The sequence below is a fragment of the Winogradskyella undariae genome, from assembly GCF_013285155.1.
GTDB lineage: Bacteria > Bacteroidota > Bacteroidia > Flavobacteriales > Flavobacteriaceae > Winogradskyella > Winogradskyella undariae.
Genome location: NZ_JABTEL010000008.1, coordinates 115,343 through 173,013 on the forward strand (window position 1 = coordinate 115,343; position 57,671 = coordinate 173,013).

The 57,671-nt window shown below is 31.0% G+C and carries 55 protein-coding genes (2 of these 55 running past the window's edge); 27 read left to right on the plus strand and 28 right to left on the minus strand.

Annotated features, from left to right (window positions below; all coding sequences use genetic code 11):
• The 4 genes from hemG to HSX10_RS12140 all read right to left on the minus strand — a co-directional run.
• Positions 1 to 279: the 5' portion of a menaquinone-dependent protoporphyrinogen IX dehydrogenase gene (hemG, locus tag HSX10_RS12125; protein ID WP_173588488.1), read on the minus strand. It extends 261 nt beyond the left edge of the window; 279 of the gene's 540 nt are visible here — the first part of the coding sequence; its start codon is at positions 277 to 279; the stop codon falls past the left edge of the window.
• 216 nt (positions 280 to 495) lie between these two features.
• Positions 496 to 1,104, minus strand: a complete 609-nt coding sequence (locus HSX10_RS12130) for a tRNA (guanine-N1)-methyltransferase (protein WP_173588489.1) — start codon at positions 1,102 to 1,104, stop codon at positions 496 to 498.
• 194 nt (positions 1,105 to 1,298) lie between these two features.
• Positions 1,299 to 2,747: a glyceraldehyde-3-phosphate dehydrogenase gene (locus HSX10_RS12135; RefSeq protein ID WP_173588490.1), complete on the minus strand. Its 1,449-nt coding sequence runs from the start codon at positions 2,745 to 2,747 to the stop codon at positions 1,299 to 1,301.
• Positions 2,748 to 2,886: 139 nt separating this feature from the next.
• Positions 2,887 to 4,296 (minus strand): trypsin-like peptidase domain-containing protein, encoded by a 1,410-nt coding sequence (locus HSX10_RS12140; protein ID WP_173588491.1) that lies wholly within the window; start codon positions 4,294 to 4,296, stop codon positions 2,887 to 2,889.
• 177 nt (positions 4,297 to 4,473) lie between these two features.
• Here HSX10_RS12140 and dapF point away from each other — a divergent pair, with 177 nt between their 5' ends.
• The 5 genes from dapF (at position 4,474) to HSX10_RS12165 (ending at position 8,492) form a co-directional block, all read left to right on the plus strand.
• Entirely contained in the window at positions 4,474 to 5,247 is a 774-nt protein-coding gene (gene dapF, locus HSX10_RS12145; protein ID WP_173588492.1) for a diaminopimelate epimerase, read from the plus strand.
• A complete protein-coding gene (locus HSX10_RS12150) occupies positions 5,241 to 5,765 on the plus strand; it encodes a GNAT family N-acetyltransferase (RefSeq protein ID WP_173588493.1) in 525 nt (174 codons plus the stop codon). The genes dapF and HSX10_RS12150 overlap by 7 nt, the downstream gene beginning before the upstream one ends.
• Positions 5,766 to 5,767: 2 nt before the next feature.
• Positions 5,768 to 6,811 carry an endolytic transglycosylase MltG gene (gene mltG / locus HSX10_RS12155; protein WP_173588494.1) on the plus strand — a complete coding sequence of 348 codons (1,044 nt, stop codon included), beginning with the start codon at positions 5,768 to 5,770 and terminating at the stop codon, positions 6,809 to 6,811.
• A 109-nt stretch (positions 6,812 to 6,920) separates the two neighbouring features.
• Positions 6,921 to 7,718, plus strand: a complete 798-nt coding sequence (locus HSX10_RS12160) for a DUF2279 domain-containing protein (protein WP_367651272.1) — start codon at positions 6,921 to 6,923, stop codon at positions 7,716 to 7,718.
• Positions 7,719 to 7,835: 117 nt separating this feature from the next.
• Entirely contained in the window at positions 7,836 to 8,492 is a 657-nt protein-coding gene (locus HSX10_RS12165; RefSeq protein ID WP_173588496.1) for a peptidoglycan-binding protein LysM, read from the plus strand.
• An 89-nt stretch (positions 8,493 to 8,581) separates the two neighbouring features.
• Here the strand turns inward: HSX10_RS12165 and HSX10_RS12170 are convergent, their stop codons facing one another.
• From HSX10_RS12170 to dnaA, 3 genes are all read right to left on the minus strand, one after another.
• Entirely contained in the window at positions 8,582 to 9,298 is a 717-nt protein-coding gene (locus HSX10_RS12170) for an SAM-dependent methyltransferase (RefSeq protein ID WP_173588497.1), read from the minus strand.
• Between the two features lie 107 nt (positions 9,299 to 9,405).
• The gene (locus tag HSX10_RS12175; protein ID WP_173588498.1) at positions 9,406 to 9,864 is read right to left on the minus strand and encodes a low molecular weight protein-tyrosine-phosphatase; all 459 of its coding nucleotides are present in this window, start codon (positions 9,862 to 9,864) and stop codon (positions 9,406 to 9,408) included.
• Positions 9,865 to 9,876: 12 nt separating this feature from the next.
• A complete protein-coding gene (gene dnaA, locus HSX10_RS12180; RefSeq protein ID WP_173588499.1) occupies positions 9,877 to 11,304 on the minus strand; it encodes a chromosomal replication initiator protein DnaA in 1,428 nt (475 codons plus the stop codon).
• A 196-nt stretch (positions 11,305 to 11,500) separates the two neighbouring features.
• Between dnaA and HSX10_RS12185 the strand changes: the two genes are divergently transcribed.
• Entirely contained in the window at positions 11,501 to 11,908 is a 408-nt protein-coding gene (locus tag HSX10_RS12185; RefSeq protein ID WP_173588500.1) for an acyl-CoA thioesterase, read from the plus strand.
• On the opposite strand, the gene HSX10_RS12190 is transcribed toward HSX10_RS12185, so the two are convergent.
• The 5 genes from HSX10_RS12190 to HSX10_RS12210 all read right to left on the minus strand — a co-directional run bounded on the left by HSX10_RS12190 (position 11,903) and on the right by HSX10_RS12210 (position 15,565).
• A complete protein-coding gene (locus HSX10_RS12190; RefSeq protein ID WP_437344042.1) occupies positions 11,903 to 12,511 on the minus strand; it encodes an IMPACT family protein in 609 nt (202 codons plus the stop codon). The two genes, HSX10_RS12185 and HSX10_RS12190, sit on opposite strands and share 6 nt — an antisense overlap.
• On the minus strand, positions 12,508 to 13,359 hold the full coding sequence (locus HSX10_RS12195; protein ID WP_173588502.1) for an EamA family transporter: 852 nt from the start codon (positions 13,357 to 13,359) through the stop codon (positions 12,508 to 12,510). Before HSX10_RS12195 ends, HSX10_RS12190 begins: the two co-directional genes overlap by 4 nt.
• Positions 13,356 to 13,973, minus strand: coding sequence for an HAD family hydrolase (locus HSX10_RS12200; protein WP_173588503.1), 618 nt, complete (start codon positions 13,971 to 13,973; stop codon positions 13,356 to 13,358). Before HSX10_RS12200 ends, HSX10_RS12195 begins: the two co-directional genes overlap by 4 nt.
• 84 nt (positions 13,974 to 14,057) lie before the next feature.
• A complete protein-coding gene (ribD, locus tag HSX10_RS12205) occupies positions 14,058 to 15,104 on the minus strand; it encodes a bifunctional diaminohydroxyphosphoribosylaminopyrimidine deaminase/5-amino-6-(5-phosphoribosylamino)uracil reductase RibD (protein WP_173588504.1) in 1,047 nt (348 codons plus the stop codon).
• Positions 15,105 to 15,106: 2 nt separating this feature from the next.
• Positions 15,107 to 15,565 (minus strand): LEA/WHy family protein, encoded by a 459-nt coding sequence (locus HSX10_RS12210; RefSeq protein ID WP_173588505.1) that lies wholly within the window; start codon positions 15,563 to 15,565, stop codon positions 15,107 to 15,109.
• 61 nt (positions 15,566 to 15,626) lie between these two features.
• On the opposite strand from HSX10_RS12210, the gene HSX10_RS12215 reads away from it, so the two are divergent.
• From HSX10_RS12215 to HSX10_RS12235, 5 genes are all read left to right on the plus strand, one after another.
• Complete coding sequence (locus HSX10_RS12215) at positions 15,627 to 16,118, plus strand: GNAT family N-acetyltransferase (protein WP_173588506.1); 492 nt, start codon at positions 15,627 to 15,629, stop codon at positions 16,116 to 16,118.
• 2 nt (positions 16,119 to 16,120) lie between these two features.
• Entirely contained in the window at positions 16,121 to 16,993 is an 873-nt protein-coding gene (gene prmC, locus HSX10_RS12220) for a peptide chain release factor N(5)-glutamine methyltransferase (protein ID WP_367651273.1), read from the plus strand.
• 1 nt (position 16,994) lies between these two features.
• Positions 16,995 to 17,576, plus strand: a complete 582-nt coding sequence (locus HSX10_RS12225) for an LOG family protein (protein ID WP_173588508.1) — start codon at positions 16,995 to 16,997, stop codon at positions 17,574 to 17,576.
• Positions 17,577 to 17,633: 57 nt separating this feature from the next.
• Entirely contained in the window at positions 17,634 to 19,628 is a 1,995-nt protein-coding gene (gene ligA, locus HSX10_RS12230) for an NAD-dependent DNA ligase LigA (protein ID WP_173588509.1), read from the plus strand.
• Positions 19,629 to 19,729: 101 nt separating this feature from the next.
• Positions 19,730 to 20,470 carry a hypothetical protein gene (locus HSX10_RS12235; protein WP_173588510.1) on the plus strand — a complete coding sequence of 247 codons (741 nt, stop codon included), beginning with the start codon at positions 19,730 to 19,732 and terminating at the stop codon, positions 20,468 to 20,470.
• Positions 20,471 to 20,670: 200 nt separating this feature from the next.
• Here HSX10_RS12235 and HSX10_RS12240 read toward each other — a convergent pair whose 3' ends face one another.
• A complete protein-coding gene (locus HSX10_RS12240; protein ID WP_173588511.1) occupies positions 20,671 to 21,585 on the minus strand; it encodes a bifunctional metallophosphatase/5'-nucleotidase in 915 nt (304 codons plus the stop codon).
• 3 nt (positions 21,586 to 21,588) lie between these two features.
• Positions 21,589 to 22,314, minus strand: coding sequence for a 5'-nucleotidase C-terminal domain-containing protein (locus HSX10_RS12245; RefSeq protein ID WP_317166997.1), 726 nt, complete (start codon positions 22,312 to 22,314; stop codon positions 21,589 to 21,591).
• A gap of 103 nt (positions 22,315 to 22,417) precedes the next feature.
• Here HSX10_RS12245 and HSX10_RS12250 point away from each other — a divergent pair, with 103 nt between their 5' ends.
• The 11 genes from HSX10_RS12250 to HSX10_RS12300 all read left to right on the plus strand — a co-directional run bounded on the left by HSX10_RS12250 (position 22,418) and on the right by HSX10_RS12300 (position 35,147).
• On the plus strand, positions 22,418 to 22,936 hold the full coding sequence (locus HSX10_RS12250) for a DUF6913 domain-containing protein (protein WP_173588513.1): 519 nt from the start codon (positions 22,418 to 22,420) through the stop codon (positions 22,934 to 22,936).
• Entirely contained in the window at positions 22,936 to 23,820 is an 885-nt protein-coding gene (dapA, locus tag HSX10_RS12255) for a 4-hydroxy-tetrahydrodipicolinate synthase (protein ID WP_173588514.1), read from the plus strand. Before HSX10_RS12250 ends, dapA begins: the two co-directional genes overlap by 1 nt.
• 108 nt (positions 23,821 to 23,928) lie before the next feature.
• The gene (locus tag HSX10_RS12260) at positions 23,929 to 24,729 is read left to right on the plus strand and encodes an outer membrane protein assembly factor BamD (protein WP_173588515.1); all 801 of its coding nucleotides are present in this window, start codon (positions 23,929 to 23,931) and stop codon (positions 24,727 to 24,729) included.
• An 11-nt stretch (positions 24,730 to 24,740) separates the two neighbouring features.
• On the plus strand, positions 24,741 to 25,067 hold the full coding sequence (locus HSX10_RS12265) for a DNA-directed RNA polymerase subunit omega (RefSeq protein WP_173588516.1): 327 nt from the start codon (positions 24,741 to 24,743) through the stop codon (positions 25,065 to 25,067).
• A 15-nt stretch (positions 25,068 to 25,082) separates the two neighbouring features.
• Positions 25,083 to 26,303, plus strand: coding sequence for a bifunctional phosphopantothenoylcysteine decarboxylase/phosphopantothenate--cysteine ligase CoaBC (coaBC, locus tag HSX10_RS12270; RefSeq protein ID WP_173588517.1), 1,221 nt, complete (start codon positions 25,083 to 25,085; stop codon positions 26,301 to 26,303).
• Positions 26,296 to 27,183 carry a type IX secretion system protein PorD gene (gene porD, locus HSX10_RS12275; RefSeq protein ID WP_173588518.1) on the plus strand — a complete coding sequence of 296 codons (888 nt, stop codon included), beginning with the start codon at positions 26,296 to 26,298 and terminating at the stop codon, positions 27,181 to 27,183. Before coaBC ends, porD begins: the two co-directional genes overlap by 8 nt.
• Before the next feature lie 124 nt (positions 27,184 to 27,307).
• The gene (gene recN, locus HSX10_RS12280; RefSeq protein WP_173588519.1) at positions 27,308 to 28,960 is read left to right on the plus strand and encodes a DNA repair protein RecN; all 1,653 of its coding nucleotides are present in this window, start codon (positions 27,308 to 27,310) and stop codon (positions 28,958 to 28,960) included.
• A gap of 9 nt (positions 28,961 to 28,969) precedes the next feature.
• Complete coding sequence (locus tag HSX10_RS12285) at positions 28,970 to 29,230, plus strand: hypothetical protein (RefSeq protein ID WP_173588520.1); 261 nt, start codon at positions 28,970 to 28,972, stop codon at positions 29,228 to 29,230.
• A 63-nt stretch (positions 29,231 to 29,293) separates the two neighbouring features.
• Positions 29,294 to 30,112 carry an enoyl-ACP reductase FabI gene (locus HSX10_RS12290; protein ID WP_173588521.1) on the plus strand — a complete coding sequence of 273 codons (819 nt, stop codon included), beginning with the start codon at positions 29,294 to 29,296 and terminating at the stop codon, positions 30,110 to 30,112.
• 229 nt (positions 30,113 to 30,341) lie between these two features.
• The gene (locus tag HSX10_RS12295; protein ID WP_173588522.1) at positions 30,342 to 32,489 is read left to right on the plus strand and encodes a T9SS type A sorting domain-containing protein; all 2,148 of its coding nucleotides are present in this window, start codon (positions 30,342 to 30,344) and stop codon (positions 32,487 to 32,489) included.
• A gap of 228 nt (positions 32,490 to 32,717) precedes the next feature.
• Complete coding sequence (locus HSX10_RS12300; RefSeq protein ID WP_173588523.1) at positions 32,718 to 35,147, plus strand: fibronectin type III domain-containing protein; 2,430 nt, start codon at positions 32,718 to 32,720, stop codon at positions 35,145 to 35,147.
• 150 nt (positions 35,148 to 35,297) lie between these two features.
• Here HSX10_RS12300 and HSX10_RS12305 read toward each other — a convergent pair whose 3' ends face one another.
• From HSX10_RS12305 to HSX10_RS12315, 3 genes are read right to left on the minus strand one after another with little or no spacing between them, the layout of a single operon-like run.
• Positions 35,298 to 35,726 carry a DUF4268 domain-containing protein gene (locus HSX10_RS12305; RefSeq protein WP_173588524.1) on the minus strand — a complete coding sequence of 143 codons (429 nt, stop codon included), beginning with the start codon at positions 35,724 to 35,726 and terminating at the stop codon, positions 35,298 to 35,300.
• Positions 35,727 to 36,401 (minus strand): ZIP family metal transporter, encoded by a 675-nt coding sequence (locus tag HSX10_RS12310; RefSeq protein ID WP_173588525.1) that lies wholly within the window; start codon positions 36,399 to 36,401, stop codon positions 35,727 to 35,729.
• A gap of 7 nt (positions 36,402 to 36,408) precedes the next feature.
• Positions 36,409 to 37,140 carry a class I SAM-dependent DNA methyltransferase gene (locus HSX10_RS12315; RefSeq protein ID WP_173588526.1) on the minus strand — a complete coding sequence of 244 codons (732 nt, stop codon included), beginning with the start codon at positions 37,138 to 37,140 and terminating at the stop codon, positions 36,409 to 36,411.
• Between the two features lie 200 nt (positions 37,141 to 37,340).
• Between HSX10_RS12315 and HSX10_RS12320 the strand changes: the two genes are divergently transcribed.
• On the plus strand, positions 37,341 to 38,504 hold the full coding sequence (locus HSX10_RS12320; RefSeq protein ID WP_173588527.1) for a THUMP domain-containing class I SAM-dependent RNA methyltransferase: 1,164 nt from the start codon (positions 37,341 to 37,343) through the stop codon (positions 38,502 to 38,504).
• Positions 38,505 to 38,613: 109 nt separating this feature from the next.
• Here the strand turns inward: HSX10_RS12320 and HSX10_RS12325 are convergent, their stop codons facing one another.
• The 10 genes from HSX10_RS12325 to HSX10_RS12370 all read right to left on the minus strand — a co-directional run bounded on the left by HSX10_RS12325 (position 38,614) and on the right by HSX10_RS12370 (position 54,895).
• On the minus strand, positions 38,614 to 39,090 hold the full coding sequence (locus tag HSX10_RS12325; protein WP_173588528.1) for a hypothetical protein: 477 nt from the start codon (positions 39,088 to 39,090) through the stop codon (positions 38,614 to 38,616).
• Positions 39,091 to 39,165: 75 nt separating this feature from the next.
• Positions 39,166 to 39,975, minus strand: a complete 810-nt coding sequence (gene ppk2 / locus HSX10_RS12330; protein WP_173588529.1) for a polyphosphate kinase 2 — start codon at positions 39,973 to 39,975, stop codon at positions 39,166 to 39,168.
• 17 nt (positions 39,976 to 39,992) lie between these two features.
• Entirely contained in the window at positions 39,993 to 40,847 is an 855-nt protein-coding gene (gene ppk2, locus HSX10_RS12335; RefSeq protein ID WP_173588530.1) for a polyphosphate kinase 2, read from the minus strand.
• A 130-nt stretch (positions 40,848 to 40,977) separates the two neighbouring features.
• Positions 40,978 to 43,389: an alpha-ketoacid dehydrogenase subunit alpha/beta gene (locus tag HSX10_RS12340; protein WP_173588531.1), complete on the minus strand. Its 2,412-nt coding sequence runs from the start codon at positions 43,387 to 43,389 to the stop codon at positions 40,978 to 40,980.
• Positions 43,390 to 43,693: 304 nt separating this feature from the next.
• Entirely contained in the window at positions 43,694 to 46,534 is a 2,841-nt protein-coding gene (locus tag HSX10_RS12345) for a gluzincin family metallopeptidase (protein WP_173588532.1), read from the minus strand.
• Positions 46,535 to 46,772: 238 nt separating this feature from the next.
• Positions 46,773 to 47,459 carry an LOG family protein gene (locus tag HSX10_RS12350; protein ID WP_173588533.1) on the minus strand — a complete coding sequence of 229 codons (687 nt, stop codon included), beginning with the start codon at positions 47,457 to 47,459 and terminating at the stop codon, positions 46,773 to 46,775.
• A gap of 165 nt (positions 47,460 to 47,624) precedes the next feature.
• Positions 47,625 to 47,792 carry a lmo0937 family membrane protein gene (locus HSX10_RS12355; RefSeq protein WP_173588534.1) on the minus strand — a complete coding sequence of 56 codons (168 nt, stop codon included), beginning with the start codon at positions 47,790 to 47,792 and terminating at the stop codon, positions 47,625 to 47,627.
• A 171-nt stretch (positions 47,793 to 47,963) separates the two neighbouring features.
• Positions 47,964 to 50,792 (minus strand): excinuclease ABC subunit UvrA, encoded by a 2,829-nt coding sequence (gene uvrA / locus HSX10_RS12360; RefSeq protein WP_173588535.1) that lies wholly within the window; start codon positions 50,790 to 50,792, stop codon positions 47,964 to 47,966.
• A gap of 179 nt (positions 50,793 to 50,971) precedes the next feature.
• Positions 50,972 to 53,896 (minus strand): AsmA family protein, encoded by a 2,925-nt coding sequence (locus HSX10_RS12365; RefSeq protein ID WP_173588536.1) that lies wholly within the window; start codon positions 53,894 to 53,896, stop codon positions 50,972 to 50,974.
• Between the two features lie 111 nt (positions 53,897 to 54,007).
• A complete protein-coding gene (locus HSX10_RS12370; protein WP_217363269.1) occupies positions 54,008 to 54,895 on the minus strand; it encodes a phospholipase A in 888 nt (295 codons plus the stop codon).
• A gap of 242 nt (positions 54,896 to 55,137) precedes the next feature.
• Here HSX10_RS12370 and HSX10_RS12375 point away from each other — a divergent pair, with 242 nt between their 5' ends.
• Positions 55,138 to 55,752, plus strand: coding sequence for a fumarylacetoacetate hydrolase family protein (locus tag HSX10_RS12375; protein ID WP_173588537.1), 615 nt, complete (start codon positions 55,138 to 55,140; stop codon positions 55,750 to 55,752).
• Between the two features lie 183 nt (positions 55,753 to 55,935).
• Here the strand turns inward: HSX10_RS12375 and HSX10_RS12380 are convergent, their stop codons facing one another.
• Entirely contained in the window at positions 55,936 to 56,124 is a 189-nt protein-coding gene (locus tag HSX10_RS12380) for a hypothetical protein (protein ID WP_173588538.1), read from the minus strand.
• 103 nt (positions 56,125 to 56,227) lie between these two features.
• On the opposite strand from HSX10_RS12380, the gene HSX10_RS12385 reads away from it, so the two are divergent.
• The 3 genes from HSX10_RS12385 to HSX10_RS12395 form a co-directional block, all read left to right on the plus strand.
• Positions 56,228 to 56,650: a DUF2452 domain-containing protein gene (locus HSX10_RS12385; RefSeq protein ID WP_173588539.1), complete on the plus strand. Its 423-nt coding sequence runs from the start codon at positions 56,228 to 56,230 to the stop codon at positions 56,648 to 56,650.
• Between the two features lie 164 nt (positions 56,651 to 56,814).
• Entirely contained in the window at positions 56,815 to 56,961 is a 147-nt protein-coding gene (locus HSX10_RS12390) for a hypothetical protein (protein WP_173588540.1), read from the plus strand.
• A 417-nt stretch (positions 56,962 to 57,378) separates the two neighbouring features.
• Positions 57,379 to 57,671 carry the beginning of an NYN domain-containing protein gene (locus tag HSX10_RS12395; protein ID WP_173588541.1) on the plus strand. 469 nt of this gene lie beyond the right edge of the window, so only the first 293 of its 762 coding nucleotides appear in the window; the start codon lies at positions 57,379 to 57,381; its stop codon lies beyond the right edge, outside the window.

Consider the following 57,671-nt stretch of genomic DNA (forward strand, 5'->3'; position numbering starts at 1 on the left):
TCTTGCAACAAGGTTAACAGAGAAAAAAGCTGTCGTTATTTGATTGAGAATTATTATGTTTTTCTGTATAAATTCATAGACCTTTTTATGGTGCTTACCATATCTAATACTTGCCCCAATTATTAACGTATGGAACTCTAATATATCTTCATTAAAAGTTTCAATTGAATACAGTTCAACTTCAATTTTTTGATCATTAAAATGAGCGCATAATTTTTCGCAAATCTTTTTGGTTTGTCCATCAACAGATGAATAAATTATTCCAATTTTTTGTGTCATAATATTAATTTACTCAGTAGATGTTTTATATAAAATGAGAGATATTATAATGAGGGGATCTATGATTCATATAATAGATAAAAATAATCGTTTTTTTAGATATTGTGAATTTATAAAGCTTAAAAAATGGAAGTAAAATTACCTAAAGAATAAATTTTTGGCACAAAAAAAATCCGCAATTCAATTGCGGATTTAAATTTTGATTTAAGAAGCTTATTAAGATTTATGCTTATTTAATTCATCTTGTAATTGGCGTCTTACTTTTTGTTCTCTTTCTAAAGCATTACGTCTGTGTTCTTCAAATTCAGTTTCTACTTCCGTAAGCTTAAATTTCGCTTCACGCGTAGCAGAATTACTTCCCTTAAACTTATAAATAAATAATAATAATAAAGCTAGAAGTCCACCAATAATGGCCCACATTAAAACTTTATAACTCGCTTTATTGGTTTGTATTCCAAATAAAGAAATATTATCTTTTTCGTCATTAGTAGCGTTTAATGTAGATTCTGTATTTGATAGATTAGATTTTAGATTTTCAATTTCACCAGCTTGTTTAGTAACTACAGCTTGTGTATCTGTTAAATCTTTATGTACTGCTTTTAATGAATCTAGCACATGAGCCTTTAGTGAGAATAACCAAGTTCTTTTAACAACTTTATATTCTTGAAATTTTCCAGATTTTTGAATAACGTATTCAAATTGGTTGTCAATTGTACCACTATTAAGAGATAATTTTTCATCTTGATCATCATCTGTTTGTGCAGATATTGAGGGTAAATTAAGTGTAACTAAAAGAATAAAAGCAAGTTTGGTTAAGAATTTCATCTTAGGTTTAATTTATGGTTGTGTTAGTTTAAAAAAGTATGCCAAGATAATGATTTTATGAAGACTTCATATAACAATTATAAAAACAAATAGCCCTACATATTAGGTAAGGCTAATTATATACGATGCACAATTTAATTTAGATCTTAATTTTTTTTAAATCTTTTTTTTTAATTAAAGAACTTAAAAAAGCTCTAATAATAAGAATAACGTCTAACCTTAGCAATATATTTTGCTAAACGAATAACTTGATGACTATAGCCGTATTCATTATCATACCATATATAGAGAATAGCATTTTTTCCATCTTTTCTAACTATCGTTGCTTTGCTGTCATAAATTGAAGGTGCAGAACAACCTACAATATCGCTAGAAACTAACTCATCGCTCATTTCGTATTTAATTTGTTCAACTAAATCACCTTCTAAAGCATATTTTTTAATAATAGTATTGATGCTTTCTACCGAGGTTTCTTTTTCTAATTCTAAGTTAAGAATAGCTAAAGATCCATTTGGTACAGGAACTCTAATTGCATTAGACGTTAATTTACCTTCTAAAGAAGGAAGCGCTTTGCTGACTGCTTTACCAGCTCCGGTTTCTGTTATTACCATATTTAATGCAGCAGCACGACCGCGTCTGTATTTACCGTGAAAATTATCTACTAAATTTTGATCGTTAGTATAGGCGTGAATGGTTTCTAAATGTCCTGTTTTAATTCCGAAGGAATCTTCGATAGCTTTTAAAACAGGTGTAATAGCGTTAGTTGTACAAGAAGCAGCTGAGAAAATTTGAACCTTATCAGGGTGGTGCTCTAAATGGTTAACACCATGTACAATATTTGGAATTCCTTTTGCTGGAGCAGTAATTAATACTTTTTCTACACCTTTAGATTTTAGGTGTCTGCTTAAAGCTTCTTTATCTCTAAAAGCACCCGTATTATCGATAACTAAAGCATTATTAATTCCGTAACTGGTATAATCAATATCTTCTGGCGCATTTGCAGAAATAATTTTTACAGTTGTTCCGTTTATAATTAGAGCAGAATTTTTAACATCGATATTTACAATTCCAGAAAAATCTCCGTGTACAGAATCATTTCTTAATAAAGAAGCTCGTTTTTCTAGAACAGTTTTATCAACAGTACCTCGAGTAACAATAGCTCTTAGTCTTAATTGTGTTCCTTTTCCTGTGCGCGTCATTAATTCTCTTGCAACCAAACGTCCAATTCTACCAAATCCATAGAGAACAACATCTTTTGGCTCAATGCTTTTGTTGTCTTTTGCGTCTTTTAATTTAGAGGTAATAAAAGCTGTAGCATTACTATATTTTTGATCTTCTAAATGATATTCGTAAGTTAATTTTCCGATGTCTAATTTAGCAGGTGGTAAGTTTAAAGCGCTAATGGCTTGTGCAATTTCAACAGAATCGAAAATAGAAATAGGTTTTTGAACAAACTTCCCCGCATACTCGTGCAAGTTTAATATTTCACTCACATTTCTATCAATTAATTGGTTTCTAAACAAGACCAATTCTATTGATTTATCATACCATAAATCGCTAACAATTTTAATAAATTCTACAGTTGCTCTGCGGCGATCGGCTTGAAATGCTAATTCTTTTTCGTAAATGGCATTAAATCCCATGTTTTCTTGGTTTAAGTGATTTAGATTTTGCGCAAAAATAGCATATTTCAAACGTTTTCGTAAATCCTTTTATCAAAAATAAAACCCCTTCAAAATTCAATATTTTGAAAGGGTTTTTTAATAACGAGAAGGGCTTTTTTTATCTAAAATTATAGACTACTTTTTCTCCGTCTTTATTGATCACTTCAATTTGAAGCGGTTCATTATAACGACGTGTTTTTATTGCTGTTTGAGCATCTTCAACATTGTATAATTTTTTACCATTTATTCGAGTAATTATACTTCCTTCTTCAACACCACTTCTAATCCAATTAGATTTGTAATTTTCATCTAATTCAGAAATTTTAACACCATATTCTGAGTTATAACGTTTTAAATCTTTTTCTGATGGATTTTTAATAAGTCCAATTGTTGGTAAAGTGTAACTTGTAGGTTTTAATAATGTTACTGGCATAACTTCTTCATCACCATCTCTTAATAAAGTTACATTAACAACATCATCTGGACTTTTTGTTTTTAAATAGCCTGTTAAGTCAGAGAATTTATGGATTTTAACTTTATCAATTTTTTTAATAATGTCACCTTCTTTAATTCCTGCTTTATCAGCACCTGTATCTTCTTGTACATCACTAACATAAAAACCTTCAGTAATATCAGTTCCTAATTCTTTAGCAGCAGCACTATTTAAAGCCCCTCCAACAACTCCTAAAATACCATTTTGTACATTACCATATTCCATAATATCATTCACAATTTTACGCGCAATATTACTTGGTACAGCAAACGAATAACCAATATAAGATCCTGTTTGAGATGAAATAGCGGTATTAATTCCTATTAAATCACCATTAGTATTTACTAGAGCACCACCTGAATTTCCTGGGTTTACAGCGGCATCAGTTTGAATAAAAGATTGCATATTTTGCCCAGATAAATCTCTTGCTTTTGCACTAATAATACCAGCAGTAACAGTAGAGGTTAAATTAAAAGGATTTCCTACGGCTAAAACCCATTCTCCAACTTTAGCATTATCAGAATCTCCAAATGCCATAAAAGGTAAATCTTCATCTGTTTCAATTTTTAATAAGGCAATGTCGGTTGTTTCATCAGTTCCAATTAATTCAGCGATATAAGACTTATTGTTGTTTAATGTAATACTAATCTCATTAGCATTTTTAATAACATGGTTGTTGGTTACAATGTAACCTGTTGGAGAAATAACGACTCCACTTCCTGTTCCTACTTGTGCATGTTGCGATTGTCTACCATAAAACAAATCTTGCATTGTAGTTGGAGAGGATATTACAGATGTATTTTTTACGTGAACAACGGCATCTAAAGATTTTTCTGCTGCGTTTACAAAATCTGGTGTAGCAACTTTACTTACATTAATAGAATTTGAATTATTAGTAGGTACAAATACAGGATAATCAGACGACTGATCAACGGATAAAAGTTGTGTGTCATTTTCGACAAAAAATTTGTAGCCACCTAAAGTTAATAGACCACCTAATGCAGAAACAAACACCAATGTTATAATCTTCTTCATAATTTTTCAGATTTAAGTTTAACTATTTAATTATTATTTATGTTTAATGAACGATTAAAATTAGAAATTTATTGATTTCGATTTTGATTTTAACGGGTTTTTAACGCCAAATTTAACGCCCTATTAACATCGCAAAATACAGACTAATATGCTTATATTTGTGCATTATTTTTACATATGACATTTTATAAATATCAAGGAACAGGGAACGATTTTGTAATTGTAGACAACCGTTTACAATTCATAAACAAAAAGGATACCAAACGTATAGCAACCATTTGCGATAGACGTTTTGGCATTGGAGCAGATGGTTTTATACTATTAGAAAATGATGAAAATGTAGACTTTAAAATGGTCTATTATAATGCAGATGGTAACGAAAGTACGATGTGTGGTAATGGTGGACGCTGTATTGTGGCTTTCGCTAAATTTTTAGGTATCATTGATAATGAAACTGAATTTATCGCTATTGACGGACTTCATAAAGCTAAAGTCGAAAATGGTTTGGTACATCTTCAAATGCAAAATGTTTCTGTAATTGAGTCATTTGATAATCATTTGTTTTTAGATACGGGATCTCCTCATCATGTAGAAATTGTTTCAGATTTAAAAACTTTTGAAGTAAAAGCTAATGGTGCTAAAATTAGATATGGCGAACCTTATAATGAAGCAGGAACTAATGTGAATTTTGTTACACAATTAGAGTCCGATTGTTTTGCAGTGAGAACTTACGAACGTGGCGTAGAAGACGAAACTTTATCTTGTGGTACAGGTGTAACAGCTGTGGCATTAGCAATGCATAAGAGTGAAAAAACTAAAGCTCAAATTGTAAATTTAGATACTGAAGGTGGTAAACTTAAAGTGTCTTTTAATAGTTGTGAAAATGGCTATAATAACATTTGGTTAGTTGGTCCTGCTGAGCAAGTTTTTAAAGGTGAATTTGTATGGTAAGCCTTAAAGGAACTGATATTTATTTAAGAGCATTAGAACCCGAAGATCTCGATTTTGTGTATAATATTGAAAATAACACAGCGCTTTGGTCGTTAAGTGATACACAAACACCTTATTCTAGATTTTTAATAAAGCAATATCTAGAAAATGCACAGCAAGATATTTTTGAAGCTAAACAATTAAGATTAGCAATTTGTGATCATAAACACAATACTATTGGATTAATTGATGTGTTTGATTTTGATATAAAAAATAAACGTGCAGGCATAGGTATCTTGATTCAAGATAAAGAAAATAGAAATCAAGGTTATGGTAAAGAAGCTTTAAAATTACTTGTAGATTATTGTTTTCAAACTTTACATTTACATCAAGTATATGCTAATATTTCGGAAAATAATTTAGCTAGTTTAAACTTATTTGAAGGTAATGGCTTTAAAATTATAGGATTAAAAAAAGATTGGAGTTTCGATGGTGAAAATTATACCAACGAGTATATTTTACAACAGATTAATAATTAACTATGTATATTAAAAAAGTTCTGTGGGCAGTAGCTCTTATTGGTTTAATGATTTTTGGTGGATTTGCTTATTATATTTATAATGCTATGTTTTCACCAAATACAAGTTTTGAAAACGAGACAGCATATATTTTTGTGCCAACCAATGCTAATTATTCTATGGTTAGATCTCAGTTAGAACCACTTTTGGCAGATATTAATGCTTTTGATGCTTTAGCTAAACAGAAAAAATATACTTCAAATATTAAAGCAGGTCGTTTTGCTATTTCTAAGGGGATGAATAATAATGATATTATTAATTCAATCCGAAGTAAAAATCTTCCTATTAAGATTGCATTTAATAATCAGCATAGTTTAAAAGACTTAGCAGGAAGAGTAAGTATGCAAATTGAAGCTGATAGTTTGTCTTTATTTAAAGCAATGTCTGATCAATCATTTTTATCTAAAAATGGTTTCTCTAAAGCTACAGCTTTAGGCATGTATTTACCAAATAGCTATGAGTTTTTCTGGAATACATCTGCCGAAACTTTTAGAGATAGAATGTTAACAGAATACAACCGTTTTTGGACAGAGGCAAGAAAGGCAAAAGCGGAAAAACTGAATTTAACACCAAATGAAGTGATCACTTTAGCTTCAATAGTTCATGAAGAATCTAAGCAAGCAGATGAACAACCAAGAGTTGCAGGTGTATATTTAAATAGACTTCGTATTGGTATGCCATTGCAAGCAGATCCTACTTTAAAGTTTGCAGCTTATCAATTGCCACAATATCAAAACACAATTATTAGACGTGTTTTAAATATTCATAAAGATATTGACTCTCCTTATAATACATATAAAAATTTAGGTTTGCCTCCAGGGCTTATTGCCATGCCAGATTTATCCGCTATAAAAGCGGTTTTAAATCCTGAATCTCATAGTTACCTTTATTTTGCGGCAGACGCAAAACGTTTAGGATATCATAAGTTCGCAAAAACATTAGGGCAACATAATAATAATGCAAGAGAATATCATAGATACTTGTCTTCTCAAGGAATTAACAAATAAGGTGAATCGTTTTTTTGGCTTTATAGTATTTTTGTTATTCGTCAGTAACTCGCTTTATTCACAATCTAAATTCAATCAGTTTTTAAAACCCAGTGACACCCTTAATAAATTGCGTAGAAATACGGTTTTTATTACTGAAGCTTCACTGGCGACCATCACATTGATTGGTTTAAATCAATTATGGTATGCAGATTATCCGCGTTCTAATTTTAAAGCATTAAACGATAGTGAAGAGTGGTTGCAGATGGATAAAATGGGACATATGTTTTCTTCTTATCAATTAGGTAGGTTAGGAGCTAATACCTTAAAATGGGCAGGAGTCAGTAAAAAAGACCAATTAATTTATGGTTCTACATTAGGGTTTGGTTTTCTTACCGCTGTTGAAGTTTTAGATGGTTTTTCAGAAGAATGGGGATTCTCTTGGTCAGATATGGCAGCGAATACTTTAGGCTCAGGGTTGCATATTGGGCAAGAATTACTTTGGGACGAACAACGTTTGGTTTTAAAGTACTCTTTTCATCAAACAGAATTTGCAAAACAGCGACCTAATAAATTAGGAAGTGGTATTACTGAAGAATTTCTTAAAGATTACAATGGACAAACTTATTGGTTAAGTGCAAACATTAATTCATTTTTAAAAACAGAAACAATTCCTAATTGGTTAAACTTAGCTTTTGGTTATGGAGCTGATGGAATGTTAACAGGTGAAGCTAATGATCCTTTGTTTTTAAATCAGAATAGAAAACGACAATATTATCTAAGTTTAGACATTGATTTAAGTCGAATTGAAACAAATTCTCACTTCTTAAAAACTTTATTTGACGTTTTTAATGTTATTAAGATCCCTTTTCCGACGATAGAAATGAACGACGATGGTCGGGTAAAGTGGCACTATATCTACTTTTAAGTTAAAAAATTAACAGTTAATCGATTGATTTTCAGTAATTGAAAATATGTCGTATATTTGCACGCGAATTTTGCGAGAAGGTTTTTTAACAATCTTGCTATAAAAATTTTAGCTGTTATGATTAAAAATAGCGTTAAGAATATTGTATTACCATTTTCAATTTGTTTATTTATGGCTTTGGCCTTGTATCCAGATTCTGCATTAAATCCTGATACATATTCAACAGAAGGATTAGATTTAGATTTTACTGTTTCAGAAGATTTGGTAGTGGTTACTAAAGAACATTCTGTAAAACCTAATCTGTTTACTCCATATTTAGGAAAATCATTTGAAGGCTTTAAAGAAGCTTTAGCTTTTAAAGAATCTAGAGGAGATTATTTTACAGTAAACACTTTAGGATATTTAGGGAAGTATCAATTTGGTGCAGAAACTTTAAAAGTGATAGGGATATATGATCCGCATCAATTTTTGTACAATCCAGAATTACAGGAAAAAGCATTTATAGCAAATGCAGAACGTAATAAGTGGGTGCTAAGAAAAGATATTACACGTTTTGAAGGTAAAAAAATTGGAGGTGTTAAGATTACTGAATCTGGTATTTTAGCAGCAGCACATTTAGCTGGTCCAGGAAGTGTAAAGAAATTTTTAAGAAGTTATGGTGTTCAAAACTTTTCTGATGCCTACGGTTCTTCTGTAAAATATTATATGAAGAAGTTTTCTGGTTATGATACTTCAATGATTGCACCAGACAAAAAAGCACGAGTAATGCTTTAAGTATTGTCTGTATCATTTATAAAAAAAAAAGCTCTAAATTTCAATAATTAATTTGAAATTTAGAGCTTTTTTTTATGTGTAAATATTAGTTAATCCTTATGGATGATAAATATTGAAGGTCTTTTATGAAAATCTTCTTTATTGTTTTTCCATTCCTTTGCAATCTTTGTTTTAATATATTCGGTAGGCAAAGTTAGATCACATGCTACACAAATTCTAGTGTTAGGATGAAGAATACTAACAAGATCTTCAAGCATCTTCATATTTCTATATGGTGTTTCAATAAAAATTTGAGACTGATTATGTTCAGCAGATAAACGTTCTAGGGTTTTTAATTTTGATTTGCGTTCACTTTTATCAATAGGTAAATAACCATTAAATGTAAAACTTTGTCCATTCATACCAGAGCCCATTAAAGCTAATAAAATAGAAGATGGTCCAACAAGTGGTACAACTCTAATATCCATTTGGTGTGCTAAATTAGCAATGTCTGCGCCAGGATCTGCAATAGCAGGGCAACCAGCTTCAGAAACTAACCCGATAGAAATTCCTTCTAAACATGGGTTTAAAAATGTATTTCGTTCTTCTACTGTAGTATATTTATTTAAAACCTGAAGTTTTAAACTAGGTTGTGATTTATTAGGTGATATACGTTTTATAAACCGGCGAGCTGTTTTTTCATTTTCAACAATGTAATAATCGAGTTCTTCAACTATTTTTTTTATTGAAATTGGTAATACCTCAAGCGGCGGATTATCACCTAATCTTGTAGGTATAAGATATAATTTACCTTTGTTAGTGCTCATGTATAAGAAACTTTTATATTAATAGAGTTTAGGTCTATTAAATTATATGATTATAAATTGCTTTGGTACTAATTTACGAAAAAGATGTTTTAAAAGTATTTATGATGTTAATCTTGGTTTAATTGTTTGGCCAAGATATCACAAGTTTCATTAATAAGATTATACACATATTCAAAATCACTATGATCTCCATAATAAGGATCAGGCATGTTTTTATTTTGAATTGAAGTATTGATATCTAAAAATAACTTCACTTTTTTAGTGTCATTTGCATTTCGAGATAAACTGATAATGTCAGAGTAATTTGATTGATCCATGACATAGATATAATCAAAAGTATCAAAATCTGAAACATTAAATTTCCGTGCACTTTGAGTACTAATATCTAAGCCGTTATTTTTAGCAACAGCAATAGAACGTTTATCCGGAGAATTGCCAATATGGTAAGCGGCAGTTCCGGCAGAATCTACATAAAAATGATCTTCAGGCAGTTTAGATTGCATTACTCCATGAGCTAATGGCGATCGGCAAATATTACCCAAGCACACCATTAAAATACGTATCATAATTAAGAGGAATTAAAGCGCTAATTTTTTAGATAAATCTTCAACGTATTTTCTAAATTGTTTATCTGTTGAAGATAAATTATCGACAGTTTTACAAGCATGCAATACAGTAGCGTGATCACGTTGTCCTATTTGAGAACCAATACTAGCTAAAGATGCTTTTGTATATTTTTTCGCAAAAAACATCGCTAGTTGACGGGCTTGTACAATATGACGTTTACGAGTTTTAGATTGTAGTGTGTTTACATCCATTTGAAAATAATCAGAGACTACTTTCTGTATGTAATCAATCGAAACTTCTCGTTTTGTGTTTTTAACAAACTTCTCTACAATTTCTCTTGCTAAGCTTATTGTAATTTCTTTTTTGTTAAATGATGATTGTGCAATTAATGAAATAATAGCACCTTCTAGCTCTCTAACATTACTTTTAATATGTTTTGCAACATACTCTATAATATCTTCAGGCATTTCAACACCATCTCTATAAAGCTTGTTCTTTAAAATAGAAACTCTAGTTTCAAAATCCGGAGTTTGTAATTCTGCAGAAAGTCCCCATTTAAAACGTGATAATAAACGTTGTTCAATGTCTTGCATGTCTACAGGAGCTTTGTCACTTGTTAAAATAACTTGCTTTCCGTTTTGGTGTAAGTGATTAAATATATGAAAGAAAACATCTTGTGTACCTGTTTTACCAGATAAGAATTGAACGTCATCTATAATAAGTACATCTATAATTTGATAGAAGTGAATAAAATCATTTCTATTATTTTTCTTAACAGAGTCTATATATTGTTGCGTGAATTTTTCAGCAGAAATATATAAAACTGTTTTTTCAGGATATTTATCTTTAATATCAACACCAATAGCATGTGCTAAGTGTGTTTTACCTAAACCAACACCACCAAATATTAATAGTGGGTTAAAAGAAGTTCCCCCTGGTTTATTTGCTACAGCAATACCTGCATTTCTAGCCAACCTATTAGAATCTCCTTCTAAGAAGTTTTCAAAACTATAACTTGGGTTAAGTTGCGATTCTATCTTAACATTTCTAATTCCAGGAATTATAAATGGATTTCTAAGTTCTGGACTTTTGTTATTAAAAGGAACATCAACATCTTGAGATTTTAATGCAGATCGGTTAGAACTTGGAATCTTTTCTGTAAATGGCTGTTTGTTACCATAGGTGTTTTCCATTCTGATTACGTACACCAATTTAGCACCTTCACCTAATTCTTTACTTAGAGATACTTTTAATATTTTAACATAGTGCTCCTCTAACCATTCGTAGAAAAACTTACTAGGTACTTGTATACTTAATGCATTACCCGAAAGTTTTACCGCATCTATAGGTTCAAACCAAGTTTTATAGGCCTGTGGTTGTATATTATCTTTTATAAAAGCGAGACAATTACTCCATACAGATTGCGCGGTGATATCCATTCGTTAACTTAAATTTTATTGATAGTTAGATTAGCAAAAAAAAAGAGAAGTGAATTCTCTTGTAGTTTTTAACAGCACAAATATGTGAACAAAATTCTTAAAAAAAAAATATAATTTTAATGAATATTTGGATTTTTTTTCCCATGTTTAATACTTTTTAAATTTACAAAATTATTACCAAATAAATGTATATACTATGGATTATAATGAAACTAAATTAAGAGTTCGCTATGGGGAAACTGATCAGATGGGAGTTGTGTACCATGCTAACTACGCAGCGTACTTTGAAGTAGGAAGAACCGAGTGGTTACGGGAGTTTGGACTTAATTATAGTGATATGGAAGCAGATGGAGTAATGCTTCCTGTAGTTTCTTTGTCTGTAAATTATAAAAATTCAGCGCGTTATGATGATGTAATTACAGTGAAAACTACACTTAAAAAAATGCCAACTGCATCTATTGAATTTGAGTATGAATTACGTAATCAATCTGACGTTTTGATAGCGACAGGAAATACCGTTTTAGCATTTATTAACATGGAACGGAATAGACCTACAAGATGTCCAAAATATATTTTAGACCAACTACAAAATTACTCGTTATAATTCTTTGATGTCAACACCAAAAAATTGTGAAAAAAGATCGAATACTTTTGAACTGTGGTTTTTTCTGACAGATATTTCTAATAAGCAATCGAGTTCCAATTTTTGATTTGTGATTGCAACGTCATTTTCTTTCAAAATGCGCATCACCTTACTCATGTTTTTATATTCAAATTGAAGTTGGAATTCTTTGTTTATTGTTCGCTCTATAATTTTTGAAGCTTCAAGCGCTAATTGTGCACCTGTTCTGTATGCGTTAATTAATCCGCCAACACCGAGTTTTACGCCGCCGTAATAACGAACGACTATGATTAAGATGTTAGTGACTTCAAAAGATTGAATTTGTCCATAAATAGGCATTCCTGCAGAGTTGTTAGGTTCGCCGTCATCATTGGCTCTATATTGTAGGGTTTCTGTTCTTATCTGATAGGCGTAACACCAATGTCTAGCAGCATAATGTTCTTTTTTTACGGCTTCTAAATGTTGTTTTATTTGCTCTTCATTGGTAACAGGAAAAGTAAAACCATAGAATTTACTGTTTTTGTCTTTAAATAATTCGCCTTGAGCAGGCTTTGTAATTGTTTTATAAATATCGTCTTCCATTATGCTAAAGTGACTAATAAGATTGCAATTAAGGCTAAAATAATACCAATCCAATTTTTCTTAGAGATGTTTTCTTTAAAGAATATTAAACCGATTAATGTAGAGAGTGCTAAAATTGCAATATGATTTATTGTAAATAATGTAGAGCTTTCTGTGTTTTCAACACGCAAGGCCATTAGTAAAAAATGTATAGATCCATAATTAACGATACCTAAAGCGAAACCAAAAGGAATACATTTTAATTTAAAAATACTTTTGTTTTTTAAAGCTTTAAAAATTAAAAGCGATACACCAATTACAGCTGCCATTGCAAATATTGTAGCAGAAAATAAAGGAATGTTATCATCTGGAGCAAAATAATTGATAGAAGTATCTATTGTGCCAGAACCTAAAAATAAAATGATAGGTAAGTAAATGGATTGTTTTAGAACACCAATTTCTTTCTGTTTTATAGAAGTAAGATATACGGCAACTAAAGCTAGTACAATTCCTGTGATTTTTTGAATACCTATACTTTCCTTAAAAACTAAAATACCAAATAGAATAGGGATAATGACACTCATTTTACTAGAAACGGAGGCTACTGAAAGGCCATTTTTCTGAGCCGTTAATGCCATAACGTTAAATATCGCTATAAATAGAAATCCTAACATTATAGCGACTACAAACCAATTAGATTGAACTATTTCGGTAGGGTTAATGTTGCCTTCGTATAAAAAGAATCCACAAAAGAAGGCAACAAAATAATTGATAACAATAACTTGTAAGGTGTCAATGTTAAATTTCTTCAATAGTTTAAATACCACAAAAATTGCAGTAGAAGATAAGATACTAATGAGTAAGTATATCAAAAAAGGTCTTTTTTAGTTTCAAAAAGTGTAATAATGTCTTCTTTCGTTTCGTCTATATTCCAAGTGTGAAAACCCATGGTAGCAGCAGTATCTGTATTGTCTTTGGTGTCATCTATAAAGAGACATTCGTTAGCAATAAGATTATTTTCTTTTAACACAAATTCGAAAATATCAGTATTTGGTTTTCTAAAGTGAATTTCTTGCGATAAATAAAAGGCATCAAAGCAAGCTTTAAATTCTTCAAAGAATGGTGTTGTAGATTTTACAGAATCAATATGTAAATCATTGGTGTTGCTTAACAGTATAAGCGTGTACTTTTTTTGTTCTGCTAAATTTTGAATAAATTCTAATCTGTATTTCGGAAAATCTTTCAAGATAGAATTCCAAACGTCAATGAGTTGTGTTTCTTCTATATTTGAAAATTTACTTTTATAAAAATCAACAAATTCTGAGGTCGAAATTTTTCCAACTTCATAAAGTTCATTGGTTGCATTCATTTCTGCATCTAACGCTTCAATTTGAAATAAATCTAAAGCATTTTGTATAGCGCCTTGCTTATCTAAATTGATAAATACATCGCCAAAATCGAAAATTAGTGTTTTAATTTTACTCATTTATTCTTGGTTGCACTTAGTAGAGTTTAAATGCTTTTTTCGTTATTGTAATCTATTAATTTTATTTAAAGACCTGCTAGGTTTTTAAAACCTGTTAGGTCTTATTGTTTTTAGCTTATCCTCTAAAATATCAGTTTCAGAAATTAATTGTCCTTTTAGTTCAGGTGCTTTTGTGCCTTCATTAAATTGAGAATGACTAACAAAAATTCGTGCTTCGTCCCAAAGCTCTTCATCAATAAAGGTTTGTAATGTTTTTGCACCACCTTCAATAATTATAGAATTGATATTTTTATGATGTAAAACGTTACAGATTTGTTTTGCTATTACGTCTTTTAAATCCCAATTTATAAATTCAGTTGTTCTGTTTTGTGTTTTATTATTTTCTGAACTGATTACAATCGTTTCGGCTTCATCATTAAAAACACTAGTGTCTGTATTTAATTTTAAATCTTTATCTAAAACCACTCTAATCGGGTTTTTACCTGTCCAATCTCTAACGGTTAAACTCGGATTATCTTCTAAAACCGTATTCGTTCCAACTAAAATAGCTTGTTCTTCGGCTCGCCATTTGTGCACAAGCTGACGCGAATAAGTATTAGTAATCCAAACTGGTTTTTGTTCGTCTCTAGTTTTTGGTGCAATAAAACCATTTTTGGTTTCTGCCCATTTTAATATAATATAAGGACGCTTTTTATTATGAAAAGTAAAAAAGCGTTTGTGATGTTCCTTGCATTCTGTTTCTAAAACGCCAACGGTAACATTACAACCCGATGCTTTTAATTTTGCAATTCCCTTTCCTGCAACTTCCGGATTATCATCGATACAGCCAATAACCACATTCGGAATTTTATGAGATACAATTAAATCACTGCAAGGAGGTGTTTTTCCAAAATGACTACAAGGTTCTAAAGTGACATAAATGGTGCTTTTTGCTAAAAGCGACTTGTCTTTTACGGCGTTAATTGCGTTAACTTCAGCGTGGTTTCCACCGTATTCACTGGTAAAACCTTCGCTAATTATAGTGTTATTATAAACAATGACAGCGCCAACCATTGGGTTGGGTCTTGTGCTTCCTAATCCGTTTTTTGCAATTTGTAAACAGCGATTTATGTATGTTTCGTGAGTAGTCAATTTTAGAATTTTATTTTTACATCCTGGATTTCATCAACGGTATAGGTTGAAGAATATCCCATAATCTTATATTTTATAGCGCCTTTGTAATGTAATTTTAAACTTTGTGTTAGTAAACTACCTAAAAGACTTCCTAGATTTTTATCACTAGTAAGGCTTGCAGTTGCTACTTTAACCGTTAGCGGAATGGTGAAATTTTTCCTTCTAGGAACATCAAATTCATCCGAAATTACAGAAGCTAGCTCTAAATCATTTAAGTATACTTTAAGGTCATCGGTTTTTAAAGTCCCGCCAACATCATTTTTATTTAGAAATAATGCATCAGCTCTAATTGTAATGGTTTTAGAATTAGAATCTATAACTTCAATATTCTCTAACCTAACAAATTCGGGCTTTTTGGTAAAAGAGCAGTTAAATAGTAGTGTTAAAATTAAGGAAAACATTAGGAGTCTTTTCGACATAAAATTCTTTTTATATGTATCTTCATGCCGAAAATAATTCAGCCTTAAAAATCAAAATTTAGTGCGTAAAGATACTATTGTTATTCGAGAAATTGAAGCCAAGGATAATCCTAAAATTGCAAAAGCAGTAAGGAGTGTTTTAATAGAAATGGGTGTTCCTAAAGTGGGAACGGCTTATGAAGATTCTGCATTAGATTGTATGACAGAAACTTATGAGGCACCTAAAAAAGCTTATTTTGTAGTAGAAGATGACGATGAAATTATTGGAGGTGCCGGAATTTCACCTTTAGATAATTACGATGGTAATATATGCGAATTACAAAAAATGTATTTTATGCCAGAAGCTAGAGGAAAAGGTTTAGGAAGTGAAATGATGGCTAAATGTCTCAATTTTGCTAAGCAATCTGGTTTTGATCACTGTTATTTAGAAACGATGCCTTACATGGATGATGCTAGAAAACTTTATAAAAAAGCAGGTTTTAAATCTATTGAAAAACCAATGGGGAATACCGGACATTATTCATGCACCGTTTGGATGCTAAAAGATTTGTAGTTGTGAGATTATTAGACCTTAAAAATAAATTTCATTCAGAATTAGATGCTATTTACGGAAAGAACGAAGTGGGAAGCTTTTTTTATTTGTGTACTGAGCATTATTTAAATATTCTTAGAATGCAATTGACTTTAGAACCTGAACTTAAGATTGAAAATTCTAAAACAAAACTTTTTATTAAAGCAATAAAGCATTTAAAAGCGCAAAAACCGATTCAATATTTATTAGGAGAAACAGAGTTTTTTGGTTTGACTTTTAAAGTGAATAAAAATGTTCTTATTCCACGACCAGAAACCGAAGAATTAGTCGATTTAATTACAACATCTCACACAAAGGAAAGTAAAACAGCTAAGCTTAAGATTTTAGATATCGGAACTGGTTCTGGTTGTATTGCAATTTCTTTGGCTAAAAATTTACCCAATGCTCAAGTTTATGCTTTAGATGTGAGTCCTGAGGCTTTAAAAATGGCAAAGCAAAATGCAGAACTCAATAAGGTAGATATCACTTTTATTGAAGCTAGTATTTTAGATTATAATGCTATATCTCAATTTGAAGACGCATCTTATTTCGATGTTATTGTGTCTAATCCGCCTTATGTTAGAGAATTAGAAAAAGAAGAAATTTTACCTAACGTTTTAGAAAACGAACCTCATTTAGCTTTGTTTGTAGAAGACCATAATCCTTTGTTATTTTACAAAGCCATTACTAACTTCGCAATTCAAAAATTAAAACCAAAGGGTGTTCTTTATTTTGAAATTAATCAATATCTCGGAGAAGAGACGAAAGCTTTGTTAGAAGAAAAGCATTTTGAAGATGTAGCGTTATTGAAAGATTTAAATGGAAATGATAGAATGCTTAAAGGAAGAAAATTATAATATGAAAAGTATAGCCGTTTTTTGTGGAAGTAGTGAAGGTAACGATCCTGAAATCTTAAATGAAGCCTACCAATTAGGAGAAACTTTAGCGCATAAAAATATTACTTTAGTTTATGGTGCTGCTAAAATTGGCCTTATGGGAAAAGTAGCAGAAGGCGTTTTAAAGCATAATGGAAATGTTATCGGAATTATTCCAAACTTCCTAAAAACAAAAGAAATTGTACATACAAAACTCTCTGAATTAATTGTTACGGATAATATGCACGACCGTAAAGTGATTATGTATGAAAAGAGTGAAGGTTTTATTATAATTCCTGGAGGTTTTGGAACCATGGACGAGTTTTTTGAAATCACCACTTGGGGACAACTCGGGTTACACACCAAACCTATCGGTATTTTAAATACCAATGGTTATTACGACGCTTTAATTGAGCAAAGTAAAATGATGGTAAAGCGTGGTTTCTTATCTCAAGAAAATTTAGAAGCCGTTGTTGTAGATAGCACTATTGAAGGTTTATTAGAAAAAATGAATAATTACAAACCATTGCCAGCACCAAAATGGTTAAATAAGGAAGGGCTTTAAATTCTGGCGTAAGCAGAAATTAACCTTTTTAATATTAATAGCACACATCCCTAAAGAATGAATACACAAGAGAAAATAAATACACTTCGCGAAGAATTACGTCAGCATAACTATAATTATTACATTTTAGATGATGCAACGATCAGTGATTACGATTTTGATATTAAATTAAAAGAACTTCAGGCTTTAGAAGAAGCGCATCCAGAGTTTTTTGATGCGAATTCACCAAGTCAACGTGTAGGTGGTTCTGTGACCAAGAATTTTAAAACAACGGTTCACGATTCTAGAATGTATTCTTTAGATAATTCATATTCTAAAGAAGATTTATTAGACTGGGAAGCCCGCGTTAAAAAAATGGTTGATGGTGATGTTGGTTATACTTGTGAATTAAAATACGATGGAGCTTCCATAAGTTTAACTTATGAAAACGGAAAATTATTAAGAGCGGTAACACGTGGTGATGGTGTGCAAGGCGATGAAGTTACAGCGAACATTAAAACGATAAATACGGTGCCTTTGCAATTAAAAGGCGAATTTCCGGAGCGTTTTGATATTAGAGGTGAAATTGTTTTACCTATTGAAGGCTTCTTAAAAATGAATGAAGAACGTGTTGAAAATGAAGAAGAACCTTATAAGAATCCTAGAAATACAGCTTCAGGAAGTTTAAAACTACAAGATAGTGCAGAAGTTGCTAAACGCCCTTTAGAATGTTTATTATACAGTATTATTGGTAATAACCTGAATTTAGAATCGCAATTTGATGGCTTAGAAAAGGCGAGATCTTGGGGATTTAAAGTGCCACAAGAAGCTAAATTAGTACATTCAATTGATGAAGTTTTAGAATACATTAGTTATTGGGACGAGCATCGATTCAATTTACCATTTGAAATTGATGGCGTTGTAGTAAAAGTAAATAATTTGCACCAACAAGATGAATTAGGGTTTACCTCTAAAGCACCACGTTGGGCTATGGCTTATAAGTTTAAAGCCGAACAGGTTTCTACTTTATTAAACGAAATTACATACCAAGTAGGGCGTACAGGAGCAATTACGCCTGTAGCAAATTTAGAACCCGTGCAATTGGCTGGGACTATTGTTAAGCGCGCTTCGCTTCATAATGCAGACCAAATAGAGAAATTAGATATAAGAATAGGAGATACTGTATTTGTAGAAAAAGGCGGTGAAATTATTCCAAAGATTATTGCGGTAGATTTAACGCAACGTCCAGAAAACTCTGTGCCTACAGAATACATTAAGCATTGCCCTGAATGTGATACTGAACTCGTAAGATTAGCAGGAGAAGCAAAACATTATTGTCCTAATTATAATGGCTGTCCAACTCAAGTTGCAGGAAGAATTCAGCATTATATCTCTAGAAAAGCGATGGATATTGATGGGTTAGGAGGTGAGACTGTGATTTTATTAGTTAAAGAAGGTCTTATAAATAACTATTCTGATTTATACGAGTTAACGGTAGAGAAAGTGATTCCATTAGAGCGTATGGCACAGAAAAGTGCCATTAATTTAGTAAATGGTATTGAGGCTTCGAAGCAAATTCCGTTTGAGCGTGTGCTTTTTGCTTTAGGGATTCGTTATGTAGGAGAAACAGTGGCTAAAAAACTAGCTAAGCATTATAAATCTATTGATGCTTTAATGTTTGCTTCTATATTAGATTTAGTGACAGTAGATGAAATAGGAGAACGTATTGCGCAAAGTGTTGTTGCGTTTTTTAGTTCTGAAGAAAACAAACAGATTATTGAACGATTAAGAAGTTTTGGTGTGCAATTAGAAATATCAGCAGATAAATTAGCCAACCAAACAGAAAAACTAAAAGGACAAACATTTGTAGTATCAGGAGTATTTGAAACAATTTCTAGAAATGAGCTTAAAAAGCTAATAGAAGATAATGGCGGCAAAGTGTCTTCGTCTATTTCATCTAAAACAAGCTTTTTAATTGCAGGAGATAAAATGGGGCCGAGTAAACGTACAAAAGCAGAGAGTTTGGGTATCAGTATTTTAACAGAAGAGGCGTTTTTAGCTGATTTCAAGTAAATTCTTACGTTAATACAAATATTTTATCGATTAAATACGTTAATATGCGTTAATGTGTTAAAAATATTTATATTTGTTGTTGTAATTAAGGGGTTAATTAAATGTTAGTACATAGAATTTTAAAAATAATTATATTGCTCTTGGGGTCTGTATATATACTTCTTCAAAGCTTAGCTTTAGAAGTAGAGGGAGATGCTGTAGGAACATTAGCATTTATCTTGCTCACATATCTTTATTTGGGCTGGACAGAGAATAAGTCAAAACTATTCTCATCATTTTTATTACTGTTTACATCTGCACATATTATAAGTTTTATAATTTGGTTTATGCCAATGGTTGAAGACGGAGAGCCAGATTATCTCTATTATGTAGCTAATATGCTTTGTATATTGTCTTATACTTTACTTATCATAAAGATGTTTATTCACTTTAATTTGAAAGCAGTTTTGTCTCAATTGACTGTTCCTATAGTAATTTTAGTGATTCTAGATATTTTTTGTGTGACGTTAATTTCAAGTACTACAGAAGGTGCTTTTACTTATTATGAATATATACTTGAGTATTTTTATAATGCAGTTATAATGATGCTTTTATCAATTGCATTGATTAATTATATGTATCGAAATAATAATAAATCTATGCTTTTTTTAATAGGAGCTATATTTATGGTCTTTTCAGAAATAATTCAGTTAGCCTATTTTTATATTTTAGATATTAATATTTTAGGTTTCGTTTATTCTACATTTCTAGTAGTCGCATTTTCGTTTTTCTACATTCAATCACAACATCCTGTTACTGATCCGATTACAGAATATAGTGATGAAGACTTGGATGTTTTATAGAAATAAAACACATACTATACTTACTAAATTATTGATTTTGTGCTTTATGGCTTAATCAATATGTTTTCAGCCTTTATAAATAAAGTTTTTGTAATATGAATTATTCATATTTTATTGTAATTCTTCAATTTAGAAGCGGAATTTGTAATCATATAATTACATAAGAACTTTTTTTGACCCTATGAAATTCAATATGGTCATCAAACCACAATAGATACACCTTCTGAAGCTACTTTTTTCCCTGGTTCAAAGTAAAAATCAACTTTACCAAGATAAAGACCAAAGCATCCCACTTGATTTACAAGCACATCTTTACCTAGGCTGTTCTTTTCAATTGTTGGTTTCGGTAAAAAAGTATGCGTATGCCCACCGATAATAAGGTCTATGTTTTTTGTTGCTCTCGCTAAACTTATGTCACTAACTTTGTTTGGGCTATTTTTATATTCATAACCTAAATGTGATAAACAAATCACTAGATCACAAGATTCTTCTTCTTTTAATATGCGAGACATATCTTGTGCTTTTTCTATCGGATTATGGTAAACAGTTTCTTTATACATGTCTTTACCAACTAATCCATCGAGTTCAATACCTAAACCAAATATGCCTATTTTAATACTATCTTTACTTATGATTTTGTAAGGCTTAACATGGGTATTCATTACGGTATTTGAAAAATCGTAATTAGCAGAAACAAATTCAAAATCAGCATGAGGAATTTGATTATATAAACCATCAATACCATTATCAAAATCATGATTACCAATAGTGGCAACATCATATTTTAACATGCTCATTAGTTTAAACTCTAATTCACCACCGTAATAATTAAAATAAGGTGTTCCTTGAAAAATATCACCAGCGTCTAATAATAAGGTATTAGGGTTTTCTTTTCTTATAGATTCAACTAATGTTGCACGTCTTGCGACTCCTCCTTTGTTAGCATTTCGACCATCTTCAGGTCCAAAAGGATCAATATGGCTATGTACATCATTAGTATGTAAAATGGTGATTTTTTTCGTTTTAGATGAACTAAAAGACTGTAAACTTAGAGCTCCAACACCTGCTAAAACAGTTGCTGCAGTTGATTTTTGTATAAAATCTCTTCTTTTCATAATTTAATCTTCTAATTTAATAAAACGTTGATCTTGTTTAGGATTGATAGTATCTTTCTTTTTGAAATTATCAATAAGAATATTTCTTATTTTGTAGTCTAAGGAATATAACCCTTCATTTGGGTGAAAAAATGTCATTCCATCACCACCATCATAAAGGTAGTCGTTGGTGGCAACATAATATATTTTGTTACTATCTATAGGTTCTCCATTAATAGTAGCAGAACTCACAGCATCATTTTTATCTAAAGTTAATTGTAATTGACTTGATATCGGATGGGCACGTTTTGCTTTAGATAGGTACTCCATCATTAAATTAATCTGTGTTCCTTTTAGTGCCGCTACAACAATAGAGTTCTCAAAGGGCATTACCTGGAAAGCTGTTCTTGTTGTAATATTTCCTTTAGAAATTATAGAACGAATACCACCATGATTAAGTAAAACAAAATCAATATTCTTTTGAGTTCGTTTATTAAAAATAATATTTCCTTCGCTATAAACTGCATCAGCCATTAAATTTCCAATAGCTGTATTTAATTTACCGTCCGTTTTAGTATATGTTTCTGGTGCATAAGAAATAACACTATCCATATCTTTATTAACATGTAATCTATAAGGTTTGATGTAATCTTCTATTGCTTGATCAGATTTTATGTCATTATCTATAACAATACGTTTTCCTTCTATTTTTGATAATTTAGGTGATGCACAAGAAAAAATGAGCAACAATAAGCAGAGTTTAAAAATATGTTTAAGTATCATTGAATAACTTATATGAAGTTTGTAATAATATATGAGTGCTTTTATTAAATTTGCAGAAATGTAAAGGTAAATGATTTTAAAAGCATTTAAAGAAAAATCTAATCGAAAATATATTAACAAATTATTGACTACACGTCAATCTAATGTTAATAGTAATAAAATACAGACCGTTGCCGTTCTGCTTAACTCAAGTGAATTTCATGAATTTGAAGTTTTCAGAGTTTATTTTAAAGAATTAGGATTAAATTCGACTAAGCATAAAATTGTAGCTTTTACTTTAGATGATAAATTAGAGCATAATAAATGGAATGCTCATTTTAGTCCTAAAGATTTTGGATGGAAAGGGAAAATAAAAAATGCGGATTTAGAGACTTTTATTAATACGCCTTTTGATTTGTTAATATGCTTTTATAAAAATGATGTTTCACAGTTAAATTTAATAACCGCAGCATCTAAAGCTGCTTTTAAAGTAGGAATTTCATCAGAAGATGAACGTTTATATGATTTAATAATTGATGTAGATTTAAAGGATATCAATATTTTTAAACAAGAATTAAAAAAATACTTAAATATTTTAAAAAAATTATAATGACCAAATTTATAGGGACAGGTGTTGCTTTAATTACACCATTTAATGCAGATTTAAGCATAGATTTTGATGCTTTAGAGCGTTTAGTAGAATATAATATTGCTAATGGTACAGACTATTTAGTAATAAGCGGAACAACAGGAGAAAGTGTAACGGTTACGCCAGCAGAAAAAAAAGAACTTATAACATTTATTTCTAAAATTAATAATGGAAGATTACTATTGGTATTAGGAATTGGTGGAAACAATACTTTGAGTGTCATTGAAGAAATTAAATCTACAGATTTCTCAACTATAGATGGTATATTATCTGTAACTCCTTATTACAGTAAACCTACACAAGAAGGGATTTATCAGCATTTTAAAGCGATTTCTGCAGTAGCACCAAAACCTATTATTTTATATAATGTTCCTGGTAGAACGGCATCAAACATGTCTCCAGAAACAACTTTAAGATTAGCAAAAGACTTTGATAATATTGTAGCTGTAAAAGAAGCAGGAAATAATGTGCATCAATATTTAGAATTATTAAGATCTAAACCAAAAGGCTTTTTAATCTTATCTGGTGATGATGATTTAGCTTTAGGCGTTGCTTTAGCTGGTGGGTCTGGTGTTATTTCTGTAATAGGGCAAGCTTTACCTAAAGAATTTTCTGAAATGATAAGATTAGGTATTGCACGTAAAGCTAAAGAAGCTTATGATATTCATTTTAAATTAATGCCTATAACTGCTCTTATTTTTTCTGAAAATAATCCTTCAGGAATTAAAGCTGTTTTAAGTGCTTTAAATATTTCAAAACCAGATGTGCGTTTACCTCTTGTAGAAGCTACAGATCAGTTAAAATCTAAAATAGAATCTGAGCTAAAAGTTTTAGGTAAAAGTTAAATTTTATATAAATTGATTTTAGGCCTATTTACAAGGCTTACTTTAGCATATAATAATTGTTTTTAAAATCCGTTAATAATGTTTACTTTTGCACACTGTTTAATATTTATGAAGAGAGGAATTTACATATTACTTATAAGTATCTTTTTTGTTTCTTGTAGCGATTATCAAAAAGCACTGAAATCTGAAGATACAGCTGCTAAGTATGATATGGCTACAGAGCTATACAATGCTGAGAAGTGGAGCAAGTCTTACAAACTATTAGAACAAATTCTTCAACAGTATAGAGGGAAACCACAAGCGGAGAAAATAACATTCATGCATGCCATGTGTTCTTATCAACTAGGGGATCATTATATTTCAAGTTTTCACTTTGATAAATTTGCAGATATCTATCCTAAAAGTGAAAAAGCAGAACAAGCAGCATTTTTAGCAGCTAAAGGATATTATTTTAATTCTCCAGTTTATTCTAAAGAGCAGAAAGAAACTATTGAGGCTATTGAGAAGTTACAATTATTTGTAAATAGGTATCCAAACTCTCAATATTTAGATGAAGCTAATACTTTAGTTAAAGAACTAGATTTTAAATTAGAGAAAAAAGCGTTTGAAATCGCTAAACAATATAATACGATTGCTGAATATAAAGCTTCAATTAAATCATTTAATAATTTTTTACTTGAGTTTCCAGGAGCTTCTTTAAGAAGTGAAGCTTTTTATTATAGATATGATTCTGCATATAATTTAGCTATTTTAAGTGTGAATTACTTAAAAGAAGAACGAATTAAAGATGCGATATCTTATTATGACGCTTTAATAAAAGCATATCCAAATTCGGATCATTCGGAGATTTCGATTGAAATGAAAGAGGAATTACAACAACAATTAAATACGTTTACTACTAAAAGTTGAACATTATAATGATGGATTTAAAAAAGACACATGCACCAGTAAGTACAATAACTTATGATAAGAACGAAATTGATGCTCCAACAGATAATATCTATGAAGCCATTTCTGTAATTGCTAGACGTGCTGAACAAATTAATACAGATATCAGAAGAGAGTTAATTGACAAACTTGAAGAGTTTGCAACTTATAATGATAGTCTTGAGGAAGTTTTCGAAAACAAAGAACAAATTGAAGTTTCTAAGTTTTATGAAAAATTGCCAAAACCTCATGCTTTAGCTGTTCAAGAATGGCTTGATAATAAAATTTATCACAGAAATGCTGATGATACTCAGTCATAAATAAAAAAGCCTTAGATGTCTATTCTTAAGGATAAAAATATTTTATTAGGTATTACCGCTGGTATTGCCGCATATAAATCTGCTAATTTAGTCAGATTATTCATTAAAGCAGGTGCTAACGTTAAAGTCGTTATGACACCTGCTTCTAAAGAATTTGTAACTCCTCTTACGCTTTCAACATTATCTAAAAATCCTGTATGTTCCACTTTTGTTGGTGAATCAGATGAAAATGAAGATGATGAAGTTTGGAACAACCACGTAGATTTAGGGCTTTGGGCAGACCTTTTTGTTATTGCTCCTGCCACAGCTAATACTATGGCTAAAATGGCCAATGGTGTTTGTGATAATATACTTTTAGCGGTGTATCTTTCTGCTAAATGTCCTGTTTATTTCGCTCCGGCAATGGATTTGGATATGTATAAACATGAATCTACAAAAAACTCCTTCGAAAAATTAATCTCTTACGGAAATAAAATGATTCCTGCTGGCACTGGAGAATTAGCGAGTGGTTTAGTTGGTGAAGGTCGTATGGCTGAGCCAGAGGATATACTTAGTTTTATAGAGAAGGATGTTTTAGATCAATTACCATTGCAAGGCAAGCGTATTTTAATTACAGCCGGACCAACACATGAAGCTATAGATCCTGTACGTTTTATAGGAAATCATTCTAGTGGTAAAATGGGATTTGAAATCGCTAAAGCAGCATCAAATTTAGGAGCAGAAGTTATTTTAGTATCTGGGCCAACGCATCAAACCTTAATCAGCAATCTTGTTAGTATAAAATCTGTGGTTAGTGCAGAAGATATGTATAACGAAGTGCATAAACATTTCAATACATCAGATATTGCTATTTTATCTGCTGCAGTTGCAGATTACAAACCTAAGAATGTTGCTACTCAGAAAATAAAAAAGAAAGATTCAACGTTTACTATTGAGTTAGAAAAAACTAAAGACATTTTAAAGTCACTAGGAGAAATTAAAAAAGATCAATTTTTAGTTGGTTTTGCTCTAGAAACGAATAATGAATTAGAACATGCAAAAGGAAAATTAGAATCTAAAAATTTAGATCTTATTGTGCTTAATTCATTACAAGATAAAGGCGCAGGTTTTGGAGTGTCAACAAATAAAGTTACATTTATAACATCAGCTAATGTTGTTATTGAAAATGAACTAAAATCAAAAGCAGAAGTTGCTCAAGATTTAATGCACCTTATATTAAAACAAACTCATGCGTAACCTATTTTTATTATTTGCTTTTTTATGCAGTTCTGTTGTTATAGCACAGGAATTGAATTGTACAGTAACTGTTTTAGCTCAACAGACAGGTAATGAAAATGATGTTATTTTTAAAACTTTAGGTAATCAGCTTACAGAGTTTGTAAATAATACTAAATGGACAGATAAAAAGTTTGGTCAGCAAGAGCGTATTAATTGCAGTATGGTAATTAATGTTACAGAACAGAGTAACAATTTATTTTCTGCTACGCTTCAAGTATCTTCATCAAGACCCGTTTTTAATTCTACTTACAGTACACCTGTTTATAATTATAATGATAGAACTTTTAATTTCGAATATTTAGAATTTCAAAATTTAGTTTTTAATCCAACGCAATTCGAATCTAATTTAATTTCAGTCTTATCATTTCATGTGTATATGATTTTAGGAATGGATGCAGATTCTTTTGAACTAAAAGGAGGTGATGAATATTTTAATCAGGCACAAACAATAGCAAGTTATTCACAACAGTTAAGTGGTCAAGGTTGGAAATTAGAAGACGGATTACAGTCTCGTTTTTCTTTAATAAACAATCTAACCTCTCCGATATATAAAGGTATGAGATCGGCGATGTACAAATATCATATTGAAGGATTAGATTTAATGAATAATGGTGCTAAAGAAGGCAAGTCTCAAATCATTGCATCATTAGAAGATTTAAATAAAGTACATAGCCTAAGACCAAATTCTTATTTAATGCGCGTCTTTTTCGATGCAAAAGCAGATGAAATTATGGATATTTTATCAGGAGGACCAAGTGTTAATATTACTGACGCTGTGGATATCTTAAATAAAATTGCGCCTATTCACTCTCAAAAATGGAGAAATATTAAGTTTTAAAACACACATTATTTACGTGTTTATATGACCAATTTATTCTTCTTGTTAAGATAGAATATTTAAATTCTTTTTGTGTTTTACTAATCCGTAAAATATTAATTTTACAATATTAAATTATAGACGATTGTTAACATCACTTTACATAAAAAACTACGCGCTCATAGATGAGTTAAAAGTATCATTTAATAATGGTTTAACTATTATTACAGGAGAAACAGGTGCCGGTAAATCTATTCTTTTAGGAGGTTTGTCATTAGTTTTAGGAAAACGCGCCGATTTAAGTCAGGTAAAAAATGCCAAGGAGAAATGTGTAATAGAAGCTGTTTTTGATGTTGCTAATTATGATTTAACAACTCTATTTAAAGCTTTAGATTTAGATTATGATGTGCAAACCATTATAAGAAGAGAAATCTTACCATCAGGAAAATCTAGAGCATTTATAAATGATACACCAGTAACATTAGAAAGCTTAGGAGTATTAAGTAGTAATCTTATTGACATCCATTCACAGCAGCAAACACAACAATTAACGCAAGACGATTATCAATTTAAGGTTATTGATGCTTTGGCTGCAAATAAATTGAATTTAGGTGAATTTTCTAAACAATTAAAAGTTTATAAAAAACTTGAGAAATCTTTAGAAGAATTAAAATCATCTAAATCTGAATTGATAAAAGAATACGATTATAACCTCTTTTTATCTAAAGAATTAAATGAAATTAATTTAGAGAAAATAAATCTTGAAGATTTAGAAGCACAATTTGAAGAATTAAATAATGTTGAAATAATAGGAGAGAAGTTAACAAGTGCAAAAGCAATATTAAGTGCTGAAGATTTAGGAGTTACAGATCAGCTTAATTCAGTAAAACAAGAATTGTCTAAAATTGCAACTTTTGGTACTTCATATGAAAACTTAAAGGAACGAATTATTAGTATCGGTATTGAGTTAGATGATATTCTTATAGAAATTGATGATTTAGAAGAAAAATTATCATCAGATCCTCAAGAACTAGAACGTATTAATAGTAAGCTTCAGATAATTAATAACCTATTTCAAAAACACTCTGTTTTAGATATTAATGAGTTAATTGAAATTAGAAACGAATTACAATTAAAAATTAATAATACAGAAAGCTTAGATCAATCTATAGCAGATAAAGAGCAAGAAATTTTAAAAGCTAATGATAAGTTAAATCATATAGCTTTAAAAATACATAAAAACAGAAAAAAGGTTATTCCTGTATTTGTTTCTAAATTAGAAGCTATTCTTGCTGAGTTAGGTATGCCAAATGCTAAATTTAAAGTAGAGTTAGAAGCACTTGATCATTTTGCTAAAAACGGAAAAGATAATTTGCAATTTTTATTTATGGCAAATAAAGGTTCTAGTTTCAATGAACTTAAAAAATCAGCTTCAGGTGGTGAGTTGTCGCGTATTATGTTAGCTATAAAATCTATTTTAGCAGAATATGTACAATTGCCATCCATAATGTTTGATGAGATTGACACCGGAGTTTCTGGAGAAATTTCTAACAAAATGGGAGATATAATGAAGCAGATGAGTCGTACAATGCAAGTGTTTACAATTACGCATTTACCACAGATTGCTGCCAAGGGAAGTTCGCATTTTAAAGTTTTTAAAACAGATATAGACGACGTTACACATACAAATCTAAAGAAATTGACAGAAAACGAACGTGTTGTAGAAATTGCTCAGATGCTAGGCGGTTTAGCAATTACAGATTCTGCTATGGCGCATGCAAAAGAATTGTTGAATTAACTTTTAGAGATGAAAAATTATTTTCTAATTCTGTGTTTTATTACAGGTTTATTATCAGTGTCTTGTAATGATGATGAAGATCCTTGTGATGTTAATCACATCATTGTTAATGATGAATGCATTCCTGATTATATTTTTCCGAGTAATGAAAATTTACAAAACGGAGATAAATATTATCATAAAGAATTTGGTGTTATTATATACAACCAAGGACATTGGATGGATCAGTGGAATCATGTAATTAAAGATTTAGAAATTAAAACCGATTAATAAGTTTAAAGTTTTATTAACTTTGAACCCATAATATAGCTTATCAATAAATAAAAAAATAACATGTCTTATAATTTATTAAAAGGAAAAAGAGGAATCATATTTGGAGCATTAGATGAAAATTCTATCGCTTGGAAAACAGCAGAACGTGTGCATGAAGAAGGAGGAACGTTTGTTTTAACAAATGCACCAGTAGCAATGCGTATGGGCCAAATTAATGAACTTGCAGAAAAAACAGGATCACAAATAATCCCTGCTGATGCTACATCAGAAGAAGACTTAAAAAACTTAGTAGAGCAATCTATGGAGATTTTAGGGGGTAAAATTGATTTTGTTTTACACTCTATTGGTATGTCTATTAATGTAAGAAAAGGAAAGCATTATACAGATCAAAATTATGCTTGGACACAAAAAGGAACAGACGTTTCTGCAATGTCTTTTCATAAAGTAATGCAAACACTTTATAAAGCAGATGCAATGAATGAGTGGGGAAGTATTGTTGCTTTAACTTACATGGCTGCACAACGTGTTTTTCCAGATTATAATGATATGGCAGATAACAAAGCTTTTTTAGAAAGTGTAGCGCGTAGTTTTGGTTATTTCTTCGGAAAAGATAAAAAAGTTCGTGTTAATACAATTTCTCAGTCACCAACACCAACCACAGCAGGTAGTGGAGTTAAAGGATTTGATGGCTTTATTGCCTATGCAGATAAAATGTCTCCGTTAGGAAACGCTACAGCAATGGACTGTGCTAATTATACGATAACATTATTTAGTGATTTAACAAAACGTGTTACATTACAAAACTTATATAATGATGGTGGTTTTAGTAATATGGGAGTTAGTGATGCTGTTATGGAAGCCTTTGTAGATAAGCAATAACAAGTTTAATAATCTATATACTTTTAGCCGTTATGTTTATTCATAACGGCTTTTTTATGCTTCTTAATTTTAATACAGAACTAAAAACTGTGTTAAATATTTAACACTTTAGTTTATTAGTGTTTTTTTTGTCGATGTTTTCTTCATTTAAACGATTCAAAAGTTAAAGCTAAGATTGTTCTAAATGATTAACATATTTTTAGAGAATAACTAACTTAAAATATATTTTATGAAAAAAATTACATTATTACCATTGGTGTTATTTGCTTTTTTATGGCAAAGTAATGCTCAAATTTTTATCGATGAAAATCTCGATTCGGGGTTTCCTTCTGAATGGACACAAGTCAGTTACTTTACTAGTGCTACTGCCGCATACTTATGTGAAGGAACAGGTAATATTGCTGATAATATGTTTAGCTCAGCGTCGAATGATGGTTCATTCACCTCTCCAAATTATGTAGGGATTTCAAATGGTACTGATACATTAGTTGAATTTGAATGGTTGGCTAGACCTTATTTAACCAATGCTGTTGACTACATTATGTATGTTGAATATTCAACCAACGATGGTACCGATTGGAATTTAATTTCTTCTTTTGCAGTTACAGAAACTACAGCTTGTACTACTTATAGTGAAGTTATTCCGGCTGTAAATTTAATATCAGGTTCAGATTTTAAATTTAGAATTAGAGGTGAATGGCAAAGTGGAGATAGTTATTTTTATTTAGATAATATTTATCTTTCTCAAACTATAAGTTGTCCACAACCTTCAGGTTTATTAGCAAGCAATATCACATTAGACACTGTTGATCTTAGTTGGGTTGCAGGTGGATCAGAAACTGATTGGACATATGAGTATGGTATTTCTCCATATACACAAGGAGATGGTGGTATTACTGGTTCTTTAACTAGCCCAGTGTTAAGCTTATCCGGTTTAACAGCAGGTGAAAGTTATGATATTTATGTACAAGCTAATTGTAGCGTAGATTCTGGTGATAGTAATTACGTTACTTTATCGTGGACACAATCTAATATTGGTGATGATTGTGCAAACCCAATCGTTATAAACGCTTTGCCGTATAACACTACAGACGATACTGTAAATTATAATAATTTTTTCGGGAATGGTGATAGTGCTTGTGATGATAATTATTTAAGTGGAAATGACGTTGTGTATACATATACACCAAGCGCAGATGCTAATATTAATTTAGATTTAACAGAATTAACAGCTACGTGGTCTGCCATTCATTTATTAGATGGATGTCCTACGGATGAAGCAACGGCTTGTGTAGGTTTTGCAGGTTCTAGTGGTAGTGCTGATAGAGGTATTGAAGCTGTAGATGTTCTTGGAGGAACTACATATTATATTGTGATTTCTACATTCGCAACACCAAATTCTGTGGGTTACACTTTAGATATTACAGAAAACACTTGTACCAATGCTACAGCGGCATACACTGTAGTTAGTGATTGTGGAACTAGTGGTGGATTTAATATTGAAGTAGATATTACAGATATGGGAACAGCTACTGCTGTTACTGTAACTGACGACCAAGGGAATGATACTCAAGCAGCAACAGAGGCGACAATGTTAACATTTGGTCCGTATACAAATGCTACAGATGTAATTATTACAATAACAGATGATAATGATGCAACATGTGAGCAATCAAGTGATACTTTAACGCAGACAGTGTGTCCTCCATCTAATGATGATTGTGCAGGTGCAGAGGTGTTAACTGTTGAAAATGATATAGCTGATTTCGCATCTGCTACTCAGATTACAGGATCTATTCTTGGTGCTACAGATTCTGGTATAGATGCTTGTGCAGGTAGTAATGCAAATGACGATGTTTGGTTTAGCTTTGTTGCAACTTCTACAGATATAAATATTGATATAGCTGATGATTTTGATGGTGTTGTCGAATTATTTAGCGGAGTTTGTGGTAGTTTAGTTTCAGTTGAATGTGATGATTATGATTCTACTAATTCTAATCCAAGAATTAGTCGTACTGATTTTGTCGTTGGAGAAACTTATTACTTTAGAGTGTTCTTTTATTATGGGTATGTTACAAGTACTCCAGATTTTACAATTGCATTGTGGTCTGAATCTAGTGATACATTATCAGTAGATGATTATAACTTTAATGAATTTACATATTTCCCTAACCCAGTTAAAAATACATTAACATTAAGTGCTCAAAATACAATAGAGCATGTTGCAATGTATAATATGCTAGGTCAAGAAATATTAAGAGCAAATCCTAATGCTGTTGATAGTGATTTAGATATGTCGCAGTTACAAACAGGTACTTATTTTGTAAAAGTTACCATTGGTAATGTTACAGAAACAATAAGAGTGATTAAGCAATAGTTTAATTAACCTTTATAATTTTTTATTAAAAGCCGCTAATTTAGCGGCTTTTTTTATTGTTATAAATTAAGAGTTAATTAAAGTAAAAATGACTTTCTCTTAATCATTATTTCTATTAATGCTGTTTATCTTTGATATTTGCACTTAGTCGATTACATTGTTAAATGATAGTTTTCTTTTTATGATTTAACATATTTTTAAAGAATACTAACTTAATTATATAAATTTATGAAAAAAATTACATTGATGTTATTTGTATTAGTAACCTTTTGTTGGCAATCTAATGCACAAGTACAAATAGGTGATGGCACAAATCAATCCCAAAATCTTCCTATAAATCCATATTTTGGGTATAGCTATTCACAAACAATTTATACATCTAATCAAATTAATGCTAATGGCACAATTACGGACATTTCATATCAATTTGATGGAAATTCTACAATTGATGCTTCAAAAGAATGGACTGTTTTTATAGGATATACTACAAAAACTGAGTTTACATCAAACACTGATTGGGTAGATGTAAGTACTTTAACTCAGGTTTTTGAGGGAACAATAACTGTTGTTGGAGCAGGAAGTTCAGAGTGGATAAACATTGATATTACAGATTTTAACTATAATGGTACAGATAACCTTGTGATTGCAGTAAATGAAACAGCCCCAAATTATGATGGTTCAGGTGATGATTTCTTATCAACGGCTGTTTCTTCAGTACAATCAATTGTTTCATATAGGGATAGTTCAGTTTTTGATCCTGCTAGTCCAGAAACAGCAAGTCAGATGCCTTCTTATATACCAAATATTATATTAAATGGTATTAATCAGACTTGTCCAGTTCCTTCTGATTTAACAGTAACTGACATTACAACAACTACAGCAGGTTTAGCTTGGACTGAAAATGGTTCAGCAACTTCATATAATATAGAAGTCTTAGAAGCAGGTGAAGCTGCAACTGGTACTGCAACAGATACAGGTATTGCTAACGGATTTACAAAAACAGGATTGACTTCAGGTACAAGCTATTTTTATTATGTTCAAGCAGACTGTACAGGTGGAGATTTAAGTGGATGGGCTGGTCCATTTACTTTTGCAACAGACTGTGAATTGTTCACTGTACCTTACTCTGAAAACTTTGATTTAACAGCTGCAGGTACATCAAATAATTCTACTGTACCAAATTGTTGGTCATTTATAGATGGTGGTTTAGGTTATGGTTATGTGAACTCTACTGATGGTAACTCATTTTATATGTATAATAGTTATGATTCTTCTGGAGATTACATTTTAGTAAGTCCTCAAACTACAGATTTATCCTCAGGTGATAATAGAGTTAGATTTGATTTAGATGGCAGTTTAGCAAATGAATTTATTGTTGGTACACTAACTGATCCTTCAGATCCTACAACCTTCACAGAAATTGAAACAGTTACATTATTAACATCAGATTATGAAAGTTTTATTGTAAACATTCCTGCAGGTACAGATATGTATTTGGGCTTTAAACATGGGCAAACAGCGGATTATAAATCATATAATATAGATAATATTGTTGTTGAGCCTATACCTTCTTGTTTAGAAGCTTCAGATTTAAGTGCTACAAATATTACAACAACTACAGCAGATTTATCTTGGACTGAAAATGGTACTACGTCTTTATATAATGTAGAGGTTGTTGTTTCTGGTGAGGTACCAACAGGTACTGCTACAGACGTTAGTGTTGCAAGTGGATTTACTAAATCTGGTTTAACAGAAACAACGGTTTATCAATTTTATGTTCAGGCTGATTGTACTGGTGGTGATTTATCAATATGGGTAGGTCCTTTTGAATTTGAAACACCTTGCGAAGCAATTTCAGTAGACTATACTGCAGATATGTCTTCTAATGTTCCAGATTTATGTTGGGAAGAAGCAGGCATAGGAGAAGTTATAGATGGACCTTCTGGCTTTGGTGCTTCAGACTGGAAAAGTGGTAGAGCTTTTACTACAGATAATGGAGATATAATAGATAGTAATGTAATTAATCTTTACGACAACGATGATAGAGAATGGTTGGTTTCTCCTTCTTTTGATTTAGATGCTATGGGAGCAGTTGCACTTTTGGTTAAAGTTGCTGTCACAGATTATAGATTCTCAGGGGTAAGTACAGAAACAGATATTGATGTTATGGGGTCGGATGATGAAGTACAGTTATTAATGACTTCAGATGATGGTGTAACGTGGACAAATATTACAACTTGGAATGTTACCAATCAACCATTAGTAACGGGTACAGATTATCTTGTAGATTTAAGTAGCATGGTTGGTAGTGTAAAGTTTGCATTCTTTGCATCTGATGGTGAAACTAATGATTCATTTGATTATGATTTTCATGTAGGAGTATTTGAGGTTAGTAACGCAGCATTATCTGTAAATGATTTTGAAAGTGAAGCTACTTTTACATATTACCCTAACCCAGTTAAAAATACATTAACATTAAATGCTCAAAATACAATAGAGCAGGTAGCAATGTATAATATGTTAGGTCAAGAAGTATTAAGAGCTACTCCAAATACTGTTGATAGTGATTTAGATATGTCTAACTTACAAACAGGTACTTATTTTGTTAGAGTAACAATTGGTAATGTTACAGAAACAATAAAAGTGATTAAGCAATAGTTTAATTAAAGTTGATATAAACTTAAAGAGGCTGTCTATATAGACAGCCTCTTTTTTATGAGTTAATTTTAAGAGATATGTTAATCAATAACTTATTTGAAAGCTCTTTTTAAATAAGAATTTTAATAAATTTTTGGATATTTAAAATGATTAATCTTTAATTATATCGCTATATTCATGGAAAAAACCTTCAAGTAAATCCATGTTTTCATTGAAGAATTCCATAACCTCTCTCCAAGTATTTTTATTATGGATAGATACTTTTTGCTCTAATGGTAGATAAATACGAGAGATTTCTTTTCCATTTTCAAGTAAATATTCTTCTTCAAAAATAATTTCAGGTAAATAGTCACTCTTTAGAATGCCTTTTAAAGATATTAGTTTTTCCCAATATTTAATTCTGTTCTCTAAGTCGTCTTCAATATCTAAGGCAATTAAAGCAGACTTTGTATCGAAATAAAATTTAAATGAAAACCCTTTGATTTTTGTATCATATAAAAGCCATTTTCTAGGGAATGATTTTCCGAAACTAATCCAGAATTCTTGTCTTAATAATCTTGATTCTTCTTTTGAAAACATTTAAATAAAATAAGCGATTAATATTCCTAAGCAAATAGCTACAAGTTTAGATAAGTTAAACTTATGCCCTTCACCTGTTTCAAACAAAATAGTGGTAGAAATATGTAAAAATATACCAATAACAAATGCATTTATAACATCTATATAAGTTGTCATTAAGCTAGAATGGTTTGAAATCAATGTTCCAATTGGGGTCATAGCAGAAAAAACAACTAAAAATGTTACAATCTGAAATTTACTATAACTAGACTTAAGTAAAAACGTTGTAATTAATATGGCAATTGGTATTTTATGGATTAAAACACCATAAACCATATCATTGTGCTGATGAATAGGAAAGCCTTCTAAAAAACTATGAATGCATAAGCTGATAAAAAGCATCCAAGGAAACATTTTATCATTTTTATGAATATGCACATGCCCATGTTCTGCTCCTTTAGAAAAGAATTCTAATATAATTTGAAGCAAAATACCACACATAATATACAAACCTGTAAGTTTGGCTTCTATATGTTCATAGACTTCTGGTAATAAATCAAAAAGTGTTAGTGCTAATAAGAAAGCACCACTAAATGATAGTAGTAATTTGGTGTAAATTGGCTTTTGCTTTTTAGTTAATAAAGCAATACCTACACCTATAATAACAGCGAGTAGAGGTAGTAAATAACTATTCATGTATAATTTACTTAAAAATCATAATCATACGTTCAGATGTTTTTGAGTGGTATTTATGTAATTTATAATCTCCAAATACATCTAGCAAATATACACCTGCTTCCTCAAAAAGTTTTTCAAAATCTTTTAAGGTGAATGCCTTTACGCGTTCTTGAAATTCAAAATGTTGCCCATCTGCTTCAAAACTAATATCTTTTAGAATATAACCATCTTTCACAGAACGTTTTTGATGAAAATCAATTCCATCTACAGTCTTTACATCTTCAGGAATTAAATTTTCAATGATGTAATTTGTGTTCATAAAATCAATGACACCAAAACCAAATTCATTTAGTTCTAATTTTATAGACTTAATAGTTTCTAAGTTGCATTTTTCATCATCAAAGTAACCAAAACTTGTAAATAGATTGAAAACGGCATCAAAAGTTTCAGGATATGGCTTACTCATATCATGTACCTTAAATTCTAAAGTTTCATTTTCAAATTGCTTGGCATGCTTAATACTTTGTTCAGATAAATCAACTCCTGTAACATTATACCCTAAAGAGTTTAGGTACACAGAGTGCCTTCCTTTACCACATGCTAAATCTAAAATTTTGCCTTGTTCAGGGAGATTAAGATAATCGGTAAGATTATCCATAAAATTTTGAGCTTCTGTGTAGTCTCTGTCTTTATATAAAATATGGTAGTAAGGTGTGTCAAACCATGAATCGTACCAATGTTCTGCTGATTTTGTCATATTTATACCCTATGAAAATAGGCGTTTTTTTAGTTAATATAATTAGTAATCATTACGATTATAACGAGCGTATAACCTCTTTGTAACTAAAAAAATATCATCATTTTTAGTTTAAGTTTTGTAATGATATATCCTAGTTGATGTTTTAGGATGTCATCCTGCAAAAATAGCGTATTTTTGCAATTTATTTGACGGAACTCATGGACAATAATTACAAGATGTTAGCCAAGACTTTATTTGGCTTCGAAGATATTTTAGCAAATGAACTTACACAACTCGGTGCTACGCAAGTAGAAAAAGGAGTTAGAAATGTAAGTTTTGTAGGAGATAAAGGTTTTATGTATAAAGCAAACCTTGGTCTTAGGACAGCTATTAAAATATTGAAACCTATCCATTCTTTTAGAGTGACAAGAGAAGAGGATCTTTACAAAAACGTAAAGAACATGAAGTGGGAAGAATATTTAAAGGCTACAGGTTCTTTGGCAGTTGATGCTACGGTTCATAATAGCGTGTTTACACATTCACAATACACAGCTTTAAAAACTAAAGATGCTATTGTAGATCGTTTTAGAGAAAAAGAAGGTGTACGTCCTGATGTAGATTTACGTTTTCCAGATTTAAAAATTAATGTTCATATAGATCGTCAGCGTTGTACAATTTCTTTAGATACTTCTGGAGAATCATTACACAGACGTGGTTACAAATCGGCTACCAATATTGCACCGATTAATGAAGTTTTAGCAGCAGGATTAATAATGTTGAGCGGTTGGGATGGTCAATCTGATTTTATGGATCCGATGTGTGGTAGTGGAACTATGTTAGCAGAAGCAGCGATGATTGCTTGTAATATTCCTCCAAATTTAATGCGAAAAGAGTTTGGTTTTGAACGTTGGGAAGATTGGGATGTAGATTTATTTGAAAAAATAGAAGAATCGTTACTTAAGAAAACACGAGATTTTCATCATAAAATATTAGGTTACGATAAATCTCCTTCAGCCGTTGTTAAAGCTAAGGAAAATATGAAGAATGCTCATTTAGATGAATTTGTACATATTCAGCATGAAGATTTTTTCAAAACTCAAAAATCAGGTGATGAGAAACTACATATGGTTTTTAATCCTCCGTATGGAGAACGTTTAGATAACTTAAATGTTGAAGAGTTTTACGGAGATATTGGGTCTACTTTAAAGCATGGTTACCCAAATACCAATGCTTGGTTAATTACTTCTAATCTTGAAGCTTTAAAATTTGTAGGATTAAGACCTTCAAGAAAGATAAAAGTATTTAATGCTAAACTTGAAGCTAGGTTAGTAAAATACGAAATGTACGAAGGAAGTAAAAAGACTAAGAAGCAAGTTGATTAGTCTTAAATAGATAATCAGTTAGTAATTTTGTTTTAGAGGAATCGCTTTATCAATCTCAGTGATTCCTCAATGTAAATTTGTGTTATAGTTGGTAGTAATGAAGTCTATTTTAGTTTTCTAATTCCTCTAGTTGTAGGTTATAGTCATATTGTAAATCTTCATGTAGCACACTTATTTTTTTCTTAATAGACAATACTTGACGTTCATATAAGTTGTTTAAGGTTATATTTTTATGAATGGAAGGTTTTAAAGTGTTCATTTGCTCACAAAAATAGAGTAGAAGCTCTACTTCTGTGGTTTTCTTTAAAGAATAGCGGCTATAAACTCTAATTTCTCTCAAAATTTTACGGATAGTTTTCTTCATATAGAAGTAACTGTCTGTATTGATGCCTTCAAATAATGCATCTAAACTTAATTTTACACTGGCAATATATCCATCTTCATCATGAGATTCAAATAGTAAATAGGTGAGTAGTGCTTTATTTTCTTTTTTGAATTTCCCCAAACGTAAACACAATTCTAAGAGCTCTTCTTGAGAAAGGTGTTTTAGCTCTTTTTTTATAGTGACAATAGATTCTATCTTCATGTTATAAAATTAATGTTAAAAAAGAAAGAAGGCAATAATGCCTTCTCTAATTTTATTGAAATCAATTACTTTATTTTATTCATTCAAAAGTTTTTTCATGGATTTATGTCTAATTCCATCTAGATCTTTAGTTTCGTAGGGTATTTTTTTTAAAATATATTCAAAAGCAGTGATTCTTGCATTGGTTTTACGGTTGGCTTTTATAACCTTCCAAGGTGCTGAAACTTGTGTTTTTTCAAACATAACCTCTTTATATTTTGTGTATTCATCCCATAATGAAATAGCACGCCTATCTACATCGCTATATTTCCATTTTTTTATAGGTGTACTTACAATGTCTTTAAATCTTCGCTCTTGTTCATTCTTTGTTATAGAAAAATAGAGTTTAAGTAAATAGATACCAGAATCTTGAATCATTTTTTCAAATTCATTCACTTGTCCCATAAAGATATTGTACTCTTTTTTTGTACAAAATCCATTAACAGGTTCTACAACAGCTCTATTATACCAACTTCTATCAAAAAATACAATTTCACCATCATTAGGTAAACGGTTTATATAACGTTGAAAATACCATTGTCCCATTTCGGTTTCATTTGGTTTAGGTAAAGCTACAACACGGATGGCACGTGGCGGTAAATGTTGAATAACACGTCTTATAGCACCACCTTTTCCTGCGGCATCTCTTCCTTCAAAAAGAATAATTACCTTTTTATTATTCTTAGCAACCCACTGTTGAAGAATAAGCATTTCTTCTTGAAGCTTTTCTAGGCGCTTTTCATATTTTACATTGTTAAGCGTTTTTTCAATATTTAGTTGCTTTTGGCGCAATAAGGCTTCAATTCCCTTTTTTGTATTTAGAAGTTGTAAGTTTTTTTCGGTCATCTTTAAAGAGAATTTTATTATTGGTCAAGTTGATCTGTGTTTCTAAAATAACGCTGTACAATATTGGGATCTGGTAAAAGTGATTTGCAATTACTTCCTTTATTATCGTAATCAAACATGCTTAAAACATATTTAATGCTTTCTAATCGTGCACGTTTTTTGTCGTTAGATTTAATAACGACCCAGGGACTGAATGAATTGTGAGTTCTAGAGAACATTTGATTTTTGTAAGTTGTAAACTCATTCCAAAGTTCCTGGCCTTTTTCATCAACAGGACTAAATTTCCATTTTTTGAGAGGACTTTTTAAGCGTTTTTCAAACCGACGTTGTTGTTCTTCTTTAGATACAGAAAACCAAAATTTAATTATTATAGTTCCATTTTCGTAGAGCATATGTTCAAATTCTGGTACTTGAATCATAAAGCGGTTATACTGTTCTTTAGAACAAAAGCCCATAACAGGTTCTACAACAGCTCTATTATACCAACTTCTGTCAAAGAAAACAATTTCTCCGGCATTAGGAAGTTCTTTTATATAGCGATTAAAATACCATTGACTTTTTTCTATCTCAGTCGGTTTGTTTAAGGCAACAATTCTACGAGCTCTTGGGTTAAGGTGTTCTGTAAAACGTTTAATTGTTCCTCCTTTTCCTGAAGCATCTCTACCTTCAAAAATAATGGCTATTTTTTTCTTTTCTTTTTGTACCCAATGTTGAAAATCTACCAGTTCTGCTTGTAAAGGGAGTAATTCTTGTTCATAAGCATATTTTTCTAAAGCAATTTTAAATGTTGGGTTATCATCTTGGTGCTTTTCAATATAATCGACCAAATCGGCCTTCTTTTTAAACGTATTAAGAATTTCCTCTGTAAGCATATGTTGTGGGTTAATAATTGAGTGTGAAAGTTATAAAAAATAAATTAATGATAAAATTTGAAATATTATTCTACAAAAAAAAACCTTCTTTTAAATTAAAGGAAGGTTTTTTTTGTTGTAAATAAGGTTGTTATCTCAGTTTAGGATAGTTTGAAGGGTTTGATTCATTCATAACGTCATAAACTGCTTCAAAAATATCTTCGGTTGATGGTTTAGAAAAATAATCACCATCTGTACCATAAGCTGGTCGGTGTTGTTTAGATGTTAATGTTTTTGGTGAGCTATCTAAATATTGAAAAGCATTTTGCTTATTTAATATCTCATTTAAAATATATGCAGAACCTCCACCAGATACATCTTCGTCGATAATCATTACACGATTAGTTTTTGAAATACTTTTCACAATATCATGATTAATATCAAAAGGTAATAGCGATTGTACATCAATAATTTCTGCATCAATGCCTACTTGTACCAATTCTTTTGCAGCTTTTTCTACCAGACGTAGCGTAGAACCGTAAGAGACTAAAGTAATGTCATTACCTTCTCTAATTGTTTCTACAACACCTATTGGAGTTTTAAATTCACCAATATTATTTGGTAATTTTTCTTTTAAACGGTAACCATTTAAACATTCTATAACTAATGCAGGTTCATCACTATCTAGAAGTGTGTTGTAAAAACCTGCTGCTTTTGTCATGTTTCTTGGCACTAATAAATGGATTCCTCTAATTAAGTTTAGAATCCCGCCCATTTGTGAGCCCGAGTGCCAAATACCTTCTAAACGGTGCCCTCTTGTTCTTACAATTAATGGTGCTTTTTGGCGTCCTTTTGTTCTGTATTGAACAGTTGCCAAATCATCACTCATAATTTGAAGCGCATACATAATGTAATCTAAATACTGAATCTCAGCAATAGGTCTTAATCCACGCATTGCCATCCCAATTCCTTGTCCGATAATTGTAGCTTCTCTAATGCCCGTATCTGCAACTCTAAGTGCTCCATGTTTTTCTTGAAGTCCTTCTAGTCCTTGATTTACATCTCCGATATAGCCTGCGTCTTCTCCAAAAATTAAAGCTTCAGGATAGTTGCTGAAAATTGCATCAAAATTTTCTCTTAAAACCACACGTCCATCAACTTCTTCAGCTAAAGGATCGTAAGTTGGGAGTATTTCAGTTTGATTTAAAGCACTTTGTTCTGACTGGCTATGTAGATGCGAACTGTATTTTGGTTGTATAATTTCAAAATAGTTTGTAATCCAATTTTGAAGTGCTACTTTTTCTGGTGATGTTTCAGAAACAACATAGCGTAATGCCTTTCTTGTTGCAGAAAGGATGTTTTTTCTTAATGGCTCATTAAAGCTTTCTAATTCGTTTTTTAATTTTGTAATAAAAGCACTATTAGTACTAGAGGTTGCTAAGTTTTCTAATAAAACAAGCGCTTCTTTTCGCTCTGCTATAATAGGATTAATTATGGCTGCCCAAGCTGCTTTTTTACCTTCTCTTACGGTTTTTTTAATACTGCGTTCTAGCGCTGTTAATTCTTCATCTGTTGCAATATTATTTGCAATCATCCAAAGACGCATTTGAGCATTACAATCGTATTCTGCTTCCCATTTTAAACGTTCTTGATTTTTGTAACGTTCATGAGATCCTGAAGTAGAATGTCCTTGTGGTTGCGTTAATTCTTGAACATGAATCATTACAGGGATATGTTCTTTTCTAGAGATTTTAGCGGCACGTTGGTAAGTGTCTATAAGTTCAGGATAATTCCATCCATCTACTCTAAAAATTTCGTAACCCTTTTCTTTTTCATTGCGTTGAAATCCTTTTAATATTTCAGAAATGTTTTCTTTTGTTGTTTGGTGCCTTGCGTGTACTGAAATTCCGTACTGGTCATCCCAAATGCTAATTACCATTGGCACTTGTAATACACCTGCTGCGTTTATCGTTTCAAAAAATAAACCTTCACTTGTACTCGCGTTACCAATAGTTCCCCAAGCAATTTCATTTCCTTCTTTAGAGAATTTAGTCGTATCTATTCCATCTACTTCTCTGTATATTTTAGAAGCTTGTGCTAAACCTAAAAGTCTTGGCATTTGACCTGCAGTTGGAGAAATATCTGCACTTGAATTTTTTTGTTCAGTAAGATTTTTCCATTGTCCGTTTTCATCTAAGCTATGTGTTGTAAAATGGCCTCCCATTTGGCGACCTGCAGACATTGGTTCATTACTTAGGTCGGTATCGGCATATAAACCCGCAAAGAATTGCTCAATGGTTAACTCACCAATAGCCATCATAAAGGTTTGATCTCTATAATAACCCGATCTAAAATCACCATTTTTAAAGGCTTTTGCCCATGCGATTTGAGGGATTTCTTTTCCGTCACCGAATATTCCGAATTTTGCCTTACCAGTAAGTACTTCTCTACGACCTAATAAACTACATTCTCGGCTAGTAACTGCCAGTTTGTAATCGTTTAAAACTTCCGTTTTAAAATCGTCAAAAGTAATCTCTGTTTTAGTCTTAGAATCTGTATTCATTATTGGAAACGTTTTTTTGTATAATACTAGATAAATAATTTAGATTAATGTAATAGTTCGTTTTAAAACGAATTGAAAACATATAATTATATATGAATTAGAGTTTTCGATTCTAAACCAAAACTATTTTTAGAAGTAGAATCTGTATTTTATAATTTATCTAGCTTATTGCAAAAGTACAAAAAATAAAAATTTTACACAATATAGATTTGTGTTATGTTGTTGATGAATTCTTATTAATATGTCGTTTTTATTGAGAATAATTTAATGTAAGAGTTTATTTTAACGCTTAATTAAGAATGTATTAATACCACTTTCTTCTGAAGAGTCCTAGAAGTACTTGTGGGTCAACTGTGAACATAAAACGTATATGCTGACTGTACTGAGGTTGTGCAATTTCCCAACCTAAATTTGAGTAAATAGGGAAGTAGATTTCAAAATAATCTTCAACAAGGCTAAGGCGAATACCAGAGTCATAAACAAATTGAGAATTTGTAAACTTGTTTTTTACCAAACCTAGATCTCCATAAGCTTGAATATATCTCCAAATGGACGTGCTAAAATTAGCTGTAGTCATCCATTGATTTGCAAATGGTGTGTCTAATTTAGATTTAAATCCTCCTTCTGCAATAATAATTTGTTGACTAAATAAACCGGCAGCTTCAGAGCGTCCTAAATAATTGAAATCAAATAAATAATCGGTTGGTCTGTCTAAGGCAAAGCTGAAATAATTAGAATTAGGATTCGTATTATTTTCTAAGAAATAACCTGCGAAAAATCTAAAGTTAATATTTCTATTGCTTTTAGTGAGCTTTCTAAATTCGTAATTAAAAGTAACTTTACTAAACTTATCGGCAATCTGTATGTCTGTAAATAATTTAGAATAATTAATAACTCCTGGATTAGAATGTGAATACCTTAAGCTAAATACACCATAATTTGGTTCATCTAAAATAACAGTAGCATCATCTCCCAATTCTCTTTTAATACTTACATATCTCGCAGAAATTTGATCGGTTTGGTTAGATCTTATGTAATCGTCATTTCTAAAACTTAATGATATAGAAGGTCTTATTCTTGTAAAAAAGGCATCTTTAGCAAAAGATTGGTAACCGGCAGAAATCCCATAGGTAATATCGTATAGATTTTGATCTTCAATATTGTGTGAGTAAAAAATGGACGTAGAGCCTGTAAGTGTTCTAGATTTTGTTGCGTATTGTGGTGAGAACCTATAATTAAGACGCTTTCTTAAGATGGTCTTGTTGTATACTTTTGTACCTAAGGTTAAGCCATCATAAATATTATTAAATTCTACCAAAGGCATAAAGAATATCTGATTGTAATTAGGGTCTTCGATGTCTTTAAATAAACGAAATTGCAAAGGCTTATTGTTTAAAAAAGAACCGTTTACAGCTTTATAGTTATCACGCTGATTATATTCTGGAATAACATTATCATAATCGAGAACAAATTTATCAGTACTATCTTTAGGTAAAGTTATTGTCTTTTTACCTTCTATATTTTCTACCCATAATTTACCAATTACAGAATCGTTTTTTAGTTTAAAAACTGATATTGGCATAGTGTTATCTCTTTTATTCTTTAGAGTTAATTGTAAAGAATCTTCTAAAGTTTTAATAGACGAAATTTTAAAGTCTATTTTTTTGCGCGTATCCAAATAGTCAGTAAAAAACCAACGAATGTCTTTTGTTGTTTTAGAACTTATATAGGTTTCAAAATCATTAAGAGAAACTGTTTTTAATTGATAGGTTTTTAAAAATTCAGTAAGATGATCAGGTAAATTAATATCGTCTGTAAATTGATCTAGGTAGTTAAGTCCTACACCTGCTTTATACTTACCTGCAATATTGGTGTTGAATTTGGTAAGAGAATCTTTAGAAGTGGTTAAAGGCTGATCTCTATTTTTTCTTGCAATTTCCATAGAATATAGAAAATACTGAAAATTGAAATCTAAATCTGCAGCATGAAAAGCTCTAATTCCCCAAACATCAGCTAAGGTTCCTAGCAGTTTCATATCAGGATAATTCTCTTCAACATAATTAATTAAATAATAAACCTGAAGCCCTTCACTTAACCAATGCTCTTTTCTTGGGTTAAGTAATAGAATATTATCAATATATTTTTTTAATGAGGTTTTAAGTAGTTTTAATTCATATTGAAACTCATCTGGGAAAGGTCTAAAAAATGAAGGCAACTGATTTAATCCATAAAGCTGATCTCTTTGATAATCTATAGAGGTAACTAATAACTTTTTGTGCGGATATTTACCAAGATGTTTAGTTAAGTATTGTGTAATTTTATCTGTAATTAAAGCTTTTTGTGGTCCTATTAATCCTTTTTCTTTAATGTTTGTAGTTAATAAAAAATCATCAGTTTGAACAGAACTATATGTTGGTGATTTATGAAGTGATAAGTAGGTTTCTATTCTGTTTTCTCCACTTAAAATAGTGGTTTTTGTATTTTCTGTGTTATTAAAACTAGTAGTATTAAAATCAAGCTCAGTGGTTACTTTATAATTTTTAGGATATGTAATGTTTATTGATAAATCTGCTTTAGGAACAAATAAATCATCCAAGTTTTTATTGCTATAATAATTCCATTTACCGTTGTAAACAGCAGGAGTTATGTACCAATATTTTAAATCGAAATCTTGCTCTTTTGTAACTCCGTAATTCGTGAAAGTGGCATCAGGAAGTGTAATTTGATAGTTAAGACTTATTCTGTAAGATTCTCCTGGTAAAACAGGGTGAAGTAAATCTACTTTTATGACATCTATATGAGATTCTAAACGTTCAAAGTTTAGAGAATTACCTGTAGGGTTTTTTATAGATGCTATTGTGGTAAACCCACGCTGTTCATCTTTTGCTAAATGAAATTTGGTACTAAACTCTTCTTCAAAACGTTTTGCTAACGGTGTAGATTTAGTAGAGTAACTGTTGTTCCAATCACTAAGATAAATTGTTTTTAAGGTGTCTTTAGATTCATTTTTATAAACGATGGCTTGCGTTATTGCAATCGTTTTAGTTTCTACACTAACATTTGCATTAATATCAATTATGTTTTGAGCAATAAGAGTAGTGCTGAAAACAATGAAAAGTACAGATATGTAATGTAGCTTGTTCAATTATAGAGTTTTGAATTATAAAGATTTAAAAGTGTTTTTTTTGAACTGACCATATTATTAATGGCTAGCGATTCATTTTTAAAACTACTTTATTAACTTGAATAGCAAGTATATGATTTGTTAGCGTAGTGTCCAAGTTAATGTTTTGTGAAATTTGACAATTCTATATGCATTACTTATTGAAAAAATCATAAAAATTTGAATGTTTCAATAAGTAATGAATAGAAATATGGTTTTCTTAGAAGTTAGGACTAAGGTCATAATCTTTATAAAAGTCATCTAAGATGGCTATAACTTCAGCAGGAGTATCAACAAGGTGAATTAAATCTAAATCCTTTTCATTAATATTTTTAGCAGCTACAAGAGTTGTTTTTACCCAGTCTAACAAACCGCCCCAAAACTCAGTTCCTACTAATATAATAGGGAAACTTTCAATTTTATGAGTTTGTATTAGCGTAATAGCTTCAAATAGTTCATCTAAAGTTCCAAAACCACCAGGCATGACTACAAAGCCCTGAGAGTATTTTACAAACATTACTTTTCTTACAAAGAAGTAATCAAAATCAAGACTTTTATCTGAGTCGATATATGGATTGTCGTGTTGCTCAAAAGGTAATTCTATATTTAGTCCTACAGAAGTACCACCTGCAATATGAGCACCTTTGTTACCGGCTTCCATAATACCGGGGCCACCGCCTGTAATAACACCATATCCATGTTCTACAATTTGAGTAGCTACATCTTCAGCTAATTTATAATATTTATGATCAGGCTTAGTTCTTGCCGATCCAAAAATAGAAACACAAGGTCCTATTTTACTTAATTTTTCATATCCGTTTACAAATTCTCCCATGATTTTAAAAATCGCCCAAGAGTCATTTGTTTTTATTTCATTCCAACGTTTGCTATTACTTTCTGTTCGCATAAGTTTATTCTAATTATAACATGTAAAAGCCATAAATTAATATGGCTCATTTTTACTTTAATTGTTCCTCAAAGTTAAGTTAAATTGATTGAAATTAATATTTAATCCAAAAAATAAGCGCATCAAAATATTTTGATACGCTTGTTACTGATATATTTTTAAGGTCTATAATGGTTTTCTACCCGATATAATATTATAAAGAATAACAATTACTGCAATAACTAATAAAATATGAATAAGACTATTGCTGCTCATTCCTGGAATAATATTTAATAACCCAAGTAACCAAACGACTATACATATAACGGCGACTAACCAAAGAATACTTTTCATAATTTTTAAGGTTTTTTTGTTAATATCTTGAAATTATAAAATAAATAGACGACTACAAAATATTTAGTTTAATCGAGTTAATAATAAGATTGTATAAGTTACAGATCGCTATTAGCGATGCGTTTAGGCTGTTTTGGAACAGGGAATAATGATATTTACAGTACTTGTACTTTACACCATTTCCTTTTTTAAAAACTTTGCGGTGTAACTCTTTTTATCTTTAATAATTTGTTCGGGTGTGCCTTTCGCAACTAATTCTCCTCCTCCTTTTCCGCCTTCGTAACCAATATCTATAACATAGTCTACGGTTTTAATTACATCTAGATTGTGCTCTATAATTAAAACGGTGTTTCCTTTATCTGCAAGTTTATTAAGTACTTTCATTAGGACTCTAATATCTTCAAAATGTAAACCAGTTGTAGGTTCATCTAGGATATAAAATGTATTACCTGTATCGCGTTTACTTAATTCTGTAGCTAATTTTATACGCTGCGCTTCACCACCAGAAAGGGTTGTACTTTGTTGTCCTAGTGTAATGTAACCTAAACCAACATCTTTTATAGTTTTTAGTTTTCTATGAATTTTTGGTATATGCTCAAAGAAACCAACAGCTTCTTCAATCGTCATGTTTAAGACATCACTAATCGATTTTCCTTTATAACGAATTTCTAAAGTTTCACGATTAAAACGTTTTCCTTGGCAAGTTTCACATTCTACATAAACATCAGGTAAGAAATTCATTTCTATAACACGTAATCCTCCACCTTGGCAAGTTTCGCAACGTCCTCCTTTCACATTAAAACTAAAACGTCCCGGTTTATAACCACGAATAAGTGCTTCTGGAATTTTAGCAAATAGACTTCTTATTTCATCAAAAGTTTTAGTGTAAGTTGCGGGGTTACTTCTTGGTGTACGTCCTATTGGTGATTGATTTATGTCTATTACCTTATCTAAATGTTCTAAACCTTTAATGCTTTTGTAAGGCATTGGTTTTTTTACACCATTAAAATAATGTGCATTTAAAATAGGGTAGAGGGTTTCGTTAATAAGCGTAGATTTTCCACTACCAGAAACTCCCGTTACACCAATCATTTTACCTAAGGGGAACTCTACATCAACATTTTTTAAGTTGTTTCCGGTACAGCCTTTAAGTACTAATTTTTTACCGTTACCTTTTCGTCTTTCCTTAGGAATTTCAATTTTACGTTCTCCATTAAGATATGCAGCCGTTAAGGTTTTTTGATTTAGTAATTCTTTTGGGGTTCCTTGACTAATTATTTCTCCACCAAATTTTCCTGCAAAAGGACCAATATCAATAACGTGGTCAGCACGTTCTATCATATCCTTATCATGTTCTACCACAATAACGGAGTTTCCTACGTCTCTTAATGAAATTAAAGAATTAATTAGTTTTTCGTTATCGCGTTGGTGCAATCCAATACTTGGTTCATCTAAAATATAAAGTACACCAACTAATTGAGAGCCAATTTGTGTCGCTAATCTAATTCGTTGTGCTTCACCACCAGAAAGCGATTTAGAGCTTCGGTTTAAAGATAAATAGGTTAAACCTACATCTAATAAAAATTGAACTCTGTTTCTGATTTCTTTTATAATTTCAGCTGAAATTTGTTGCTGTTTATTTGATAGACGCTCTGTTAATCCGTCTAACCATTGCCCTAATTCTACAACGTCCATGTTGGCTAATTCGGCTATGCTTTTACCATCTACTTTAAAGTATAAAGATTCTCTACGTAAACGAGAGCCTTCACAAACCGGGCATTCTACTTTGTCCATATATTCCTTAGCCCAACGAACTAATGATGTTGAATCTGAATTGTATTGACTTTGAATGAAATTAGCAACACCTTCAAAATCAATTTTGTAATCTCTAGAGACGCCTAATAATTTGCTTTCTACGGTGAAACTCTCTTTTCCTCCGTTCAGAATAACGTGTTTTGCTTCGTCGGGTATGTCTTTCCATGGATCACTTAATGAAAAATCAAAGCGTTGTGCTATGGTTTCAAATTGTTTAAAAATCCAACTTTTCTTTTGAGGACCATGTGGTGCTAGAGCACCATTTTTTATAGAAAGCGTTTCGTCTGGAACTAATTTTGCATCATTTACCACATACAATTCACCAATACCATTACAATTAGAACAAGCTCCTTTTGGGGAGTTAAAAGAGAAGTTGTTTGGCTCAGGGTTAGGGTAGGAGATTCCTGTAGAAGGACACATTAAGTTACGACTAAAGAAACGCGGTTCGTTAGTATCTTGATCAATAACCATAAGTACATCTTCACCATGATACATAGCGGTGTTGATGCTTTCCATAAGACGTTTTTCATTGTCTTTAGAGCTATCTATCTTAAGTCTATCGATAACAATTTCTATATCGTGGTTTTTATAACGATCTAGTTTTAATCCTTTTTCTATATCTACAATCTTGCCATCTGTTCTTACTTTTACGAAACCTTGTTTTGCAATTTGCTCAAACAATTCGCGATAATGTCCTTTACGAGATCGTATAACAGGTGATAAAATATTAATGCTTTTACCTTCGTAAGATTGTAAAATAAGATCTTTTATCTGCTCGTCATTATAACTTACCATTTGCTCACCAGTATTAAAACTGTAAGCATCTGAAGCGCGAGCGTATAATAAACGCAAAAAATCATAGATTTCTGTAATGGTCCCGACTGTAGAACGTGGAGATTTACTCGTGGTTTTTTGTTCTATGGCAATAACAGGAGATAAACCATCAATCTTATCGACATCTGGGCGCTCTAAATTGCCTAGAAACTGACGTGCATAAGCAGAAAATGTTTCAATATATCGACGTTGTCCTTCTGCATAAATAGTATCGAAAGCTAAAGACGATTTTCCACTACCAGATAATCCTGTAATAACGACAAGTTTATCTCTAGGAATGGTAACGTCTATATTTTTAAGGTTGTGAACACGTGCTCCTTGTACTTCAATAGAATCGTTAAAATGGCTCATATAAGGTTAGAATCTTTCTTTTGTGTTGTGCAGTTTTTTCTGTAAAGCTTACAGGTTTGCAAAGATACAAATTATAGTTGTTACTTTTTATAAGCCTTGATTGTAGTAAAGTAGTCTTTTTTGTGATTTTTAAATCGTTATGTTAATCCGTATTTATAAACAAATAACTTACATATTCTTTATTTTTGAACCTTAAGAGTGTCTGTTTCTTGTTTTTTTATTGCGTCTAGGTTAACGTTTTTAATGCTTTGTTTCATTTTACTTATTTCATCTAAAGATGCACTTTCTCTTATAGAGTCTTTTAGTGTAGACATTTGTTTTATTTTGTCTTCTGTATAGCTTGAAGTATCTGTTTCTAGCGTATTAAGGTCTGATGATTTTTTACCAACCTTAACATCAAACTCATCACTATTTCCTTCTATAACAACAGGGATTCCTATAAGACCTATTGGGGGTAATCCTATTCTCATTTTAAGGCTTAACTCACCGTCTAAGGTTGTTTGTCCTTCTAAACGTAATCTAAATGGACTGACTTTAAATTTGAATTGTTCGAGTTCTAAAACATTATTATCTAGTTTAGAATTTATTGTGATTTCTGAAATTTTAGGATCATTAAGGGCATCAAAACCTGATTTTTCAGAAACTTTACCGAGTAGTTTATAACCATCAAATTTTACATTATGAACTTTTAAAACCCCTTTACCTTTTAATGCAGACAATACAGGAAGCATTTCTTTATCTAATGTGCCTGTTAATTTATAATCTACCGAGGCAATCCCTGATGCTTGGGCTGCGGCAGGTGCTAGTTCTTTAAACAGGTCTATACTGTTGTAGCCTTTTTTTATATTAAGATTTTTAACTTTAATATCCATTGCAAATAAGGCTTGGTCTATAGCTGTTGGTTGGTAGAATCCGCTAAGATCTGCCGTACCATCTGCCATTTGTAGATGACTGTTCTTTAAGAAAAGACTTTGTTCTTTTACGCCTAAGTCTCCAGAGAGAGTGGTGATGACTAGCTTATTGTATTGTAAGGTGTCTATTTTTACTTCAATAGCTAAATCTATATTTTTAGGGACTTGCATTACTCCACTAACAACAGTTTCTATGTTGTTTGTATTAGTTATGCTATCTGTTTGTTGTTGTATTTGTTCTTGTTTCGGAAAGAATTCTGTAATATCAATTTTAGAAGATGCTAATTTTAAATCTCCAAGTAATACTCCTTTTTCATATAAACCATAATCTAGATAATTCTGAAAATATCCATTCATTATAACATCTGATGATTGATGCTTTACATTAAGGTTAGAAAAAGCCATTCTATCATTTAAGAATAAAAACTCACCTTCTTTTATAAAAACAGGATATTGAAGTTCGTTTGTATTGATTTCTATATCTTTAAGTATAAGTGAACCGCTATGTGTATTATTGCTGTTTGGATTATTTAGTTGTCCTTTTAAATTTAAATCGGCTTTAAGTTGTCCGTTAGCAATTAAAACAGGTAGCTCAATAACTTGATTTAAGGTTGTGAAATCTATATTTCCTTTTCCTTTAATGAGGTATTCTAAATTGTCGAAATTTTTAAAAACGCCACTACTTGTAAACTGATTTTCTAGAAAACTAAAATTTAAAGCATTAACGGTTAGAGAGGACTCCGCATAAGTTTGTCCTTCATTTTTAACTATAGCATTTAAGGTAATATCTTTAATTGGTTCTGGGTATCCTGAAGTTAATAGATAACCTTTAGATAAGTTGAAAGTTCCGTTTGTTTTTGGGAACTTAGAGTGGGAAGGTTGGTAAACACCATCTACAGCTACATCTGCAATTAATAAACCGTTAAATTGAAGGTCTGGAAGTTTTAAAGTCTGATTTAAGATGTTTAAGTCAATGTTCGATTTTATGTTAGACTTTATATACAATGAATCCATTTTACCTTGCGCAAGTATTTGCCCTGATGTAATTTCATTATTAAGAGAAAAGTTAAGGCTATCTAGCTTTATTTTTATCTCATCGCCTGTGATATCTCCTTTAAATTTTAGGTATAGATTTTCTACAGCTTTATCGGCATCTGCATGTTTAATTTTACCATCATATATATTAACTTCGACATTAGTACGTTCTATTACTGAAGCTTTAGGAACAATACCTGTATATCCTGTAAGTTGTAATTTTGCATCTAGATCTCCGTTAAGCGAAACGGTTTTAGACCATTCAGTGTATTTTGGAGGTAAAGCACTTACAACATCTTCAAGCGTACCATCTTCTGTATTGAATAATAAGTTGTATGCAAATCCGTTTTCAAAGACATCGAGTTTTCCGTGAAAATTCACCTTTAAATCATTTAAAGCAATGGTGTTTTTATCTAAAGTAATGGATAGGTTTTCAGTATCGTAAATGGTGAAAGAACGCGCTTTAAGTTTCTTGCCTTTTAAATAATCAACATGATCAAAAACAACATCTACACTCGTAATATCTAATTTAGAGCCTAATTCTAGCTTTCCATTAACAATTCCGCCTCTGCCATTATAATTCAATCCGTTAGAAATCATAGTGATGCCAAGGTCTTGATCTTCATAATGTACAGTTGCATTGTCAATCTTTAAATGTTTTAAATTCAGATTTAAGCCTAGAGCAGTTGTATCTGTTTCAGTCTCTATTTTATTGGTCGTAATTGTGTCTGTTGCTTTAAATATATCGTAGTTATTTCTATCAAACTTATCTTTAACTAACTTGATATGGCAATCGGTTAAGTAAGTTTCATTAATGACCACTTTATCCGAAAAAATAAGTTTAAACACATTAATACCAAACCCGAGTTCTTTGGCTGTTATTAAAGAATCTTTTTCAAAAGGTTGAGAGCTAGATAGGTTAACGTCTTCAAAAGAAAAAGTTAGTGAAGGAAAATGATTAAAGAAAGAAATGTTAGAATCTTTAAACTGAAGTTCTGTTGCTAAGTTTTCGTTAATACCTTTTTTTATTTGATTGGCAATAGCATCGTTAAAAATACTTGGGATAGCAAACAGGCTAATGATCAGTAGAATAATAATGGCTAAAGTCCATTTTAAAATTTTAGTTAGCAATTTCTTCTTGTTATTGACCGTTTCCATTATAGCGTGTGTTAGTTGGGATTCTAAGCGATCAAAAATAGTGTTATTTTTAATGTGCTATTAGTCAATATACACTAAGAAATTGTTAAAGTGTGTAAAATAGGTAAGAGGTTACCAATTATAAAGCGAAACCCCTAAGCCAACTGTGTTTTGATAGTGATTGTAGTCTATTAGGGTTTCTCCATAACCGGTGAATAATTGCGCGTGTAAATTTAAATTTTCATTCAACGGAAAGAGATAGTTGAATTGTAAACTACCGTGATTATCATTGAGTTTGAATGAATTATTAAAAATAACGTAAAATGTATGTTTACTTAGTTTGTATGTAGCTGTAATACTAGCATTACCAACGTAACTCGTAATAAGTGGGTTTTCGTCTTCATCATCGGGTAATCTAAACCAAGGCGAAACCTCAAGTTGTAAGTTTTTAGTTTCCATAGCAAGGCTAAAGATAAGTCGGTTCCAGCTTCGAGATCGTGGTAAATCTCTACCATTAGATTGATGGTTAAAACTAAAGCGAGCCATTTTTATGGTAAATCCAGCAAATTTTAAGTTTAGTGGATAGGTTAAGATCAGTTCTGGCTCATAGTTTAATTCCCTAAAGGCACGAGATATATCGGTATTATAAATTTGCCAATGTGCTATTTGTGTATAACCAAGCCATAAATCTCCTTCTCCAAAGAGTATAGATTCTGCAATCTTAGTTTTAAAACTAAGCTGAAATTTAGCTTCAAAACTGTTATAATCTATGGGGTCTGTTACAGTATAGTCAGGGTTTTCGCTATAAGGTAATTTGTTGGGGCTGTTAGACCATCTGGCAGCTGTTACATAGATTGGTTTGTATGGAGTAAGTTTAAAAGTACCTTGTTTATTAGATTTATCTAAATCCCATATGTTTTCTATAGTTTTAAGTTCTCGTGGGTTTTCAATTAAGGCTTGAGCATTTGTTTTTAAACTAATGAATACCAAAAAGGTTAAGGTTATTATGGGTTTAATCATCTCAAGAATTTTAATTGGTATGGTATTGCAAATCTATTTTATAATTTGTGATTTTGTTGATTTTAATTAGATTTTTAGTTTATACCATTATTATGAGGTTTATAATAAGACTAGCTTAAGTAATGCAATTTATGTAATGTTAATTCTATTGATTATAATAGATGTATTTTCTTTATTTTAATGACATTCTTTTACTGTTCTTTTTTTACCTTTAGTCCTGAAAAAATTAAACTAAAAATAACATGAAAATAATAGGTATTGGTAAAAATTACGTCAACGATAAATCTGAAATAAGCGCTATAAAAACAGGAGCTCAAACCATATTTACTAAACCAGATTCTAGTTTGGTAACGGGTAATAAGAATATTGATTTTCCTAAGATTACAAATCAGTTAGCTTATGAGGTTGAACTTGTAGCTAAAATAGGAAAACGAGGTAAGGACATCACTTTAGAAGATGCAGAATCTTACATTTCAGAATTAGCCGTAGGGATTGATTATACAGCTAAAGATGTATTAAGTGCAAGTAGAGAAAACAAAGGACCTTGGGCATTAGCTAAAGGGTTTGATGGAGCATCACCTATGTCGGCTTTTAAACCAGTATCTGATTTTCCTGATTTAAATGCGATTAATTTCGACTTAAAAATTAACGGTGAGCAAAAACAAGTAGGAACTACAAGTCTTATGATCTATAGTTTTAAAGAAATTATAGCTTATGTATCTTCATTTATGACGCTAGAAGAAGGTGATGTTATCTTTACAGGAACTCCGGCTAGTGGAACTGGATTAGTGGTTAAAGGAGATCATTTAGAAGCTTCTATTGAAGGTGAGTTGCTTCTAGATTTTAAAATGATTTAATCTTAAAATATAAAATTAAAAAAAGATGTGGTGCTATAATAAAGTACCACATTTTTTTGCTAAAAATTTAAGTATAGTAAACCACACTATTCTTTACGGTCAATCTTGTAATAAGCACGGATTAACAGTATGGCCCAAATGACCACACATACGGATACAAATAACGAGAATGAGAAAATTATTTCATTTGCCTCCATTTAAGATCTGTTTTATAAAAATTACTAATCCTAGTAGTGTTGGTGCCCATAGTCCGATAAAGATAGCATGAAGCTCATCTCCTCTTAAAAATAAATACTCGGCAACTATAATAATTAATGCACATAGTGCTAACATAAAAAGGTTTAAGGGGCCTATTTTTTTTGTAAAGCTCATTTTAGTCAATTATATTAAGGTTCTAAATTTAATGAAAAAATATAGCCTATTCCTTTTTATGAGCCCTAAATGAGTTTTATCTTTGTATAAAGCCTTTTAATTTATGTCTAAATCCAAGAAACCAGATCAAGTTGTATTTAATGAAGATACACAACGGTACGATGCCGCTTTAAAGCCGTATGCAACTAGTGTAGGGGCACCAGCAATTCAAGTGACAGATAATTCATCTTGGAAAACCAGAAACATCCACAAGGCAAATAAGCAAATTAAAGCCAAGTATTTAGAGCTTAAAGCAGCCTATGAAAAAATGATGGAAGAGTTAGAGTATAATAATTTAGTTTATAATGCACGCTATGCTTTTGAACCTATTGTAGGAGAAACTTATCATTTATACCGTGACAAAAAAGAAGAATCTTTTTTGTCCATTATTGCACCCAGCGACTGTAATTTCGATTACATAGGAAGTTTTCTACTTAACAGTGAATTGATATGGAAAAAGGTAACTACTGAAACAGGACTTCAGTAGTATTAAACTTGGTGCTTCTGTTTAAATTTTAGGTTAAATGTTTCTGTAATACAATCTAAATGTTAATAGAATGCTAAATATTTGATATGTGGCGTTTTATGTACTTTTAAAACATCCAATACTGTGTTTTTATCCGTATATTTAAAATAAAACGAGAAAGCACTATGAAACTACTGGAAGAATTTAGAAACCGGCTACAGAAAACAACATTAGATCCTAAAGAAGAGAGTTTTAACGATCCTTTTTATGATGTAGAAACTTTAGATGCAAATACAACGTCTAATGAAGACGATATGTTTTTGTTTATTTAATAATGAAGGTTAATTCTCATTACTATAATTCTTTTGTAAAACTTTAATTTTAGTCTTTACATAGTTTGTTACGGCTTTTTTTTAATGGCATAGAGTGAAAAAAAACATATAAAATTTATAATTAAAACAAGTCTTCTACAAAAGGATTTGTATTGCTCTTTTTACTACATTTAACTTTCATAAAACGAAGAAATCTTAAAACGTTATCAATATGTCAAAATCACAAGATTCAAAGAAAAATGTAAAAAAAGAAGCTACATTATCAGCTAAAGAGAAAAAGGCGGCAAAACAAGCTAAAAAGGCGAGTCGTACTTAAAATCTTATCAATAATTTATAAAACCACTTCATTAGGAGTGGTTTTTTTGCGTTAGAGGAAGTATCTTTAGTTACAAATAAAATATAAATCAATAACTTATTATGGATATAAAATTAGCCGTGCTTATAGACGGAGACAACATACCGTCTGCTTATGTAAAAGAAATGATGGAAGAGATTGCAAAATATGGTAATCCAACTATAAAACGTATTTATGGAGATTGGACAAAGCCTAATTTGTCTAAGTGGAAAAACGTTTTATTAGAAAACGCCATCACACCTATACAACAATATGGTTATACTACAGGGAAGAATGCGACAGATTCAGCAATGATTATCGATGCTATGGATATTCTATATTCAGAAAAAGTAGATGGATTCTGTTTGGTGTCTAG

Bases quoted from the DNA above. Each gene is read 5' to 3' on its own strand.
- ligA (WP_173588509.1), top strand. From the start codon at position 17,634: ATGAATACACAAGAGAAAATAAATACACTTCGCGAAGAATTACGTCAG.
- HSX10_RS12250 (WP_173588513.1), top strand. From the start codon at position 22,418: ATGATTTTAAAAGCATTTAAAGAAAAATCTAATCGAAAATATATTAAC.
- coaBC (WP_173588517.1), top strand. From the start codon at position 25,083: ATGTCTATTCTTAAGGATAAAAATATTTTATTAGGTATTACCGCTGGT.
- dnaA (WP_173588499.1), bottom strand. From the start codon at position 11,304: ATGGATATCACCGCGCAATCTGTATGGAGTAATTGTCTCGCTTTTATA.
- HSX10_RS12385 (WP_173588539.1), top strand. From the start codon at position 56,228: ATGTCTAAATCCAAGAAACCAGATCAAGTTGTATTTAATGAAGATACA.
- HSX10_RS12225 (WP_173588508.1), top strand. From the start codon at position 16,995: ATGAAAAGTATAGCCGTTTTTTGTGGAAGTAGTGAAGGTAACGATCCT.
- HSX10_RS12365 (WP_173588536.1), bottom strand. From the start codon at position 53,896: ATGGAAACGGTCAATAACAAGAAGAAATTGCTAACTAAAATTTTAAAA.
- HSX10_RS12320 (WP_173588527.1), top strand. From the start codon at position 37,341: ATGGACAATAATTACAAGATGTTAGCCAAGACTTTATTTGGCTTCGAA.
- HSX10_RS12285 (WP_173588520.1), top strand. From the start codon at position 28,970: ATGAAAAATTATTTTCTAATTCTGTGTTTTATTACAGGTTTATTATCA.
- porD (WP_173588518.1), top strand. From the start codon at position 26,296: ATGCGTAACCTATTTTTATTATTTGCTTTTTTATGCAGTTCTGTTGTT.
- HSX10_RS12295 (WP_173588522.1), top strand. From the start codon at position 30,342: ATGAAAAAAATTACATTATTACCATTGGTGTTATTTGCTTTTTTATGG.
- HSX10_RS12200 (WP_173588503.1), bottom strand. From the start codon at position 13,973: ATGAGTAAAATTAAAACACTAATTTTCGATTTTGGCGATGTATTTATC.
- HSX10_RS12150 (WP_173588493.1), top strand. From the start codon at position 5,241: ATGGTAAGCCTTAAAGGAACTGATATTTATTTAAGAGCATTAGAACCC.
- HSX10_RS12350 (WP_173588533.1), bottom strand. From the start codon at position 47,459: ATGCGAACAGAAAGTAATAGCAAACGTTGGAATGAAATAAAAACAAAT.
- HSX10_RS12305 (WP_173588524.1), bottom strand. From the start codon at position 35,726: ATGTTTTCAAAAGAAGAATCAAGATTATTAAGACAAGAATTCTGGATT.
- HSX10_RS12390 (WP_173588540.1), top strand. From the start codon at position 56,815: ATGAAACTACTGGAAGAATTTAGAAACCGGCTACAGAAAACAACATTA.
- HSX10_RS12355 (WP_173588534.1), bottom strand. From the start codon at position 47,792: ATGAAAAGTATTCTTTGGTTAGTCGCCGTTATATGTATAGTCGTTTGG.
- HSX10_RS12140 (WP_173588491.1), bottom strand. From the start codon at position 4,296: ATGAAGAAGATTATAACATTGGTGTTTGTTTCTGCATTAGGTGGTCTA.
- HSX10_RS12170 (WP_173588497.1), bottom strand. From the start codon at position 9,298: ATGAGCACTAACAAAGGTAAATTATATCTTATACCTACAAGATTAGGT.
- HSX10_RS12235 (WP_173588510.1), top strand. From the start codon at position 19,730: ATGTTAGTACATAGAATTTTAAAAATAATTATATTGCTCTTGGGGTCT.
- dapF (WP_173588492.1), top strand. From the start codon at position 4,474: ATGACATTTTATAAATATCAAGGAACAGGGAACGATTTTGTAATTGTA.
- HSX10_RS12165 (WP_173588496.1), top strand. From the start codon at position 7,836: ATGATTAAAAATAGCGTTAAGAATATTGTATTACCATTTTCAATTTGT.
- HSX10_RS12300 (WP_173588523.1), top strand. From the start codon at position 32,718: ATGAAAAAAATTACATTGATGTTATTTGTATTAGTAACCTTTTGTTGG.
- HSX10_RS12265 (WP_173588516.1), top strand. From the start codon at position 24,741: ATGGATTTAAAAAAGACACATGCACCAGTAAGTACAATAACTTATGAT.
- HSX10_RS12375 (WP_173588537.1), top strand. From the start codon at position 55,138: ATGAAAATAATAGGTATTGGTAAAAATTACGTCAACGATAAATCTGAA.
- HSX10_RS12325 (WP_173588528.1), bottom strand. From the start codon at position 39,090: ATGAAGATAGAATCTATTGTCACTATAAAAAAAGAGCTAAAACACCTT.
- HSX10_RS12340 (WP_173588531.1), bottom strand. From the start codon at position 43,389: ATGAATACAGATTCTAAGACTAAAACAGAGATTACTTTTGACGATTTT.
- HSX10_RS12260 (WP_173588515.1), top strand. From the start codon at position 23,929: ATGAAGAGAGGAATTTACATATTACTTATAAGTATCTTTTTTGTTTCT.
- HSX10_RS12130 (WP_173588489.1), bottom strand. From the start codon at position 1,104: ATGAAATTCTTAACCAAACTTGCTTTTATTCTTTTAGTTACACTTAAT.
- HSX10_RS12135 (WP_173588490.1), bottom strand. From the start codon at position 2,747: ATGGGATTTAATGCCATTTACGAAAAAGAATTAGCATTTCAAGCCGAT.
- HSX10_RS12310 (WP_173588525.1), bottom strand. From the start codon at position 36,401: ATGAATAGTTATTTACTACCTCTACTCGCTGTTATTATAGGTGTAGGT.
- HSX10_RS12315 (WP_173588526.1), bottom strand. From the start codon at position 37,140: ATGACAAAATCAGCAGAACATTGGTACGATTCATGGTTTGACACACCT.
- HSX10_RS12175 (WP_173588498.1), bottom strand. From the start codon at position 9,864: ATGATACGTATTTTAATGGTGTGCTTGGGTAATATTTGCCGATCGCCA.
- HSX10_RS12370 (WP_217363269.1), bottom strand. From the start codon at position 54,895: ATGATTAAACCCATAATAACCTTAACCTTTTTGGTATTCATTAGTTTA.
- HSX10_RS12210 (WP_173588505.1), bottom strand. From the start codon at position 15,565: ATGTCGAAAAGACTCCTAATGTTTTCCTTAATTTTAACACTACTATTT.
- uvrA (WP_173588535.1), bottom strand. From the start codon at position 50,792: ATGAGCCATTTTAACGATTCTATTGAAGTACAAGGAGCACGTGTTCAC.
- HSX10_RS12240 (WP_173588511.1), bottom strand. From the start codon at position 21,585: ATGAAAAGAAGAGATTTTATACAAAAATCAACTGCAGCAACTGTTTTA.
- dapA (WP_173588514.1), top strand. From the start codon at position 22,936: ATGACCAAATTTATAGGGACAGGTGTTGCTTTAATTACACCATTTAAT.
- ppk2 (WP_173588529.1), bottom strand. From the start codon at position 39,975: ATGACCGAAAAAAACTTACAACTTCTAAATACAAAAAAGGGAATTGAA.
- HSX10_RS12380 (WP_173588538.1), bottom strand. From the start codon at position 56,124: ATGAGCTTTACAAAAAAAATAGGCCCCTTAAACCTTTTTATGTTAGCA.
- ppk2 (WP_173588530.1), bottom strand. From the start codon at position 40,847: ATGCTTACAGAGGAAATTCTTAATACGTTTAAAAAGAAGGCCGATTTG.
- HSX10_RS12185 (WP_173588500.1), top strand. From the start codon at position 11,501: ATGGATTATAATGAAACTAAATTAAGAGTTCGCTATGGGGAAACTGAT.
- mltG (WP_173588494.1), top strand. From the start codon at position 5,768: ATGTATATTAAAAAAGTTCTGTGGGCAGTAGCTCTTATTGGTTTAATG.
- HSX10_RS12290 (WP_173588521.1), top strand. From the start codon at position 29,294: ATGTCTTATAATTTATTAAAAGGAAAAAGAGGAATCATATTTGGAGCA.